General features: G+C 70.4%; 55 protein-coding genes and 1 tRNA gene (2 of these 56 cut by a window edge). 36 read left to right on the top strand and 20 right to left on the bottom strand.

Annotation, left to right across the window (positions count from 1 at the left end; genetic code table 11):
- On the bottom strand, nt 1–845 hold the 5' portion of the coding sequence (locus tag DEI89_RS09495; RefSeq protein WP_258368834.1) for a glycoside hydrolase family 32 protein. 706 nt of this gene lie to the left of the window's left edge; only the first 845 of its 1,551 coding nucleotides appear in the window; it begins with the start codon at nt 843–845; the stop codon falls past the left edge of the window.
- Between DEI89_RS09495 and DEI89_RS09490 the strand changes: the two genes are divergently transcribed.
- From DEI89_RS09490 to DEI89_RS09470, 5 genes are all read left to right on the top strand, one after another.
- Entirely contained in the window at nt 816–1,976 is a 1,161-nt protein-coding gene (locus tag DEI89_RS09490) for a sugar ABC transporter substrate-binding protein (protein WP_258368833.1), read from the top strand. The two genes, DEI89_RS09495 and DEI89_RS09490, sit on opposite strands and share 30 nt — an antisense overlap.
- 50 nt (nt 1,977–2,026) lie before the next feature.
- Nucleotides 2,027–2,911 (top strand): carbohydrate ABC transporter permease, encoded by an 885-nt coding sequence (locus DEI89_RS09485; protein WP_110903798.1) that lies wholly within the window; start codon nt 2,027–2,029, stop codon nt 2,909–2,911.
- Nucleotides 2,908–3,747, top strand: a complete 840-nt coding sequence (locus tag DEI89_RS09480; RefSeq protein WP_110903797.1) for a carbohydrate ABC transporter permease — start codon at nt 2,908–2,910, stop codon at nt 3,745–3,747. The genes DEI89_RS09485 and DEI89_RS09480 overlap by 4 nt, the downstream gene beginning before the upstream one ends.
- 139 nt (nt 3,748–3,886) lie before the next feature.
- A complete protein-coding gene (locus DEI89_RS09475) occupies nt 3,887–4,924 on the top strand; it encodes a LacI family DNA-binding transcriptional regulator (RefSeq protein ID WP_110903796.1) in 1,038 nt (345 codons plus the stop codon).
- A gap of 38 nt (nt 4,925–4,962) precedes the next feature.
- Nucleotides 4,963–5,889 (top strand): PfkB family carbohydrate kinase, encoded by a 927-nt coding sequence (locus tag DEI89_RS09470; protein WP_110903795.1) that lies wholly within the window; start codon nt 4,963–4,965, stop codon nt 5,887–5,889.
- Between the two features lie 67 nt (nt 5,890–5,956).
- On the opposite strand, the gene DEI89_RS09465 is transcribed toward DEI89_RS09470, so the two are convergent.
- The gene (locus DEI89_RS09465) at nt 5,957–7,195 is read right to left on the bottom strand and encodes a NosD domain-containing protein (RefSeq protein ID WP_110903794.1); all 1,239 of its coding nucleotides are present in this window, start codon (nt 7,193–7,195) and stop codon (nt 5,957–5,959) included.
- Between the two features lie 291 nt (nt 7,196–7,486).
- On the opposite strand from DEI89_RS09465, the gene DEI89_RS17660 reads away from it, so the two are divergent.
- Together DEI89_RS17660 and DEI89_RS18310 are read left to right on the top strand one after the other, a co-directional pair.
- The gene (locus tag DEI89_RS17660) at nt 7,487–7,723 is read left to right on the top strand and encodes a hypothetical protein (RefSeq protein ID WP_181421570.1); all 237 of its coding nucleotides are present in this window, start codon (nt 7,487–7,489) and stop codon (nt 7,721–7,723) included.
- Nucleotides 7,724–8,205: 482 nt separating this feature from the next.
- Complete coding sequence (locus DEI89_RS18310) at nt 8,206–8,514, top strand: VOC family protein (RefSeq protein ID WP_375537771.1); 309 nt, start codon at nt 8,206–8,208, stop codon at nt 8,512–8,514.
- A 127-nt stretch (nt 8,515–8,641) separates the two neighbouring features.
- Here DEI89_RS18310 and DEI89_RS09450 read toward each other — a convergent pair.
- Nucleotides 8,642–8,712 (bottom strand) — tRNA-Gly (locus DEI89_RS09450).
- A 206-nt stretch (nt 8,713–8,918) separates the two neighbouring features.
- On the opposite strand from DEI89_RS09450, the gene DEI89_RS09445 reads away from it, so the two are divergent.
- Together DEI89_RS09445 and DEI89_RS09440 are read left to right on the top strand one after the other, a co-directional pair.
- Nucleotides 8,919–9,992 carry a DUF6177 family protein gene (locus tag DEI89_RS09445; protein WP_110903793.1) on the top strand — a complete coding sequence of 358 codons (1,074 nt, stop codon included), beginning with the start codon at nt 8,919–8,921 and terminating at the stop codon, nt 9,990–9,992.
- 1 nt (nt 9,993) lies between these two features.
- On the top strand, nt 9,994–10,329 hold the full coding sequence (locus DEI89_RS09440) for a hypothetical protein (RefSeq protein ID WP_146236729.1): 336 nt from the start codon (nt 9,994–9,996) through the stop codon (nt 10,327–10,329).
- A gap of 41 nt (nt 10,330–10,370) precedes the next feature.
- Here DEI89_RS09440 and DEI89_RS09435 read toward each other — a convergent pair whose 3' ends face one another.
- The 4 genes from DEI89_RS09435 to DEI89_RS17340 form a co-directional block, all read right to left on the bottom strand.
- Nucleotides 10,371–10,700 carry a hypothetical protein gene (locus tag DEI89_RS09435; protein ID WP_110903791.1) on the bottom strand — a complete coding sequence of 110 codons (330 nt, stop codon included), beginning with the start codon at nt 10,698–10,700 and terminating at the stop codon, nt 10,371–10,373.
- Nucleotides 10,697–11,221: a helix-turn-helix transcriptional regulator gene (locus DEI89_RS09430; RefSeq protein ID WP_110903790.1), complete on the bottom strand. Its 525-nt coding sequence runs from the start codon at nt 11,219–11,221 to the stop codon at nt 10,697–10,699. Before DEI89_RS09430 ends, DEI89_RS09435 begins: the two co-directional genes overlap by 4 nt.
- A 78-nt stretch (nt 11,222–11,299) precedes the next feature.
- Nucleotides 11,300–11,887, bottom strand: a complete 588-nt coding sequence (gene dcd, locus DEI89_RS09425; protein WP_110903789.1) for a dCTP deaminase — start codon at nt 11,885–11,887, stop codon at nt 11,300–11,302.
- A gap of 31 nt (nt 11,888–11,918) precedes the next feature.
- Nucleotides 11,919–12,221 carry a hypothetical protein gene (locus DEI89_RS17340; protein WP_146236728.1) on the bottom strand — a complete coding sequence of 101 codons (303 nt, stop codon included), beginning with the start codon at nt 12,219–12,221 and terminating at the stop codon, nt 11,919–11,921.
- 219 nt (nt 12,222–12,440) lie between these two features.
- Here DEI89_RS17340 and DEI89_RS09420 point away from each other — a divergent pair, with 219 nt between their 5' ends.
- Nucleotides 12,441–13,181: a GAF and ANTAR domain-containing protein gene (locus DEI89_RS09420; RefSeq protein WP_181421569.1), complete on the top strand. Its 741-nt coding sequence runs from the start codon at nt 12,441–12,443 to the stop codon at nt 13,179–13,181.
- Nucleotides 13,181–13,891, top strand: a complete 711-nt coding sequence (locus DEI89_RS09415) for a GAF and ANTAR domain-containing protein (protein ID WP_110903787.1) — start codon at nt 13,181–13,183, stop codon at nt 13,889–13,891. The genes DEI89_RS09420 and DEI89_RS09415 overlap by 1 nt, the downstream gene beginning before the upstream one ends.
- A 19-nt stretch (nt 13,892–13,910) precedes the next feature.
- On the opposite strand, the gene DEI89_RS09410 is transcribed toward DEI89_RS09415, so the two are convergent.
- On the bottom strand, nt 13,911–14,645 hold the full coding sequence (locus DEI89_RS09410; protein ID WP_146236726.1) for an ANTAR domain-containing protein: 735 nt from the start codon (nt 14,643–14,645) through the stop codon (nt 13,911–13,913).
- Nucleotides 14,646–14,841: 196 nt separating this feature from the next.
- Between DEI89_RS09410 and DEI89_RS09405 the strand changes: the two genes are divergently transcribed.
- The 4 genes from DEI89_RS09405 (at nt 14,842) to DEI89_RS09390 (ending at nt 19,630) form a co-directional block, all read left to right on the top strand.
- Nucleotides 14,842–16,923, top strand: coding sequence for a cytochrome c oxidase assembly protein (locus DEI89_RS09405; protein ID WP_110903785.1), 2,082 nt, complete (start codon nt 14,842–14,844; stop codon nt 16,921–16,923).
- Between the two features lie 32 nt (nt 16,924–16,955).
- Nucleotides 16,956–18,116, top strand: a complete 1,161-nt coding sequence (locus DEI89_RS09400; RefSeq protein WP_110903784.1) for an alpha-hydroxy-acid oxidizing protein — start codon at nt 16,956–16,958, stop codon at nt 18,114–18,116.
- Nucleotides 18,117–18,194: 78 nt separating this feature from the next.
- Nucleotides 18,195–18,797, top strand: a complete 603-nt coding sequence (locus DEI89_RS09395) for an RNA polymerase sigma factor (RefSeq protein WP_110903783.1) — start codon at nt 18,195–18,197, stop codon at nt 18,795–18,797.
- Nucleotides 18,794–19,630 (top strand): hypothetical protein, encoded by an 837-nt coding sequence (locus DEI89_RS09390; RefSeq protein ID WP_110903782.1) that lies wholly within the window; start codon nt 18,794–18,796, stop codon nt 19,628–19,630. The genes DEI89_RS09395 and DEI89_RS09390 overlap by 4 nt, the downstream gene beginning before the upstream one ends.
- A 145-nt stretch (nt 19,631–19,775) precedes the next feature.
- On the opposite strand, the gene DEI89_RS09385 is transcribed toward DEI89_RS09390, so the two are convergent.
- From DEI89_RS09385 to idi, 5 genes are all read right to left on the bottom strand, one after another.
- Nucleotides 19,776–20,894 (bottom strand): sugar-binding protein, encoded by a 1,119-nt coding sequence (locus DEI89_RS09385; protein ID WP_110903781.1) that lies wholly within the window; start codon nt 20,892–20,894, stop codon nt 19,776–19,778.
- Nucleotides 20,895–20,998: 104 nt separating this feature from the next.
- Nucleotides 20,999–22,291: a multiple monosaccharide ABC transporter permease gene (mmsB, locus tag DEI89_RS09380; RefSeq protein ID WP_110903780.1), complete on the bottom strand. Its 1,293-nt coding sequence runs from the start codon at nt 22,289–22,291 to the stop codon at nt 20,999–21,001.
- The gene (mmsA, locus tag DEI89_RS09375) at nt 22,288–23,811 is read right to left on the bottom strand and encodes a multiple monosaccharide ABC transporter ATP-binding protein (protein ID WP_181421573.1); all 1,524 of its coding nucleotides are present in this window, start codon (nt 23,809–23,811) and stop codon (nt 22,288–22,290) included. Before mmsA ends, mmsB begins: the two co-directional genes overlap by 4 nt.
- A gap of 359 nt (nt 23,812–24,170) precedes the next feature.
- Nucleotides 24,171–25,190 carry a LacI family DNA-binding transcriptional regulator gene (locus tag DEI89_RS09370; RefSeq protein ID WP_110903779.1) on the bottom strand — a complete coding sequence of 340 codons (1,020 nt, stop codon included), beginning with the start codon at nt 25,188–25,190 and terminating at the stop codon, nt 24,171–24,173.
- 208 nt (nt 25,191–25,398) lie between these two features.
- Nucleotides 25,399–25,941, bottom strand: a complete 543-nt coding sequence (idi, locus tag DEI89_RS09365) for an isopentenyl-diphosphate Delta-isomerase (protein WP_110903778.1) — start codon at nt 25,939–25,941, stop codon at nt 25,399–25,401.
- Nucleotides 25,942–25,962: 21 nt separating this feature from the next.
- Here idi and DEI89_RS09360 point away from each other — a divergent pair, with 21 nt between their 5' ends.
- The 6 genes from DEI89_RS09360 to DEI89_RS09335 are packed head-to-tail and all read left to right on the top strand — an operon-like array spanning nt 25,963 to nt 31,306.
- Nucleotides 25,963–27,021 carry a polyprenyl synthetase family protein gene (locus DEI89_RS09360; protein ID WP_181421568.1) on the top strand — a complete coding sequence of 353 codons (1,059 nt, stop codon included), beginning with the start codon at nt 25,963–25,965 and terminating at the stop codon, nt 27,019–27,021.
- Entirely contained in the window at nt 27,018–27,941 is a 924-nt protein-coding gene (locus DEI89_RS09355; protein WP_110903777.1) for a phytoene/squalene synthase family protein, read from the top strand. The genes DEI89_RS09360 and DEI89_RS09355 overlap by 4 nt, the downstream gene beginning before the upstream one ends.
- On the top strand, nt 27,938–29,599 hold the full coding sequence (gene crtI, locus DEI89_RS09350) for a phytoene desaturase family protein (protein WP_110903776.1): 1,662 nt from the start codon (nt 27,938–27,940) through the stop codon (nt 29,597–29,599). Before DEI89_RS09355 ends, crtI begins: the two co-directional genes overlap by 4 nt.
- A complete protein-coding gene (locus tag DEI89_RS09345) occupies nt 29,599–29,958 on the top strand; it encodes a lycopene cyclase domain-containing protein (RefSeq protein ID WP_110903775.1) in 360 nt (119 codons plus the stop codon). The genes crtI and DEI89_RS09345 overlap by 1 nt, the downstream gene beginning before the upstream one ends.
- Nucleotides 29,955–30,398, top strand: a complete 444-nt coding sequence (locus DEI89_RS09340; protein ID WP_110903774.1) for a lycopene cyclase domain-containing protein — start codon at nt 29,955–29,957, stop codon at nt 30,396–30,398. Before DEI89_RS09345 ends, DEI89_RS09340 begins: the two co-directional genes overlap by 4 nt.
- On the top strand, nt 30,395–31,306 hold the full coding sequence (locus tag DEI89_RS09335) for a prenyltransferase (protein WP_110903773.1): 912 nt from the start codon (nt 30,395–30,397) through the stop codon (nt 31,304–31,306). Before DEI89_RS09340 ends, DEI89_RS09335 begins: the two co-directional genes overlap by 4 nt.
- A gap of 281 nt (nt 31,307–31,587) precedes the next feature.
- Here DEI89_RS09335 and DEI89_RS09330 read toward each other — a convergent pair whose 3' ends face one another.
- A complete protein-coding gene (locus tag DEI89_RS09330) occupies nt 31,588–32,328 on the bottom strand; it encodes an MBL fold metallo-hydrolase (RefSeq protein ID WP_110903772.1) in 741 nt (246 codons plus the stop codon).
- A gap of 116 nt (nt 32,329–32,444) precedes the next feature.
- Here DEI89_RS09330 and DEI89_RS09325 point away from each other — a divergent pair, with 116 nt between their 5' ends.
- The 3 genes from DEI89_RS09325 to DEI89_RS09315 all read left to right on the top strand — a co-directional run bounded on the left by DEI89_RS09325 (nt 32,445) and on the right by DEI89_RS09315 (nt 34,733).
- On the top strand, nt 32,445–32,906 hold the full coding sequence (locus tag DEI89_RS09325; RefSeq protein WP_146236725.1) for a hypothetical protein: 462 nt from the start codon (nt 32,445–32,447) through the stop codon (nt 32,904–32,906).
- 2 nt (nt 32,907–32,908) lie between these two features.
- On the top strand, nt 32,909–33,952 hold the full coding sequence (locus DEI89_RS09320) for a YihY/virulence factor BrkB family protein (RefSeq protein ID WP_110903770.1): 1,044 nt from the start codon (nt 32,909–32,911) through the stop codon (nt 33,950–33,952).
- Nucleotides 33,953–34,013: 61 nt separating this feature from the next.
- Nucleotides 34,014–34,733 carry an SDR family oxidoreductase gene (locus DEI89_RS09315; protein WP_110903769.1) on the top strand — a complete coding sequence of 240 codons (720 nt, stop codon included), beginning with the start codon at nt 34,014–34,016 and terminating at the stop codon, nt 34,731–34,733.
- 68 nt (nt 34,734–34,801) lie between these two features.
- Here the strand turns inward: DEI89_RS09315 and DEI89_RS09310 are convergent, their stop codons facing one another.
- Complete coding sequence (locus tag DEI89_RS09310; protein ID WP_110903768.1) at nt 34,802–36,415, bottom strand: ABC-F family ATP-binding cassette domain-containing protein; 1,614 nt, start codon at nt 36,413–36,415, stop codon at nt 34,802–34,804.
- A gap of 276 nt (nt 36,416–36,691) precedes the next feature.
- On the opposite strand from DEI89_RS09310, the gene DEI89_RS09305 reads away from it, so the two are divergent.
- Nucleotides 36,692–37,024: a DUF3140 domain-containing protein gene (locus DEI89_RS09305; protein ID WP_110903826.1), complete on the top strand. Its 333-nt coding sequence runs from the start codon at nt 36,692–36,694 to the stop codon at nt 37,022–37,024.
- 27 nt (nt 37,025–37,051) lie between these two features.
- Nucleotides 37,052–37,474 carry a DUF3151 domain-containing protein gene (locus DEI89_RS09300; RefSeq protein ID WP_110903825.1) on the top strand — a complete coding sequence of 141 codons (423 nt, stop codon included), beginning with the start codon at nt 37,052–37,054 and terminating at the stop codon, nt 37,472–37,474.
- Between the two features lie 145 nt (nt 37,475–37,619).
- Here DEI89_RS09300 and DEI89_RS09295 read toward each other — a convergent pair whose 3' ends face one another.
- The gene (locus DEI89_RS09295; RefSeq protein ID WP_110903767.1) at nt 37,620–40,670 is read right to left on the bottom strand and encodes a glycoside hydrolase family 2 TIM barrel-domain containing protein; all 3,051 of its coding nucleotides are present in this window, start codon (nt 40,668–40,670) and stop codon (nt 37,620–37,622) included.
- 225 nt (nt 40,671–40,895) lie between these two features.
- Here DEI89_RS09295 and DEI89_RS09290 point away from each other — a divergent pair, with 225 nt between their 5' ends.
- Both DEI89_RS09290 and DEI89_RS09285 read left to right on the top strand, forming a co-directional pair.
- Nucleotides 40,896–41,330, top strand: coding sequence for a hypothetical protein (locus DEI89_RS09290; RefSeq protein ID WP_110903766.1), 435 nt, complete (start codon nt 40,896–40,898; stop codon nt 41,328–41,330).
- Entirely contained in the window at nt 41,311–42,483 is a 1,173-nt protein-coding gene (locus DEI89_RS09285; protein ID WP_110903765.1) for a Vms1/Ankzf1 family peptidyl-tRNA hydrolase, read from the top strand. The genes DEI89_RS09290 and DEI89_RS09285 overlap by 20 nt, the downstream gene beginning before the upstream one ends.
- A 147-nt stretch (nt 42,484–42,630) precedes the next feature.
- On the opposite strand, the gene DEI89_RS09280 is transcribed toward DEI89_RS09285, so the two are convergent.
- On the bottom strand, nt 42,631–43,800 hold the full coding sequence (locus DEI89_RS09280) for an MFS transporter (RefSeq protein WP_110903764.1): 1,170 nt from the start codon (nt 43,798–43,800) through the stop codon (nt 42,631–42,633).
- 107 nt (nt 43,801–43,907) lie between these two features.
- On the opposite strand from DEI89_RS09280, the gene DEI89_RS09275 reads away from it, so the two are divergent.
- Nucleotides 43,908–44,624: a GntR family transcriptional regulator gene (locus DEI89_RS09275; RefSeq protein ID WP_258368832.1), complete on the top strand. Its 717-nt coding sequence runs from the start codon at nt 43,908–43,910 to the stop codon at nt 44,622–44,624.
- Nucleotides 44,625–44,720: 96 nt separating this feature from the next.
- Here DEI89_RS09275 and DEI89_RS17655 read toward each other — a convergent pair whose 3' ends face one another.
- The gene (locus DEI89_RS17655; protein ID WP_181421567.1) at nt 44,721–44,879 is read right to left on the bottom strand and encodes a hypothetical protein; all 159 of its coding nucleotides are present in this window, start codon (nt 44,877–44,879) and stop codon (nt 44,721–44,723) included.
- 99 nt (nt 44,880–44,978) lie between these two features.
- Between DEI89_RS17655 and DEI89_RS09270 the strand changes: the two genes are divergently transcribed.
- From DEI89_RS09270 to DEI89_RS09240, 7 genes are all read left to right on the top strand, one after another.
- Complete coding sequence (locus DEI89_RS09270) at nt 44,979–46,136, top strand: LacI family DNA-binding transcriptional regulator (protein ID WP_110903762.1); 1,158 nt, start codon at nt 44,979–44,981, stop codon at nt 46,134–46,136.
- Between the two features lie 94 nt (nt 46,137–46,230).
- A complete protein-coding gene (locus DEI89_RS09265; RefSeq protein ID WP_258368831.1) occupies nt 46,231–47,925 on the top strand; it encodes an ABC transporter substrate-binding protein in 1,695 nt (564 codons plus the stop codon).
- Complete coding sequence (locus tag DEI89_RS09260) at nt 47,922–48,902, top strand: ABC transporter permease (protein ID WP_110903761.1); 981 nt, start codon at nt 47,922–47,924, stop codon at nt 48,900–48,902. The genes DEI89_RS09265 and DEI89_RS09260 overlap by 4 nt, the downstream gene beginning before the upstream one ends.
- On the top strand, nt 48,899–49,828 hold the full coding sequence (locus DEI89_RS09255; RefSeq protein WP_110903760.1) for an ABC transporter permease: 930 nt from the start codon (nt 48,899–48,901) through the stop codon (nt 49,826–49,828). Before DEI89_RS09260 ends, DEI89_RS09255 begins: the two co-directional genes overlap by 4 nt.
- Nucleotides 49,825–51,627, top strand: coding sequence for an ABC transporter ATP-binding protein (locus DEI89_RS09250; protein WP_258368830.1), 1,803 nt, complete (start codon nt 49,825–49,827; stop codon nt 51,625–51,627). Before DEI89_RS09255 ends, DEI89_RS09250 begins: the two co-directional genes overlap by 4 nt.
- Entirely contained in the window at nt 51,624–52,493 is an 870-nt protein-coding gene (locus DEI89_RS09245; protein WP_110903759.1) for an alpha/beta fold hydrolase, read from the top strand. The genes DEI89_RS09250 and DEI89_RS09245 overlap by 4 nt, the downstream gene beginning before the upstream one ends.
- Before the next feature lie 8 nt (nt 52,494–52,501).
- A complete protein-coding gene (locus DEI89_RS09240; RefSeq protein ID WP_375537772.1) occupies nt 52,502–53,683 on the top strand; it encodes a glycoside hydrolase family 1 protein in 1,182 nt (393 codons plus the stop codon).
- Between the two features lie 194 nt (nt 53,684–53,877).
- Here the strand turns inward: DEI89_RS09240 and DEI89_RS09235 are convergent, their stop codons facing one another.
- Nucleotides 53,878–55,002 (bottom strand): acyltransferase, encoded by a 1,125-nt coding sequence (locus DEI89_RS09235; protein ID WP_110903758.1) that lies wholly within the window; start codon nt 55,000–55,002, stop codon nt 53,878–53,880.
- Nucleotides 54,999–56,196, bottom strand: partial view of a hypothetical protein gene (locus DEI89_RS09230; RefSeq protein WP_110903757.1) — the 3' portion only. 167 nt of this gene lie beyond the right edge of the window; only the last 1,198 of its 1,365 coding nucleotides appear in the window; the start codon falls outside the window, past its right edge — the gene reads right to left on this strand; the stop codon is at nt 54,999–55,001. Before DEI89_RS09230 ends, DEI89_RS09235 begins: the two co-directional genes overlap by 4 nt.

Here is a 56,196-nt window from a genome sequence, read left to right as displayed (position 1 = left end):
CAACTCTGGAGATCCGGCGACGAATACGACAGCGCGGCCGCGGTGGTGCCGTCGATGTTCGCTCCGACGAGCATCCGCCATCGGTCACGATCACGAAAGACGAACGGGTCGCGGTAGACCTGCACATCGATGTCCTCGGGGGGAACGGCGACGACGTCCCCCTTGGTCCACGTGGTCCAGTCCGAAGCGGTGGACGTTGCGGTACGGATCCGACCGATGCTGAAGTCCGGGGTTTCAATCGACGTGTAGAAGATCGTGGTCCGGTCGCCGTCGATCGCGAGGGAGCCCGACCAGATTCCATCATCGCCCTCGCCGGGCGCCAACGCCACCGGCTGCTCCGTCCACGTGCGCAGGTCGGTGGACGTCGCGTGTCCCCAGTGGCAGGACGGCGCCCAGCTGGTCTGTTCCGGCACGTACTGAAAGAAGACGTGGTACTTGCCGTCGTGCCAGGTCAACGACAGGGGGTCGTTGATCCAGCCGGATCGGGCGGTCAGGTGGATGCTGGGGCGATCGTCGTCGATCATGCGCAAGGGGTCCCCTCGGAGCGATGGGCCGTCCGCTTGACGGCCTCTGCGTAGATGTATATCTTGGGCCAAGTCGTTTTGGCAAAACGCTTTGTCATCGACACCGTACCCGATCGCAGCGCTGCTGCTGCAGACGAAGGAGACGAAGTAATGATGCTTCGTAGGAAGTCCGGCACGCGTGCCGGCAACAAAGGCCGCATCCTCGCCGGTGCTGCCGTTGCGGTGGCATCGGCGCTGGTCCTCAGCGCGTGCGGTGCTGGTGGCGGCGACGGTGGCGGGTCTGCGAAGAGCTTGACCGTCCTCGTCGAGGCTGGCGGCCACGGCGAGCTCCAGCCGATCGCCGATCTCTACAAGAAAGAGACCGGGACGAAGGTCCAGTTCGTCGAGCTGCCCTACGACGGCCTCTACAACCGCGTCAACAGCGAGCTCAATTCCGGGTCGGTGTCCTTCGACGTCGCCGCGCTCGATGCGATCTGGCTGCCCACCTTCAAGGAAGGGCTGACGCCGCTGAACTCGCTCTTCACCGAGGACGTGGAGAAGGATCTCTTCCCGGCTGAGCTGCAGGAGGGCAAAATCGGCGGCGACTACGTCGGTATGCCTGCGTGGACCAACACGGAGATCCTCTACTACCGCAAGGACCTCCTCGACGACCCGGCAAACAAGACGGCGTTCAAGGAGAAATACGGCTACGACCTGGTGCCTCCGACGACGTGGGAGCAGTACCAGGACGAGGCCGAGTTCTTCACGAAGGACGGCATGTACGGTACCGCGACGAAGGGCGCCGTCGAGACCGAGTTCCTCGCCGCGCTGTCGCAAGCCGGCGAGAAGAACATGGTCGTCGACGACAAGGGCAACGTCACCCTCGGTGACGCTGCAAGCCTGAAGGCGCTGGACTTCTACACCAGCATGCTCGACTCGTCAGCACCCGGGGCGGCGCAGACCGACTGGGCGGCAGCGCAGAACCTCTTCTACCAGGGCAAGACTGCGCTCATGCTGTTCTGGGGCCACGCCTACCGGCAAATCCCCGAGGACTCGAAGGTCTACGGCAAGGTCGGCGTCGCCCCGATGATCGCTGGCCCCGCCGGTGTTGCCGCCGTCCCCGGCCCGTACTACCTCAGCGTCCCGAAGGCATCGCCGAACCAGGACGCAGCCGAGGAGTTCATCAAGTTCGCGTACAAGCACAACGACCTCAGCGCGACCACGGACCTCGGGCTGGCGGCGCGGGTGTCCGCCTTCGAGAAGTACCAGGACAAGCCCGGCTACGAAGCGTTCAAGCCGATGGTCGCGACCCTGCAGGCGAAGGGCACCATCCCGCGTCCGTCGAACCCCAAGTGGCAGCAGATCGTCGACAACGCCCTCGTCCCGATGCTGCAGCAGGCCGTCCGACCGGGTGCGGACAACCAGCAGCTCCTCGACCAGGCCAAGACCAAGGTCGAAGACATCCTCAAGTAGAGCGTGGTGGCCCTGCGGGGCCACCACCTCACCCGAACCGAAAGTGGCTCGTGCGTATAACCGACCGACGCTTCGCCGTGCTGATGATCCTGCCGGCGGCGCTGTTCCTGCTCATCTTCATCGGCTGGCCACTGATCCAGTTTGTGACCAACAGCTTCTTCGACATCAACCAGCTCGCGGGCACACGAAAGTTCGTCGGGTTCGGCAACTACATCACCGCGTTCACCGACCCCGAGTTCGGTAACTCTGCCTGGCGGACCGCGGTGTACACGGCGATCGTCGTGTTCTTCGAGTTCGCCATCGGCCTGCTCGTCGCGCTGCTCTTCGCCACCATCGGTGACCGTTCCCGCGTGTTCCGCACGATCTTCCTCTACCCGCTGATGATCGCCCCGATCGTCGCCGGCCTGCTCTGGAAGTTCCTCCTCAGCGACAACTTCGGCATCGTCGGGCAGCTGCTCTACAGCGCACATCTGCTGCCCTCTCCCAACGCGATCCAGTGGCTGAGCGATCCGAAGATCGCCCTGGTGTCGGTCTCCATCCCGGACGTGTGGCTGACGACGTCGTTCATAACGCTCGTGCTGTTCGCCGGCCTGCAGAACATCCCCGGCGACGTCCTCGAGGCGGCCCGCCTGGACGGCGCCCGCTACCCCACACTGCTGTTCCGCATCGTGATCCCGCTGCTGCGTCCCGTGATCGCCGTCGCGCTCATCGTCCGTGGCGTGGATGCCGCTCGCGCATTTGACGTGATCGTGCTGCAGACCAACGGCGGCCCCCAGAATGCCACCGAGACGATGTCACTGCTGGTGTACCAAACACAGATCCGGTACGGGGATCCAGGTCTGGCAAGCGCAATGGGGACCATTTACCTCATCGCGATGCTGGCCGTGGCCATCTTCGCAATCTTCAAGATCTGGCGACCAGGGAGTGACCAGTGAACGGCCTCGAAACACAGCGCATCGGTACGAAGACGATCCTCTGGATCGCCCTGATCCTCCTCGTCGTCCTCTACGCCTTCCCCTTCCTCTACATGGTGCTCACCTCGTTGAAGGTGCCGGTGGAAACCATCGCGGTTCCCCCGACGATCTGGCCGCGGAACTGGACGCTGGAGAACTACACCTCCGCGCTCGGCACCAGCGGCGTGCCGGCATCGTTCATCAACAGCATCGTCACTGCGGCGATCAGCACCGTCATGTCGCTCGTGCTAGCCGTGCCAGCCGCGTACGCAGTCACCCGTTACCGGACCCGCTTTGGGCAGGTGTTCATCCTCGTCGCCCTCGTGACCCGCATGGTCCCGGCGATCGTCGTCGGCGCACCGCTGATAACGATGTTCCGCAGTGTCGGCATCCAGGACACGTCGTTCGCCCTCGCGATCGCGCACACCACGATCTCGCTGCCGCTGTCGATCTGGCTGCTGTCGAGCTTCTTCCAGGCCGTCCCGGAAGAACTCGAGGAAGCTGCCCGCGTGGACGGCGCATCTCGGATCGGTGCGCTTGTCCGCGTGATCCTGCCGGTCACCGCTGGTGGGCTCGCGGTCACCGCAATCTTCGCGTTCCTCGCGTCCTGGAATGACTACATCTTCGCGCTGCTGCTCACGTCCGTCCGCGCACAGACGACGCCACTGATGATCGCCGACTTCCAGACACAGTTCGGTCTTGACTGGGGAACCATGACCGCCCTCGGGATCGTGTACTCCCTGCCTGTCATCCTGCTGACGTTCGTCTTGCAGCGGCACATCGTCGCCGGTCTCACCCTCGGCGCAGTCAAGGGGTGAACGTGGCCCGCTCGGAGATCACGCTTACGGTGGACTTAGGGTGAGGATGCTCGCGCATCACACCGGGAGCGGGATCTTCCACGGCCACGAGCACCGGTGATGGCGTGCTCGACCAACCTCAGCCTGAACGAAAGGATCGATGGTGGCTCCGAGACGCGTCGGCATCAAGGACGTCGCAGCCGAGGCCGGGGTGTCGGTCACCACCGTCTCCCACATCCTCAACGACGTCGACTTCCTCCGCGCCAGCGATGAGACCCGCGAACGGGTCAAGGACGCCGCGCGGCGCCTCGGTTACGGCCCGAACCGGATGGCTCGAGGCCTGCGGATGCAGCGCTCCGAGATGATCGGCCTGCTCAGCGAGGAGATCGCCACGACCCCGCACGCTGGTCGGATCATCCTCGGCGCGCAGAACGCAGCCCGCCGCCACGGGCTGACGCTGGTCATCATCAACACCGACCGCGACGACGTCGCCGCGAACGCCACCGCCCTGATCCGGCAACAGGTCGATGGTGTCCTCTACGCCACGATGTACCACCGTGACATCACTCCGCCGTCCGAGTTCGAGGCCATCCCGACCGTCGTCATCGACGCCACCGACAGCACCAGGAAGCATCCCGCGGTCGCTCCGGACGAGCGTGGTGGTGCCCGCGCCGCGATGGCGGAACTCCTCGCTGCCGGGCACCGACGCATCGGCTTCATCAACAACGTGGACGACGTCCCCGCCACCCACGAACGCTTGGCGGGGTATACGGAAAGCCTGCTGGAAGCCGGCGTTGCCCCCGACGAGTCGCTCGTCCGCGCCGCACCGTCCGAAACCCCGGGCGGCTACGACGCTGCTCGCGCGCTGCTGCAGCGGACCGACAGGCCAACCGCCCTCTTCTGCTACAACGACCGCATGGCGATGGGCGCCTACCGCGCCGCGGCAGAGCTCGGCCTCCGCATCCCCGCCGACCTCTCAGTGGTGGGCTTCGACAACCAGGAGCTCATCGCCGAGGGCCTTTTCCCCGCGTTGACCACGGTGGCGCTGCCGCATTACGAGATGGGCGAGTGGGCCCTGGAACGTCTCGTCGAGCTGCAGAACGATGTCCCACCGGACGAGCAGGAGCGCGCCGTCGGACCGGTGTTCCTGACCTGCCCGCTCGTACGCCGCGAGTCCGTCGCCGCACCGTCTCATTGACGACCGACGGTGGCATCACCGTCCGCTGAAGGATTGCCATGACCCCCTCCTACCGCCCTGTGATCGTTCTCGGCGAAGCGCTTATCGATGCCGTCGTTGACGGATCGGACACCCGCCTCACGCCAGGCGGGAGTCCCATGAACGTCGCAGTGGGGCTTGCTCGTCTCGGCGTGCCCGTGACCCTCGCCACGCAGTTCGGTGACGATGAACTCGGGCGTCTGATTGCCGAGCACCTCGCTCGCGACCGTGTGACGGTCGACCGTGCTGAAGGGCGGACCTCGGTCGCGCGTGCGGAACTCGAGGCGGATGGGTCCGCTCGGTACGACTTCGACATCGTCTGGAACCGGGAAGCGCCCGTGCTCCCTGCCGTGGATGCGCCAGCTGTTGCACACACCGGCTCGTTGGGGGCCTTCTTGCAACCCGGCGGCCACGCCGCAGTGCAGCTGTTCCGTCAGCTTCCGGCGGCGACAGTGCGCAGCTTCGATCCGAACATCCGGCCGGCGCTCCTCGAGCAGGCCGATGCGCTGCAGCAGTTCGACCGCATCGTCGAGCGGACGCATGTGGTCAAGCTCAGCGACGAGGACGCCGACTGGCTCTACCCGAACGTGGACCTCGACGGCGTCCTCGACCGTCTCCTCGACGGTGGGGTGCGCCTCGCCGCCATTACCCGTGGTGCAGCCGGATCAATCGTCGCCGGCCGGGACACTCGCGTGCAGGTCATGGCGCCCACGGTAACGGTTGCCGACACGATCGGAGCAGGAGACGCCTACATGTCCGGGCTGCTCTTCGCGTTGCTGCAGGGCAGCGGACTCCAGCGGATACAGCAGTCCGCTGTCGACACGACGCTGCTGACGCGCGTCGGGGGCGTGGCGGCAGCATCGGCGGCGGTCGCGGTGAGCCGTGCTGGCGCGAACCCTCCATCACCGGCGGAGCTCTTCGCAGCGACGACCGGCGACTCTGACTGATCACGTCCGCATGGAGAGACAGCGGGCCCGTCACGATGCGTGACGGACCCGCTGTCGGCGAACGGTCCTACGGCGTCGGTCGGAACCCGTAGCTCGTGGAGGCGGCGGCGAACTGCGCCTCCGTTCCGCTGTCGAAGACGTGCGAGTTGGTCGTGCCCGCGTCGAGGACCACAGTGTGCAGCGTCAGGTTACTGATCACGTGATTGGCGCCGATGAGGTTCTGATCGCCGCTCGCGACGCGGAACACCGCTGCGGTCGCGCCGGCGGGCGTGACCTGCTCTGGCGGGATGATCACGGTCACGTGGTTGCCGGTGATGGTATTGCCGTCACCGTTCACCTGCACGACACCGTAGTCATCCGGCCGGCCGTTGCCGAATCCGATGAAGGGCCCGTACGTTTCCACCTGCCGCTCGAACATGTTTGAGCCGATCAGGTTCTCCTTGCAGTTCCCCTCGAGCGTGATCATGCCCGGGTAGAACGAGTGCAGCCGGTTCGCGGAGATGTTGCACCTCGTCGAGTTCTTGAGGTGCACCGAGTCGATCCCGCGAGGGAAAACGTTGTTGCCGGTGACGAGGAGACCGTTGTGCTGCTCGGCGAACAGCGAGAACCCGATGGGTCCCGCGCCGAGGTGATTGTCGGTGACCTTTGAAGCCTGGCCGGACCCGGTGAGCTCGATGCAGTTGCCGCACTCAGCGATGAAGTTCCCGGAGACGTCGAGCGCGTCCGCGTCCTGCACGATCAGGCCGTGCTCGAGGTACACCATCCCCATCCCGCGAACTCGGGTTGCATCGGTCGCGGACGCGAACCGGATCCCGACCTTCCCGTTGCGGTACGAGTTCTGGTTGCCGGTGAACGACACCCCGTCGAGGCAGAAGTTCTCGAACTCGATCGAGCTCAACCGCGGGTCTCCCGATCGTTGCACGAGGAAAGCCTCGGACTTGCCGTCTGTGTTCTCGACCTTGATGTGGCTGCCCCCCGGGTTGAGCTCGTGCCACGTGGACGTGTCGCCGGAGTTGTAGCGGATGCTCAAAGACGTGAAGCCGTGTCCGGAACCGCGGATGCAGAGGTAGCTGGTGTCGACGACTACCCGCGTCTTCAACGAGTAGGTTCCCGGCGGGATGTAGATCACGGCGCCGGGCTTGTCCGCCTGGCTGGTCTGGCGGCGCTTGATGTCCCCGATGATGCTGTTGATGACCGCGCCGATGTCCCACACCGGATCAAGAGCGCCGGTCGGGTTCCAGTCGGTGACGTCGTAGACGTTCGGCTCCGTCGGGATGGCCACTGGCTTCTTCTTGTCGGCGGGCATCAGAGCAGCCCCACCGGGATGCGACGACGCCGAGCCTGGAGCTTCCCGCGGTGCCCGGCAGATGCACTTTGGCTTACTGTCGCCTGCAGAGCGGGCACGTTGTGCGCGGCCACGGCGAGAACTGCCATCCCCGTCAGCACCGTGCGCCGAGACATCACGAGATGTTTCGTCATTGCTGCTACCCCTTCGTAGACTGCCAAACCGTTTTGGCATGGCCTGCACTGATGCTAATGCAATAGCCCACACGAGAGGAAGAGCGGACTCCAACTCGCCCGCTGGCGGATGCATCAGATGGAGGCTTTGCCTCGCCCGCTGGCGGATGCATCAGATGGAGGCTTTGCCTCGCCCGCCCGGGACTGGCTCACTTCCTCGTCGGAGCGCTCGGTACACGGTCGTGCGACTGACTCCGAGGACGTCACCGATCACATGGTGGGTGCGCTCGTGATCTCGCGTGCCGTGGCCGAGGCGGACACGTCGTTATCCGACGAAATCCTGACCGCGAACGCCGAACAACTCCATCGGCTGTGACGTCAGTCGAAGACCCTCGACTATCGGGCGCACTGCCTCGAGCCCGGCGCTCGGGGATCAGATTGCAGCAGCGTCCGATAGCCGGTCGGCCACCGGGACACGGCTGGCGGTGACAACCGCGACACTTTGCCCGTGTGCTGCCTGACCTGGGTGTTCCCGTATACCTGTCCCGCAAAAATGCCCGGTGAAGGTGCCTCAAGTGCTATAGGTCGAAGTCGCCTCTCGTGGTCCCGCGGGTCGATGGCGGATTGATCGCGGGCGACGGAAGCCAACCAGTCGTGCTGCCCGGGACACTCGGCACGGCCTCCGAGTGCGACTGAGCCCGTCGTCGCTGCCAAACAGCCTGTCCATCTCGGTATTTCGAACACGTTGTGTGGCAGTCGGACAAGTTAGCTGGCGGACGACAACAACGGCGGCCCCAGGGAGCCCCGCGAACCGCGAGAACATCCCGTGGAACGCCACCGTGATGGTGTCCGACCTCGTTGACGCGCACGCAGCCTCGCCAGCGCCAACGCTTCCGTCGGTTGCGCTCCCTCGGTGTCGACGACCTTCGAGAACGACCTGAGCGTGCTGGTCGAAGCGCGCTCGGGCTGTCGCCGCAGTACCTCGTCGTGCCCGTACCTGAGCCGAAGACCGTCAAGAACCAGGTGCACCTCGACCTGTGCGGCGAGGACGCCGCCGCCGAGGTTCGCTCATCACGCTCGGTGCTCTCCGAGTCCCCGGGATGGACGACGATGGCGGATTCAGATCGGAACGAGCTCTGCGCTCCTCGAGGCCGTGCCAGGGGATGAGCGGGGCCGTCCTACTCAGCGTCGGCAAGCTCGACCTGTTACGCGTTTCCAGGGCTGGAGTCTCAACTACTTCGAGAGAAGTCTCACCTGTGTTGAGAAACGACAACAGCAGTGGGGGACCGGAGAGAGCGAGTGACGGGAATCGAACCCGCGCTACCAGCTTGGGAAGCTGGAGTTCTACCATTGAACTACACTCGCGCATCCCGTCGAAACGGGACCGCACCAGCCTAGCGGAACTTCCGCCGGGTGCCAGCCGCACCTCCGTGGCGGACACACGCCGGGCCTCCCGTCCGCCCCTGTCTCTCCGCTGTGAGCCGCGCTCTCCGACGGACACCGCCAGGAGCCCGTGTGTACCGTCCGAGGAGATCACCGAGCTCGTACGACCGACCCGAGGAGGAACCGGAATGGTCCGACATCCCCTCATCGACGACGTGGTCGGCCCGGCCATCGTGGTGGACTCCAGTGCCCCCGTGGTGTGGCTCACCGACTCCCTCGACTCCCTGCTGCGCCGCGCCGAGGTGGCCGGGCGCACGGTCGTCCTGCGGACCGGGCCGGAGGCTGCGCTCACCCCCGCACTGCGGCACGCGCTGGGTGCGCACGGCGCCGCATGGGCGGTCCGCGGACCCGACGGCGCCCTGCGAGACGGGCGCACCGGTGTGCCGGCGGCCGGCGTGGAGGACTTCGTCACGCGCGGCTCGGAGCTCCTCGGTGAGCCCTCGCCGGAGCACCGTGACGCCGTCGGCTCGGTCCGGCAGATCAGCATCGACCTGACCCTGCGGCACCACGACGAGCGGACCGTCGACATTGGCTCCGCGATCGAGGCGCTGTGCGCGACGGTCGGCACGTGCCCGACACGGTGGGGCACGTCCGAACCGCTCACCTCGGCGTGGGACCGCTGGGTCGTGACGCAGTACGCGATGCACGAGTCGCCGGGCATCAGCACCTCGTACGCGATCGGCGACGGCTTCGCTGCGACGATGACCGCGCACCTGACCGACGGGGTCGTCGTCGAGACGATGTCCGCGGTCCTCACGGTGCCCGAGAGCGGCGCGGACCCGCAGCTCGCGTCGCGCCTGCTCGATGCCGTGCACCGCGTCGCCGGTGACGTGGAGCCCGTGTTCGGTGTCGTCATGCAGCGCCGTGGGGACGCGGACCACCTGGTGCGCGCGGTCGCCTACGGCGAGCCCGAACCGCTCGCGGTCATCGTCGGACCCGAGGCCACACGCTTCCTGGACCGCCGCGGCGAGTGGCCGCCGGTCCGCACCACCACCGACACGTTCGCGGGCGAGGTCGGCGAGGGCCTGGTCGTCCGGTTCGAGGACGGCTGGACCGCGCTCGAGTCGTTCCTCGACCGCATCGACGAGGACCGGTTCCTGCAGCTCGTCGGGGGTGGGCCGCTCGACCCGGCCTCCGACGACGGCGCACTCGGGCCGCACGCCATGCACCACGGTGGGCAGGGGTCCCAGGGTGCCGCGTGACGTGACCCTCCTCTGTCGCGGTGAGGTGCAGGTCCGCGACGTCGCCGAGGCGCTGCTGCTCCACGACGACGCGTGGGGTGTCCGGGCGCTCGACGACGGACCGATGATGCAGGTCTGCCGTGACGCCACGCACCCGGTCATCACGGTGCTCGGAGTGCGTCGGGTCGACGAACTCGGCGAGGTCACGCGGCTCCTGCCCGACGCCCCGGCGCTCTCGGTGCCGCTGTGGTGGGTCGACACGGTGACGCCCTTCGACGCGGACGGCGAGCGCGGGGTGACGGCGGCGCTGGAGGCGTCGCTCGACCTGGACGCCGTGTGCATCGTGCACGGGGACTGACGCCGGGTCGTCGCAGCGTCCGTTGACCGCTCCGGCCGGATTCAGACGCAGCGGGCGCGCATCCGCCGTGCCGCCGCGCAGAGGACCGGGACGTCGGTCCGAGCCGTGCCGAGCAGCACCGACGCGGGTGTCCCGGCGGGTCGGCGGGTCAGTCGTCCGGCGAGCGCCGACACGTGCGCCCACGGCACGGCGGGTTCGTGCGCGGTCATCATCGGCGGGAGCTGCTGGACCGCCGAGGCGATGTCGACCAGGCACATCCGGACGGCGTCGTGCACGAGCGCCTCGGGCAGGGCCGGGTCGGCGACGTAGGTGCGGATCCGGTCACAGGACGCGATGACGTCGTCCAGGGACTGCGCGACGGGCGTCGTCACAGCGGGACCGTCCGGTCGAGCAGCTCGTCCGACAGGGCATCGGCGGCCAAGACCTCGACGCGCACGCCGAGCAGCTCCTCCGCGTCGTCCTGCATGCGCATCAGCGAGAACATGCCGGTGGGCGGTGCCAGGTCCACGACGAGTTCGACGTCCGCGGGCCAGTCGTCCGCGCCCTGCGCTCCCGAGGTGCCGACGAGCTGCCGGACGGCGACTGCGCCGTGCCGTTCGAGGATCGAGCGGAGTTCGTCACGGTGCCGGGCGACGAGTTCGCGCAGGGGGAGTGGCTCGGCGACGGGTTGCAGGTCGATGGCGGTGCGGAACCCCGCGGCGAGCAGGAGCCGCTGGAGCGCCGCGAGCGAGGGTTCGCGTCGGCCGTTCTCGTAGGTGCTGATCACGCTCTGGGTGACGCCGGCCCGTCGGGCGAGTTGCACCTGCGTCAGGTCGGCCCGGAGCCGGGCCTCGCGGATGATCGCTGCGGCGGAGAGCGTCGTCGTCGACGCGCGAGCGTGTCCTGGCGGCATGTGCGCAACGATACACAGGATTCCGTATTCCGGTTCTGCGGTGGGGATCGATGGTCCGCCGCCCCGACGGAGGCTCGTTCAGCGCGGCTGGGACACGTCCGCTCGGTGGAAGTTCAGTGCCGACCGCGACGCCGTCGGTCCGCGCTGCCCCTGGTAGCGCGACTGGTAGTCGGCGGACCCGTAGGGTTTCTCGGCCGGGCTCGACAGCTGGAAGAAGCAGAGTTGGCCGATCTTCATCCCCGGCCAGAGCTTGATCGGCAGGGTCGCGACGTTCGACAGCTCGAGGGTCACGTGTCCGGAGAAGCCCGGGTCGATGAACCCGGCGGTGGAGTGGGTGAGCAGCCCGAGACGGCCGAGCGAGCTCTTGCCCTCGAGCCGTGCCGCGATGTCGTCCGGTAGCGTGACGACCTCGAACGTCGACCCGAGCACGAACTCGCCCGGGTGCAGCACGAACGCCTCGTCCGGGTCGGTCTCGACCAGACGGGTCAGGTCGGGCTGGTCCACCGCGGGGTCGATGTGCGGGTACTTGTGGTTGTCGAACAGCCGGAAGTACTTGTCCAGCCGGACGTCGATGCTCGACGGCTGCACGAGTGCGGGGTCGTACGGGTCGAGGCCGATCCGGCCCTGGTCGAGCTGGGCGGTGATGTCGCGGTCGGAGAGCAGCACGCTGGAAGCCTAGTCGCCGGCCCGCGCACCGTCAGGAGTCGAACCCGTCCAGGACCCAGTCGTCGGTCGGCAGGGTGCGGTCCTGCCAGCGCATCCGGACCGCGCCGTCGTCGACCAGGTGGGAGTCGGGGTGGCCGGTCCGGAGCTGACAGCGGTGCCCGTGCAACACCCGCGGGCAGCGGTCCTGGTCCGGACCGGCGGAACCACGGCGGCCGACGACGGATCCGGCCAGGCGGGCGGCGACGCGGCGCAGACGAGCTCGGCTGGTACGCCGCAGGCTGACGCGGCGGGCGACGGGCCGGGCGGCGGGCGAGAGGGGAAGTGGTGTGCGCACGGGAGACTCCAGCTGTTCGCAGTGATGCGAATGAACGAGCGGCCGGGGTCTGGGGCTACCGAGATGAACGCTAGTCGAGCCCACCTCGGAGTGGGTGGAGTCCGCGCGACTAGGCTGAAGTCGTCGGCTTCAGCACCCAGCCCCCGCGCTGCAGCCACCCCCAGCAGGAGCGAAGATGACCACGACGACGACCTCCACCTCGACCACCACGCGCGGCACGTGCTGCCCGACGCGGTGTCGGCGATGATCTCCTTCGCCGACGCTGCCCGTCGCCTCCAGCACGGTGAGGACGGAGCGATCGCCAGCACGTTCGTCGACGTGCTGCCGATCGAGGCTGCAGCGCTGTCGACGCTCGGACCGCCGTTCGGCAGCGCGGTCTTCTCCGCTTCGGATCGACGTGCCGCAGAGTCGGACGAGCAGCAGGTGCTCCTCGGTGAAGGCCCTGGGTGGTCCGCGCTGCGGTACCGGGAGCCTGTCCTCGCGTACGACCTCAGCGGACCTACCGGGGACGACTGGCCGTCGACCCGAGCTGCACTCCGGCAGACCGGCTGGGCGGGACTGCTGTCGTTCCCCCTGTCCGTCGGGACGTTCGACCTCGGGGCCGTGACGCTCTACCGCGCGGACACCGGCCCGCTGGCACCGGCCGAACTCTACGAGGCGAAGCTCCTCGCCCACCTGGCCGCGCTGCGGATGCTGTCCTCGGCCGTCCGTGACGTCGAAGCCGGACGGACCCCGACGTCCGTCTCGGTGGCGCAGCCCTCCGGCCGCCACGTGCACCAGGCGACGGGGATGGTGGTGGCCCAGCTGGACCTGACCGCCGAGGACGCGCTCCTGGTCCTCCGCGCCCGGGCGTTCGCCGACGGGCTGCCGCTCCACGCCGTCGCCGAAGCCGTCATCGAGCGGCGCATCGACTTCCGAGACCCACGCACAACCGATCCCGTACGGAAAGAAGACCGCTGATGACGCAGAGCAGAGAGCAACGCCTCGTCGACACGTTCGTCACGCTCGCCGACACCCTCGTCGACGACTACGACGTCATCGAGCTGCTCCAGCTGCTCGTGGGGAAGGCAGCTGACCTCTTCGACGTCAGCGCTGCAGGGATCATGCTCGCGACCCGGATGGACGAACTCGAGTTGGTCGCCTCCACCAGCGAGCGGAGCAACCTCGTCGGCATCATGCAGCTCGACGCCGGCGAAGGCCCCTGCATCGAGGCCTACCGCACCGGCAAGGTCGTCACCGTGGGCAGCCCCGCCGAGTTGGCCGAGCGGTGGCCGGCCTTCGCGGCGGCGTCGAAGCTGTTCGGCTACGCGTCGGTGCACGCCATCCCGCTCCGTCTGCGGAACGAGACGCTCGGTTCGATGAACCTCTACCGCGAGCAGCCTGGTGCACTGGGCGAGGACGACATCGTCGCCGCCCAGGCGCTCACCGACGTGGCGACCATCAGCATCCTGCAGCAGCGTGGCCTCGAGCAGGCCACGATCGCGCGCACGCAGCTCCAGCGGGCGCTCGACAGCCGGGTGGTCATCGAGCAGGCCAAGGGGTTCCTCGCGCAGACGCACGAGGTCGACATGGACGAGGCGTTCGCCCTGCTCCGGTCCTACGCGCGGTCCCACCAGACGCCACTCGCCGACACCGCACGGCAGGTCGTCGAGCGGACCCTCTCGATCTGAGGGGCAGCGGGGCCGACCGTCAGGCGAACTCGCGCAGGTCGGCCCCGCGCTGGACGACGTCCTCGGCGACGTCGCGCAAGCCGCGACCGGTCCGCCCCGCACCGTCCCGGAGGACGCGGAAGGCCTCGTCGATCTGCACGTCGCGCCGGTAGGCCAGCGCGCCCTTGGCCTGCTCGAGCAGCACCCGAGCTTCGAGGGCGTCGGCGATCTGCGCATCGAGGGAGCGCTGCATCCCCTCAGCGCGGTGTCGGACCAGGGCAGCGGACGCCGCGTCGGCGAGCAGCTGGATCACCACGACGTCACCGTCGTCGTGTCCCCGGTCGTGGTCGGCGAAGACGCACAGCGAACCGATGGTCGCGGTCCGCAGCCGCACCGGTTCGGCGAACGTGCCGACCAGCCCGCGCTCGCGCATGACCTGCGTGAACGTCGGCCACTCGGCTGCCTTCGCGGTGACGTCCGGCACGTCGACCGTCGCGCCGGTCCGGAAGCAGTCCAGGCAGGAGCCCTCGTTCGTACCGAGCTGGGCCTCCTCGGCCTCGATGCTGCGCTCGCTCGTGGAGGCGATGACGTGCAGTGCACCGGACTGGTCGGCGAGGACGATGCCGGCTTCGGTGGCGGCGGTCCAGTGGACACAGGCGTCCACGACGCGGGTCATCGCGTCGAGGACGTCGAGGGCAGGGTCGAGAACGGATCCCACCACTTCGAGCAGGTGGTCGAACCGGTCCTGGTCATCGCGCTGCGCCGTCGTCGTCACGCCGCCCAGGCTACGGCGACGGACCAGGGACGTCGCCCAGCATCCGACGGCACCGGTCGGCACCGACCATCCCGCTGGTCACCGGAGGTGCTGGATCCGTCGGCCGCCGGGCGACCGCATCCACATGGTGGGTCCAGAGGGGCGCGCCTACGATGGAGGGTCCGCGGACCGCGGACGGAACCGACCCGAGACAGGTATGGCCGTCACGTCACCCCAGCCCCACCCGGACGCCGCCGATCGCCCGGACGCCGTCACCCGCCCTGGAGGCCCGGCACCGGACCACGCGCCCGTCACCACGCGCACGTCCACCGTCGCGACCGTCCTCGCCATCGCCCTGCCCCTCGCGGTGGCCTGTGCGGTCCTCGGGATGACGATCACGGGCGCGTTCACCGCCGACCAGCAGCTGGAGTCCGCCGGCGACCTGGTGCAGTTCGGCCTGGTCGCCGCCCGCGGCGTGCACGACGGCGTCGCCGCGCTGACGGTCGGTCTGCTCATCGTGGCCGCGTTCGCCCTGCCGGCGCAGAAAGCGGACCACGGGGCGATGTCCTCGGTGCAACACCGGGCAGCGCGCTGGGCCGCGATCGCCGGGTCGGTGTGGTTCCTGGCCGCCGTCGCCGGCATCGTGCTCACCGGCGCGAACACCCTCGGTGTCCCGCTGACGAGCCCGGTCTTCGCCCGCAACTTCCTGCTCTTCGCGTTCCAGGTCGAGATCGGCCAGTCGCTCGTCGTCTCCGCCGCCGCGATCCTCGTGACGACGGTGCTCGCCGCGCTCGCCACCCGGGCGACGACCCTGGCGTTCGCCACCGTCGCCGCGCTCTTCGCCCTGCTGCCCCTCGCCCTGTCCGGGCACGCGGCCGGGTCGCTCGAGCACGCCAACGCGGTGAACTCGCTCGCGGTGCACCTGGTCGGGGTGTGCGTCTGGGCCGGTGGCCTCGTCGCCGTCGTGCTGCTCCGCACCCGCATGAAGGGCGCCACGGGGCGAGTCGTCGCCCGCTACTCGACGCTCGCGGGGTGGGCGTTCGGCGCGGTGGCGTTCTCCGGCATCGTGAACGCGCAACTCCGCCTCACCGGGCCGCTCGACCTGGTCACGACGCCGTACGGGTGGCTCATCACGACCAAGGCCACGATCCTGGTCCTGCTCGGCGTCGCTGGCGTCGTGCAGCGCCGGAAGCTCGTGCCGGGCCTGCTCCGGGCACCCACCGACCGACGCCTGTTCGTCCGGTTCGCGCTCGCCGAGATCGTCTTCATGGCCGTCGCGATCGGCGTCTCGGTCGCGGTGTCCCGCAGTCAGCCGCCGATCCCGCAGACGCCGGAGACCGGGGCGGACACCCGCTCGGGCCTCATCGGCTACCCGTACCCGCCGGCCCAGACCATGCAGACCTACCTGTCGCACTGGCACATCGACTGGATGTGGCTCGCGCTCGCCCTCGTCGGTGCCGCCTGGTACCTGTGGAGCGTCCGGAAGCTCCGGCAGCGCGGTGACTCGTGGCCGGTCGGTCGGACCATCGCCTGGCTCATCGGCTGCGCGGTCTTCATCTGGACGACCTCCGGCGGCCCGGCCGTCTACGGCATGATCCACTTCTCGTCGCACATGGTCCAGCACATGCTGCTCATGATGTTCGTGCCGCTGCCGCTGGTCCTCGGCGGTCCGGTGCTGTTGGCGCTCCGCACCCTGCCCGTCCGGAACGACGGTTCCCGAGGTGCCCGCGAGTGGCTGATGCTGTTCGTGCACTCGCGCTGGATGCAGTTCCTCGGCAAGCCCGCCGTCGCCGGCGTCATCTTCGCCGGGTCGCTCGTGGTGTTCTACTTCACACCGGCGTTCGAGTACTCGATGCAGTCCCACGAGTGGCACGTCGTGATGATCGTGCACTTCGTGTTCAGCGGGTACCTGTTCTTCTGGGTGTTCGTGGGCATCGACCCGGGACCGCAGCGCCCCCAGTACCCGATCCTCATCATCGCGCTGCTCGCGACGCTGGCGTTCCACGCGTTCTTCGGTGTGGCCGTGATGACCTCGCAGTCGGTGTACGCGATCGACTGGTTCCACGCGCTCGGGCAGACGAACGACCGCGCGCTGCTCGACGACCAGCACGTCGGCGGTGGCATCGCCTGGGGCGCGTCCGAGCTGCCGATGGTCTTCGTGGCGCTGCTCGTCGTGCGGAACTGGGTGCGCTCCGACGAGCGCATCGCCAAGCGCAAGGACCGACAGGCCGAGCGCGACGGGGACGCCGAGCTCAAGGCGTACAACGAGCGTCTGTCCGCCATGCAGCGCCGGGACTGAGGCGAGGTTCCCGAGCGGAGCATGATGGTCGCGTGACCTTCGGCGACTACCAGAACCAGATCCACCTCCGCGGCCTGCAGGGCGTCGTGTCCCGGTTCCCGGTCGCGGCCGCGGACCTCGAGGCCGCCGCGGCGGCAGCGATGGCACCTTCGGTGTGGACCTACGTCGCCAGCGGCGCGGGCGACGAACGCACACAGCGTGCCAACGTCGCCGCGTTCGAGCGCCGCGGCATCGTGCCGCGCATGCTCGTGGGTGCGTCCGACCGGGACCTCTCGGTCGACCTGTTCGGGATGCACCTGCCCTCGCCGCTCTTCCTCGCTCCCGTGGGCGTGCTGGGGGTCGCGGCGCAGGACGGCCACGGCGACCTCGCGACGGCCCGCGCCTCCGCCCGCACCGGCGTGCCGATGGTCGCGTCGACCCTGTCGGAGGACCCGCTCGAAGCCGTCCGGGAGGCTCAGGGCGACACCCCGGGCATGTTCCAGCTCTACACACCCACTGACCGCGACCTCGCGGCGAACCTGGTGCGGCGGGCCGAGGACGCGGGCTACGCCGCCGTCGTGGTGACGCTCGACACCTGGGTCACGGGCTGGCGCCCCCGCGACCTGCAGACCGCGAACTTCCCGCAGCTGCGGGGTGCCGCGCTCGCCAACTACCTCAGCGACCCGGCCTTCCTCGCCGGCGTCCCCGTCCCCACGGACCCGCGGTCGGTCATCGAGCACTGGACCCGGGTCTTCGGCAACCCGCTGCGGTGGGAGGACCTCGCCTGGCTGCGCGGGCTCACCGACCTGCCCCTCGTCCTCAAGGGCATCTGCGCCGCCGACGACGCGCGGCGGGCGGTCGACGCCGGGGTCGACGGCGTGTACGTGTCGAACCACGGCGGACGTCAGGCGAACGGGGTGCCGGCGATCGACCTCCTGCCCGAGGTGGTCGCCGCCGTCGGTGACGATGCTCCGGTGTTGTTCGACTCGGGCGTCCGGTCCGGTACCGACGTGGTGACGGCACTCGCCCTGGGAGCGACGGCCGTCGGGCTCGGGCGTCCGTACGTGCACGGGCTCGCCCTCGGCGGGACCGACGGCGTCGAGCACGTCGTGCGCTCGGTCCTGGCCGAGGCGGACCTGCTCATGGCGGTCAACGGGTTCTCGGACCTCGCCGCCCTGCGGACGGCCGACGTCCGGAGCATCCCGGCCTGGTGACGGTCGGCGAGCGACGGTCGGCGGTGAGGATCGGGTGGTCGGGTGGAACCATCCGGGTGCTGCCGGACACTCCAGGACATGAGAACCGGAAGCGGCGACGACGCCGAGGACTGGGCGGCAGCGGGCCGCGGTGACGGCGAGGCCTACGGCCGCGTCTTCGACCGCCACCGTGACCGCGTGCACCGGCACGCCCTCCGGCTGGTGCCGCCCGAGGTGGACGTCGACGACGTCGTCGCGGTCGTGTTCCTCGAGGCGTGGCGTCGTCGGCGGAGCGCACGGCTCGTCGACGGCGACCTGCTGCCGTGGCTGCTCGTCACCGCGACGAACGTCGCGCGCAACGCCACCCGCGCGACGATGCGGTACCGGCGACTGCTCGCGACGCTGCCACCCGCCGATCACGCTCCCGACCCCGCCGACCGGCACGACGACGGTGCCGCGGTCGCCGCGTTCCGGACGCTCTCGGCGGCCGATCAGCAGGTCCTCGCGCTCTGTGTCATCGCCGGGCACCGTGAGGCCGAGGCGGCCGAGGTGCTCGGCGTGCCGATCGGGACCGTGAAGTCCCGTCTCTCCCGAGCCCGGAAGCGCCTCGGTGCGCAGTTCGCCGAGCAGACAGCAGTGCCGGCCGCTCCGCCGACCGCACCCACCACGACCGCACCGTCCACCACCGGAGGAGCACGATGACCGAGACGACCCGAGACCGCGCCCTCCGTGCCCTGCTCGTCGACCGCGTGGACCGGTCCGTGCGACGACGACGCTGGCTCGTCCCCACGATCGGCATCGGTGCGTTCGTCGTCGCCGGGTCGCTCACCGCCGGTGCCCTCGTCAGCACCGGGCTGCTGCAGCAGTCGCTCACCACGGAGGACGCGTCCGCCCTCGTCGCCACCGGGGCCGCCGGGGACGTGATGCTGCTGGGGTCGCCTGTGGTCCGTGTCGCCGACGGCCCGACGACACTGACGTTGCCCGGGCGGCCCTCCGGAGCGCGTGCCGTCGCCATCGGCCTGCAGTGCGCGCCGGACGGCACCGCCGCCGTCACCGTCGGGACGAGCAGCGACGACCGCGGTGACCCGGCCACGGCGGACTGCGGGACCTCGGTCACCGTGCCCGTCCGATCGGCAGCGGGGGACCGGCCGACCGTCCGGGTCGACCACGACGGCGGACCGATGACCGTCTGGGCTGCGTGGGCCCGTCCCGATCCGGTCCCTGGGCCGTCGCCCGAACAGCGGGACGCGCTCGAGGACGGCGTCGTCACCCGCTCGGAGTACGTCGCGGCGGTCGACCGGTACGTCGGCTGCATGCGTGCGTCCGGGCATCCGGTGAGCCTCGGTACCGCGCAGCCCGTGCTCTTCTCGCTCGCGATCACGTCCGACGCCGAGCACGCCGACGCCCGCTGCGCTGCGGCCGAGCTCACCGAGGTGGACTCGACGTGGCAGGCCGAGCACCTGCAGGCGGTGTCCGACGACACGGTCGGGGCGGCGACCTACGACCCGGCCGCCGATCCCCGCTACGCCGTGTAGGCGGGGGCACGCGCGCGGTGGACGGCACCGGCCTGGAGGCGCGGGGCGGGCCTCCAGGCCGGGTCACCACAGGGGAGCTCGCCGGGGACGACGGAAGGGCCCCGCCGCTGACGCGACGGGGCCCTTCCTGCTGTGCCGGGGAGACTCAGCCCTTCTTGGCGAGTGCCTCGAGCGTGTCGTCGTTGGCGTACGCCTCGACCGCGTTGTCCTTGGTGACGAGGACCGGGGTCAGCTCGACGGTCGGGACGATCTTCTTGCCGTTGTCGTTGTTCTTGTCCTTCACGGTCTCCGGCTTCTTGCCGGCGGCCAGGTCGGACACCAGGTCGATCGCGGCCTGGGCCTCGTCGGTGGTGTTCTTGTAGATGGTCGAGTACTGCGTGCCCTGCATGATGAGCGGGATCGACGCGGTCTCGGAGTCCTGACCGGTGACGACGGGGTTCTCCTTGCCGGCGGCCTTGGTCGCGGTGAGGATCGCACGGGCGAGCGTGTCGTTCGGCGAGAGGACGCCGTCGAGCTCGGTGTCACCCGTGTAGTACTGCGCCAGGAGGTCCGTCATGCGCGACTGGGCCTTCTGCGCGAGCCAGCCCTGCGTGTTCACCTTGGCGAACGTGGTCTGACCCGAGGTGACCTTCAGCGTGCCGTCGTCGATCTTCGGCTGGAGGACGTCCATGGCACCGTTGAAGAACACGGTGGCGTTGGCGTCGTCAGCGGAACCGGCGAAGAGCTCGACGTTGTAGGGCTTGTCGCCCTTCTTCTCCTCGAGACCCTTCAGGAGCGCCTGTGCCTGGAGCTGGCCGACCTTGAAGTTGTTGAACGCGACGTAGTAGTCGACGTTCTCGGTGTTCAGGATGTTGCGGTCCCAGGCGATGACGGTCGCACCAGCGGCCTTGGCGGCCTTCACCTGCGAGCCGAGCTGCGAACCGTCGGCCGCACCGATGATGACGGCCTTGGCACCCTTGGTGACCATGCCCGAGATCTGCGACTGCTGGTCCGGCACGGGGCTGCCGGCGTTCGCGTACTGGATGTCGGCCTTGAATCCGGCCTTCTCGATCGACTTCTTGAACGCGGCGCCCGCGAGGACCCAGTTCTGCGAGGTCTTGGCGGGGAGGGCGACACCGATGAGGTCGCCCTTCTTGATGGTCGAGCTGGAGCCGGAGCCCGAACCCGAGCCGGAGCCGTCCGTGTTGCCACGGGCCGAGCAGCCGCTGAGGGCGAGGCCCGCGATGAGCGCCAGGCTGACGCCGGCGACGATCTTCTTGCGCATGTGATTGCTTTCTCTTCGTTGAGGAGTTGGGGCCGGAGCCCCGCTGTGGTGGATGGGTCGTACCGGGTCCCGGCGGTCGGTCGCCCGACCGCCGGGGTCCCGAGCTAGGGGAGGTTGACCTTGTCTGGCTGGTCCGCGATCGATCGCGGCTGCTCCGCGGCGATCGTGTTGGCTTCGGTGTCCTTCCGCTGGAACTGTCGCATCATGCCGCCGATCAGGGACGGACGGCCCTGCGACTTCGAGTAGACGTCGAAGGCGACGGCGACGAGCAGGACCAGACCGCGGATGATCTGCACCTTGTTCGACTCGAGGCCCATGAGCTGCAGGCCGTTGGACAGCAGCGCCATCACGAGACCACCGATGATCGAGCCGGAGATCGTGCCGACACCACCGGCGACGGCGGCGCCACCGACGAACACCGCGGCGATCGCGTCGAGCTCCCAGCCGGTGCCGTCCGCGGGGCCCGAGGCGCCCGAGTAGCCGACGAACACCATGCCGGCGATCGCGGCGAGGACCGACATGTTCATCATGACGAAGAAGTTGACCTTCCTCGCAGAGACACCGGACAGGACCGCGGCGTTGGCGTTGCCACCGACGGCGTAGACCTGGCGACCGAAGATGGTGTTCTTCGTGACGAAGCCGTAGATGATCGTCAGCACGCCGAGGATGATCGCGACGACCGGGACCGAGGTACCGACCGGACCGGCGGCGAACAGGTAGGTGGCGAAGACGGTGACGGCGACCAGGACGCCGGTGCGGACGATCGAGACCCACAGCGGCGGGACCTCGGCCTGCATCTTCTTGCGGCGGGCACGGCCGCGGGCCTCGATGATGATCAGGGCGACGATGGTCGCGAGCCCGATGAGCAGGGTGCCGTTGCTGAACCCGAAGTCCGGACCGAAGTCACCGAGGAACCCGGCGCCGATCGGCGTGTAGGCGTCCGGGACGGGGACCGAGGTGGACGAACCGATGATCTGGTTCGCGCCGCGGAAGATGAGCTGGCCGGCGAGCGTCACGATGAAGGCCGGGACCTTCACGAACGCGACCCAGAAGCCCTGCCAGGCACCGATGAGCGCACCGACGGCGAGGCCGAGGATGATCGCGGCCCAGACCGGGAAGTGCCAGACCGACATGGACTGCGCCACGACGATGCCGACGACCGCCGCGACCGAACCGACCGACAGGTCGATGTGGCCGGCGATGATCACCATGACCATCCCCAGCGCCAGGATCAGGATGTAGGAGTACTGCAGGAACAGGTTGATCACGTTCGTGGGCTCGAGGATGAGCCCGTTCGTCGTGATCGAGAAGAAGATCAGGATCGCGATGAGCGCGATGATCATGCCGTACTGGCCGATGGAGTTGCCCTTGCCGAAGAGCAGCTTCAGGTTGTTCATGAGACGGTGGCGCCCTTCCGCGCGGACGTCATGCTGCGCATGAGCGTTTCTGGATCGGCCTGGTCGGCCGGGAGGTCAGCAGTGATCTGCCCCTCGAAGATGGTGTAGATGCGGTCGGAGAGACCGAGGAGCTCCGGGAGCTCGGACGAGATGAGGATGATGCCCTTCCCCTCGGCCGCGAGCTGCTGGATGATCCCGTAGATCTCGAACTTCGCGCCGACGTCGATGCCGCGGGTGGGCTCGTCGAGGATCAGCAGGTCGGGGTCGGTGAACATCCACTTCGACAGGACGACCTTCTGCTGGTTCCCACCGGAGAGCTTGCCGACGTTGTCCTCGACGCTCGGCACCTTGGTGCGGAGGAGCTTCCGGTACTTCTCGGCGACCGAGTACTCCTCGAGGGAGTCGACGACGCCGCCCTTGGCGATCTTCTTGAGGTCCGCCGCGACCGTCGAGCGCTTCACGGTGTCGAGCAGGTTCAGCCCGAGGGCCTTGCGGTCCTCCGACACGTAGCCGAGGCCGTTGTTGATCGCCTGCTGGACGTTGGTGACCTTGATCTCCTGGCCGTCCTTGATGATCTGCCCGTCGAGCCAGGTGCCGTAGGAGCGACCGAACAGGCTCATCGCCAACTCGGTGCGCCCGGCACCCATCAAGCCGGCGAAGCCGACGATCTCACCCCGGCGGACGTGGAAGTTCGATCCCTTGCAGACCAGGCGCGACGAGTCGATCGGGTGCTGCACGGTCCAGTTGCGGACCTCGAAGAAGGTCTCGCCGATCTTCGGGGTGCGGTCCGGGAAGCGGGACTCGAGCGAGCGGCCGACCATGCCGCGGATGATGCGGTCCTCGTTGACGCCGTCCGCCTTGACGTTGAGCGTCTCGATGGTCTTGCCGTCGCGGATGATCGTGATCTCGTCGGCGATCTGCTCGATCTCGTTGAGCTTGTGGCTGATGATGATGCTCGAGATGCCCTTGGCCTTCAACCCGACGATGAGGTCGAGGAGGTGCTGGGAGTCGTTCTCGTTCAGCGCGGCGGTCGGCTCGTCGAGGATGAGGAGCTTGACGTCCTTGTGGAGGGCCTTGGCGATCTCGACCAGCTGCTGCTTGCCGACGCCGATGTTCTTGATCTGCGTGTCCGGGTCGTCGGACAGGCCGACGCGGGCGAGCAGGTCCTGCGCGCGGAGCTGCGCGGCGGTCCAGTCGATGCGACCGAAGCGGCCCGGCTCGTTGCCGAGGAACAGGTTCTCCGTGATGGAGAGCTCCGGGATCAGCGCCAGCTCCTGGTGGATGATGACGATGCCGGCCTGCTCGGACTGCTTGATGTTCGAGAAGCGGACTTCCTCGCCCTCGTAGACGATCTCGCCCTCGTACGTGCCGTACGGGTACACGCCCGACAGCACCTTCATCAGCGTGGACTTGCCAGCGCCGTTCTCGCCGCAGATCGCGTGGATCTCGCCGGCTCGGACGCTCAGCGAGACGTCGGAGAGCGCCTTCACACCAGGGAACTCCTTGGTGATGGAACGCATCTCGAGGATCGTCTCGGGAGCGGTGATCGAACGGGTCTCGAGCCCGCTCTCGATCGGGTCGTGACCCTGTGGGGTTGACGCCACGGTGCATCTCCTTCTGCCGCTGCGATGCGGCAGTCCTTCGGTGGAACAGCTGCGGCATCCGAAGGGCACGAGGGTGCGTGCGGACTTCGTTGTCGCGTCCGGGTGATCCTCGTGTGACAGCCGATGTGAACGGTCACATCGAGGAACGGAGGCAATGTTACGCACACGCCCGGCCTGGGTGTCAATTCGGATTGGTCGCGTTTCGGTAACGCCACGCCTGACGTCCGCGCAGGACGGACCGTCTGCCCCTCGGGCTGGGGACAACCGACAGTCGATCAGCGACGGCGGGGGGCCGACGTCGACCCGCGGACCACGAGCTGCGGCACGATGTCGATCGGTCGCAGCTGCTCGTCGCCGCTCGGCAGCAGGATGTCCACGCTCCGCCGTCCGAGTTCCTCGAAGTCCACCTGCACGGTCGTCAAGGGCGGCCAGAAGTGCTTCGCTTCCGGGATGTCGTCGTAGCCGACGACCGACAGGTCACCGGGGACGTCGAGCCCGTACGAGCGCGCGGCGTGCATGACGCCCAGTGCCATCGCGTCGTTCGAGCAAAACACTGCCGTGCAGTCCCGCCACCGCAGCAGCTCCCGCCCGGCCTGGTAGCCGAAGTCCACCGTCCAGTCCCCGAGGATCGGTGGCTGCACCGGCATGTCCCGGTCCGACATCTCGCGGAGGAAGCCCTGCATCCGGGCGTCTGCCTCGATCCAGTCCTGGGGCCCCGCGATGTGCCGGACGTACTCGTGGCCCAGGTCGAGCAGGTGGGCCGTCGCCAGGCGTGCGCCCTCCATCTGGTCGACCCAGAGCGCCGTCGGGTCCTCACCGACGCTCGAGCGCATCGTCACGTACGGGGTACGGACGCCGAGCTCCTCGATGAGGTCGAACACCCGCTGCTGGGGGGCGATGACGACGATCCCCTCGACGTCCTGGTCGAGCAGGTGTCCGAGTCCGTCGCGGACCGCCTCGTCGGTCGGCACCGCGATGTTCGCCGTCGTCACCGAGTACCCGCGGAGGACCGCGGCGTCCTCGATCGCCTGCAGGGTGATGGTCGGCCCGTAGTGCGACCGTTGCGCCGTCAGGACGCCGATGGTCCTGGTCTTGCTCGTCACCAGTGCGCGCGCGGCCCGGTTCGGCCGGTACTGCAGTTCCTCCATCGCCGCGAGCACCCGGTCACGGGTCTCGGCCCGGATCGCGTCCGAGTTGTTGAGGACCCGGGAGACGGTCTGGTGCGAGACGCCCGCGACCCGCGCGACGTCACGGATGCTGGGGGACCGCGGCTGCTGTGCCCGCGTGGTCGCCATTGCTGCTCTCTCCCGCCCGGGGCCGCGGCACGCCCATGTGCACGTTCACATCCCGAGCCAGATCATTATGCACGGCTCCCGGGTCCGCGCCACCCGAGCGGGCGACGAGGGTGGACGCGACGGGAGCCCCGAGGCGGCATCGCCGTGGACGTCACCTTGCGTCGTCCGGGCGCGTCGGGTCGCAGACGACCCGTCGGTCAGCGGTGTTTCAGCGCTGCGCGCCGAGGGCGTCGAGCGGGAGCTCCGCCAGCTGCCACCCGAGCCACGGGCTGAAGGCGAAGGGCGCGGCGGTCACGGCCTGGCGGAGGTCCTGCTCCGACAGCCACACCCACTCGGCGACCTCGTCGTCAGCGGGCTGCGGGTCGCCGTCGGCCACGGCGCGGAACACCGGGCAGACCTCGTTCTCCACGATCCCGGACGCGTCCACCGCGCGGTAGCGGAAGTCCGGCAGCACCAGGTCGACACTGTGCAGCGTCATGCCGAGTTCGCGTTCGGCGCGACGGGCGATCGCGTCCTCGAAGGACTCGTCCGGGCCGGGGTGCCCGCAGAACGAGTTCGTCCACACGCCGGGCCACGTCTTCTTCACGAGGGCGCGACGGGTCACGAGGAGGTCGCCGGCGGCGTTCTGCACGTGGCAGCTGAAGGCGAGGTGGAGGGGCGTCTGGTCTGTGTGCACCGTGAACTTGTCCGCCGTGCCGATCGGGGTACGGTCATCGGCCAGCAGGACAACGGTTTCCGGGAAAAGGCTCATCTGCCTCGATAGATTAGGCCAATGACCGAGGAAGCGGCCACCGTGGCGCACATCGACCTCGCGCTGGTGGATGAGTGCCTGGAGCGCTTCTTCACGGTGTCGAGCGCCCGGGCCCAGGTTTTCGGCCGACCGTCCGAAGAACTCTGGCGCGTCCTGCGCAGGGCGAGCATGGGCGGCAAACGGTTCCGGCCACGCATGGTCCTGACCTCGTACACGGCGCTCGGCGGGCAGGACGTGCACGCCGCGTCGCAGGTCGCTGCGGCGTACGAACTGCTGCACACCGCCCTCGTCGTCCACGACGACGTCATCGACCGGGACTGGTCCCGCCGTGGGCGTCCGAACGTCGCCGGGTCCTTCCGCGACGACGCGACGACCGGGGGGCTGCCGCTGCCGACGGCCGAACACCGGGGGACGAGCGCCGCCGTGATCGCCGGGGACCTGGCGCTCGCCGCCGCCCCCCGCTTCATCGAGGCCAGCGGGGTCACCGGCGACCGTCGTTCGCGCCTGCTCGACCTGTTCGACGACGCCGTGTTCGCCAGCGCCGCCGGCGAGATGGCGGACGTGGACCTCGCGCTCGGCGTGATGCCCACCGTGGAAGAGGTCCTGCAGATGGAGCGCGCGAAGACGAGTGTCTACAGCTTCGAGGCACCGCTGCAGTCCGGTGCGGTCCTGGCCGGTGCGCCGGAGCCCGTCGTCGCCTCGCTCGGCGCCTTCGGCCGGGAGATCGGCATCGCCTACCAGATCGTCGACGACCTGCTCGGGGTCTTCGGCAACGAGGGATCGACGGGGAAGACCGCCATCGGGGACCTCCGCGAGGGCAAGCGCACGATGCTCATCGCGTACGCCGCGACCACCGAGTGCTGGCCCGACCTGGCGCCGTACCTCGGCGACCCGGACCTGACCGAGGAACGTGCTGCGGGCCTCCGGGGCCTGCTCGTCGAGTGCGGTGCACGTGACGCGGCCCTCGACCGCATCCGTGACCACACCGCGCTGGCACGTGCGGAGCTCGCCGGCCTGCCCTGCGAGCTCGGCGCCGGACTCGAGGGGCTCGTCACCGAACTCGTGGAGCGCGTCCGGTGAGCTCGAGCACCACCGGTCACCGCCTCCCGCTCTACGACGCCACCGCCGAGGCCGCCTCGAGCGTCGTCATCAGCCGGTACTCCACGTCGTTCGGGCTCGCCAGCCGCCTGCTCACGAAGGACACCCGCGAGCACATCCGCAACGTCTACGCCCTGGTCCGGGTCGCGGACGAGGTCGTCGACGGCCCCGCGACCGAGGCCGGCCTGGACCCCGCGCTCGCCCGGATCGTGCTCGACGAGCTCGAGCAGGACACCGACCGCGCCATGGCGTTCGGCTTCTCGGTGAACCCCGTCGTGCACGCCTTCGCCCGGACCGCCCGCACCGTCGGGTTCGGCAGCGAACTGACGGCGCCGTTCTTCGCGTCGATGCGGATGGACCTCGAGCAGACCGAGCACGACCAGGCCTCCTTCGACGCCTACGTGTACGGCTCCGCCGAGGTCGTCGGCCTGATGTGCCTCCGCGCCTTCGTGTACCGCGCCGGGCGCCCGATCTTCGACGACGCCGTCCTCGTCGACGGCGCGCGTGCCCTCGGTGCCGCCTTCCAGAAGGTGAACTTCCTCCGCGACCTGCACGCCGACTTCGAGGTCCTCGGCCGCTCGTACTTCCCGGGCGTCGACGTGCGCACCTTCGACGAGGCGACGAAGGGCCGGCTCGTCGCCGACGTCCAGTCGGACCTCGACCGGGCCGCCGTCACCGTCCCGCTGCTGCCGCGGGACGCTCGCCCCGCGGTCGCCCTCGCACACGCACTGTTCCAGGAGCTCAACGACCGGATCGCCGCCACCCCGGCGGACCGGCTCGTCACCTCCCGGGTCCGGGTCCCGAACCCCGTGAAGGCACGGCTCGTCGCGCGTGTCCTCAGCCGACGCGGCGCACTGCCCGCGCGCACCGTCACCACCCCACAGACTGGAGGCTCGTCGTGAGCCCGACCCGTGCCTCCCGTCCGACCGGCGCCCCGACCACTGCCGCACCGTCCGCCACCCGCACCGTCCCGGTCCGCCGTGCCGTCCTGATCGGTGGCGGCATCAGCGGTCTGGCGGCCGCCGCCCTGCTCGCCCGGGACGGCTTCGCCGTCACCGTCCTCGAGCAGCGCACCCAGCTCGGTGGTCGTGCCGGCACGTGGGAGCAGGACGGCTTCCGGTTCGACACCGGACCCAGCTGGTACCTCATGCCCGAGGTGTTCGACCACTTCTTCCGGCTGCTCGGAACCAGCGCCGACGAGCAGCTGGACCTCGACGTCCTCGACCCCGGTTACCGGGTGTACACCGAGGGCCGCGACGAGCCGATCGACCTGCGGTCCTCGCGCGAGGCCAACATCGCCCTGTTCGAGTCCATCGAGCCCGGTGCTGGCGCGAAGATGGCGAAGTACCTCGACTCCGCCGCCGACACGTACGACATGGCGGTCCGTCGGTTCCTGTACGGCACCTTCCAGGACCTCACGAAGCTCGCCGCCCCCGACGTCCTCAAGCGGATGGGCAAGCTCGCGCGACTGCTGCTCCAGCCGCTGTCGTCGTTCGCGTCGACCGCGGTCGAGGACCACCGCCTGTGGCAGGTCCTCGGCTACCCGGCGGTCTTCCTCGGCACCAGCCCGTACCAGGCGCCGAGCATGTACCACCTGATGAGCCACCTGGACCTGGCCGACGGGGTGCTCTACCCGAAGGGCGGCATCACGCAGGTCATCGCCGCCGTCGAGCGGGTCGCGCTCGCCGAGGGGGCGACGATCACGACCGGTGCGACCGTGACCCGGATCGTCGTCGAGGGCGGGCACGCCACCGGTGTCGCCTGGCGTGACCAGGACGGCACGGAGCACGTCGAGCACGCCGACCTGGTCGTGAGCGCCGCGGACCTCCGGCACACGGAGATGGAACTCCTCGAGCAGGAACACCGCACGCACGACGCCGCGCACTGGGCGAAGCGCGACCCCGGCCCCTCCGCGGTGCTCGTGTACCTCGGCATCGACGGCCCGGTCCCCGGACTGCTGCACCACACGCTGGTGTTCACCGAGGACTGGAAGGAGAACTTCGGCGCCATCTTCGGCAAGGACCGGCACGTGCCGGACCCCGCGTCGATCTACGTCTGCGCGCCGTCGCTCACCGACGACTCGGTCGCACCGGAGGGGCAGAGCAACCTGTTCGTCCTCGTCCCGCTGCCGGCCGACGTCTCGATCGGCAAGGGCGGCCTCGACGGAGCGGGAGACGCCCAGGTCGAGGCGATCGCGGACCGCGCCATCGACGTCATCGCCGAGCGGTCCGGTGTTCCGGACCTGAGTGACCGGATCCGCGTCCGCCGGACCATCGGCCCGCAGGACTTCGCCGACGACCTCAACGCCTGGAACGGGTCGATGCTCGGCCCGGCGCACACCCTGACGCAGAGCGCCTTCTTCCGCGAGAAGAACGCCTCCACGAAGGTCGACGGGCTCTACTACGTCGGCGCCTCGACGATCCCGGGCATCGGACTGCCGATGTGCCTGATCAGTGCCGAGGTCCTGCTCAAGCGGATCCACGGCGACACCTCGACCGAGCCGCTGCCGACCCCGCTGCCGCGGTCCGTCGACGCGCCGCCGGTACGGACGACGGACTGATGCCCGGGCTGTACCTCGCCGGACTGCTGATCTCGATCGCCGGCATCGCGGTGCTCGACGCCCGGTACCGGCTGTTCTTCTGGCGTGCCCCGGTGCGCGCCGCCGCCGTGATGCTCATCGGGCTGGTGTTCTTCATGGTCTGGGACGTCGTGGGCGTGCACCTCGGCATCTTCTTCATCGGCACGAACGGGCTGCTCACCGGGGTGCTCCTGGCGCCGGACGTGCCGCTCGAGGAGCTGTTCTTCCTGGTGCTGCTCTGCTGGACGACGATGGACCTGTTCGGTGCCCTCCGCCCGGTGTTCGCGCGGCTCAGCGCTCGGCGCTCCACGGACGCGGGCCACGACGGGGGCCGGGCATGACCGGGTCCGGCACGTACGCGCTGCTCGCGGTGCCGTTCCTCGGCGTCGCCGTGCTGGTCGCGGTCCTCGCCGGCATCGTGTCGGCACGTCGCCGACGAGCGGCACGTCCGGAGGCTGCCGCCCGTGGCCGTCGCACCACCGTGCTCACCGGGGTCGTCGCCGGCGTCGCGCTGCTCGTGATGACGTGCGTGTTCAACAACGTGATCGTCGGGCTCGGCATCGTCGCCTACGACCCGGCGCTCGTCCTCGGGGCGCGCATCGGCCTGTTCCCCGTCGAGGACCTGGCGTACTCGATCGGCGCGGTCCTGCTGCTGCCGAGCTCCTGGGTGCTGCTCGACGGGCTGGGAACCGACCGGAGCCGGCGACCGGACGCGGTCTCCGGACCGGTACGGTCAGAGCGCCCGACCCAGCCGTCCCGCGCAGCGGAGGAGACCCCATGACCGTGAGCCGAGCCTCCAGGCCGTCGACGCTCCGTGCCCTGTTCGTGTCCTCGCGACCGATCAGCTGGGTGAACACCGCCTACCCGTTCGCCGCCGCCCACCTGCTCGGCAGCGGGGTCGGCGTCGAGGGGGGTGGCGGGTTCTCGCTGCTGGCGTTCCTCGTCGGCGTCGTGTACTTCCTCGTGCCCTACAACCTGGCGATGTACGGCATCAACGACGTCTTCGACTACGAGTCCGACCTGCGCAACCCGCGCAAGGGCGGCGTCGAGGGGGCGCTGCTCGACCGGAGCGTGCACCGGGCCACGCTCTGGGCCGTGGTCGTCACGAACGTGCCCTTCCTGCTCGTCCTCGTGCTGCTCGGCGGGCCGTGGTCGTGGCTCGTCCTCGCGATCAGCGTCTTCGCGGTCATCGCCTACTCGGCACCGGGGCTGCGCTTCAAGGAGAAGCCGTTCCTGGACTCCCTGACCTCGTCGACGCACTTCGTGTCCCCGGCCGTCTACGGGCTCGCGCTCGCCGGCGGCCAGTGGACCGGGCAGCTCGTCGCCGTGTGCGTGGCGTTCTTCCTGTGGGGCATCGCCTCGCACGCGTTCGGCGCCGTGCAGGACGTGCTCGCCGACCGGGCCGGCGGGATCGGGTCCGTGGCGACCGTGATCGGTGCCCGGGCGACGGTCCGTCTGGCGTTCGTGGCGTACCTCGTCGCGGGTGTGGCGCTGCTGTTCTCGGCGTTCCCGGGGCCGATCGCCGCGGTCGTCGTCGTGCCGTACGCGCTCAACGTGCTGCCGTGGTGGAACGTCACGGACGCCGGGGCCGAGGCGGCGAACGCGGGCTGGAAGCGCTTCCTCTGGATCAACTACCTGGCGGGCTTCATCGTGACGATGGCCCTGATCGGCTTCGCCTTCACGCACTGAGCGGGGCGGGGTGGGCCGGGGCGGCCGCCCTGCCGGTGCGGTCCCGCGGGGCCGGCCCCGCGCCTCCCGGTCCCGCGCTCCCGCGTGCCGTCGGCGTGCGCGTCCGAGATGTCGCAACTCGCCGCGCGTACTCCCCCGAGGTGCCGGGATCGCGGCACCTCGGGCGTCGAGATGCCGCGATTTCGGAACCTCGGCGACGGACCGGGCGCCCGACCGAGCGCCCGACCGGGGGACCTCGGGCGCCGGACCTGGGCGACCGACCGGGCGACGGACCGGGCGCGTCAGGCCGCGCCGGCCGCCCGCCGCGCCTGGGCGACCGCGGCTCGCACCCCCCGCGACCACGACGGGCCGTGCCCGGGCAGGACGTGCTGCGCCTCGGTGTCGACGAGCAGGTCGAGGGACGCCACAGCGGTCGCCATGTCCGCCGTCGCCGCGGGCGCCACGACCCGCGGGCCGATCCCGCCGGTGTACGGGTCGAAGGTGACCAGCGCGTCGCCGGCGATCACCGCGTCCCGGTCCGCGAAGTGCAGCGCCACGTGCCCGTCGGTGTGGCCGGGCGTCTCGATGATCCACGGGTTCCCGGGGACGTCCGCACGGGACTCCAGGGTCTCGACCTCGTCGATGCCGTCGACGGTCGCGGCGCCGGCCAGCAGCATCCGGCTGAGCGGTCGGAGGCCGCCGGGGTGCGCGACGACGAACCCGAACCGGTTCTGCTGCGGCCGGTACGAGTACGGGTGCGCTGCGAGGTCACGGTCGCCCGGGTGCACGTACACGGGGGTGCCCCACTCGCGGTGCATCCTCGCCGCCGTCCCGACGTGGTCGAAGTGCCCGTGCGTGAGCAGCAGCGCCTCGACCCGGTCGGGGGAGTAGCCGAGGTCGTGGACGGCGAGCAGCAGGTGCGGCCAGACGGCGGGCAGCCCGGCGTCGACGACGAGCAGTCGGTCCCCGGTCTCGACCAGGTAGGTGTTGGTGTGTGCGAGCTCGAGGCGGTGGATGCCCTCGGCGACGTCCCGGAACAGCATGCGGCGGACGCTAGGCCGACACCCCTGGGTGTGCGTCCGGCTCCGGATCGCCCACTGCACGTCCGCGGACCGCACGCCAGCGCGTGCACTCACCGCGGAGCGTGTACTCAGGGAATATGCCCAACGACTCCATGCCCGAGCTCGAGCTCCGGAACGTACGGACCCGGGAGCGCATCGTCGACACGGTGACGCGGATCCGGCAGAAGTCCGACGTCCCCGCGCGCACCCGCCTCGCCCTCGCGAAGACCCGGCAGCGCTGGCACCGTGACCCGACGCCGCTCGTCGCCGTCGCCCTGACCGCCGCAGCCGGTGTCGCCACGATCATCGTCGGTGCCCGCATCCGGAACGAGCCCGCCGGGCGGCTCTCCGCTCTCCGGGAGCCCGCCCCCGTCCCGGTGTTCAAGCCGGTCAAGGTCCGCAAGGACGGACAGTCGAAGGGCGTCCCGGTGTTCACGCGGAAGGACCCGACGGGCAACCCCGTGTACCAGGAACGCCAGGCCGCCGAGAAGCGTCGGAAGAAGGACGCCAAGCGGAACAAGAAGGTCCTCAAGCGGATCACGAAGGCAGCGAAGGGCTGATCATGGCGAAGGAAGCACAGAAGCCGGCGGCGGACGACCCCCGGAAGCCGGACTCCCCGACCGACCTGAAGAAGCCCACGGTCGTCTACACACTGAAGAAGACCCTGCGGGAGTTCACCAGCGACCAGTGCACCGACCTGGCCGCGAGCCTGACGTACTACTCCGTGCTGGCGCTCTTCCCCGGGCTGTTGGCGGTCGTGTCGATCCTCGGCCTCATCGGTCAGGCCGACACCACGATCAAGACGCTGCTCGACATCATCGGCAACATCGGGTCGCAGGACGTCGTGAAGCTGATCAGGGGACCGGTCGAGAACCTGGTCCGTTCGCCCGCAGCGCCGGTGACGTTCATCGTCGGTATCCTCGGTGCGCTCTGGTCGGCCTCCGGCTACGTCGGCGCGTTCGGCCGCGCGATGAACCGCATCTACAACGTCCGCGAGGGACGTCCGATCTGGAAGCTCCGCCCGACGATGCTCGGCGTCACGGTGACGACGGTCGTCCTCCTCGTGATCGGCCTCCTCGCCCTCGTGTCCGGGCCGCTCGCCCGCAGCTTCGGCGACGTCATCGGCCTCGGCGACGCTGCCGCCCTGGTGTTGTCGATCGTGCAGTGGCCGATCCTGCTCGTCATCGCGGTCGTCATCATCGCGGTGCTCTACTACTGGTCGCCGAACGTCAAGCAGCCGAAGTTCACCTGGGTCAGCGGGGGGTCGATCATCGCGCTGCTCATCTGGATCATCGCGAGCGTCGGGTTCGGCTTCTACGTCGGGAACTTCTCGAACTACAACGCCACGTACGGCTCACTGGGTGGAGTCATCGTCTTCCTGCTCTGGATCTGGATCACGAACAACGCGCTGCTCTTCGGCGCCGAGTTCGACGCCGAGATCGAGCGCGGCCGCGAGCTCCAGGCGGGCATCAAGGCGGAGGAGGACATCCAGCTCCCCGAGCGCGACACCCGCCAGACCGAGAAGCAGGACGAGAAGCGCGCCGAGGACGTCCTGCAGGGCATCCGCATCCGGCAGAGCGCCGGCGAGACCAAGGACGACGACTGAGCAGTCTCCGGACACGCCACCCGGACGGGAGGCCCGGTACCGGTTCCGTAGGCTGGCCTGCGTGACCGACACCGAGCCTCCCGTCCCCGTCTCCAGCCCCGCCAACGACCGTCCGGTCGCTCTCGTCACCGGAGCGACCCGCGGCATCGGCCGCGCGGTCGCGGCCGACCTGGGCCGGACGCACCACGTGCTCGTCGGCGGACGCGACGCCGACGCAGTCGCCGCCGTCGTCGCGGAGCTGCCGAGTGCGGAGCCCTTCGTCGGTGACCTGGGCGCCGGGGACCTGCCGGCCGTGCCGAGCTGGATCGACGTCCTCGTGCACTCGGCCGGCGTCGAACAGGGCACCCGCATCGCGGACACCCCGCGGGACACGTGGGAGGCCGTCTTCGCCACCAACGTCTTCGCGGTCGCCGAGCTCACCCGGGTGGCGCTGCCGGGCCTCCGGGCGGCGCGGGGCATCGTCGTGTCGATCAACAGCGGCTCCGGGTTCACCGCCGGTGCCGGGGGCGGCGTGTACGCGGCCTCGAAGTTCGCGCTCCGGGCCTTCACCGACGCGCTGCGTGAAGAGGAGCGGGCGAACGGCGTGCGGGTGTCGAGCGTGCACCCGGGCCGTACCGACTCGGACATGCAGCGAGCCCTCACCGAGAAGCTCGGCGAGGACTACGACACCGACTACTACCTCGCGCCGTCCGACGTCGCGGACGCGGTCCGCACCGTCGTCGACCTGCCGGAGCGCGGCACGGTCGAGGTGCTCTCGATCCGGCCGTCCCGGCGGCGCTGACGGCGGACCGGTCCCGACGCCCGAGCCCGACGCCGTACGCCGACGCCCGGCGCTGGCCGCCGGTGTCGTCAGCGCAGGTGCACCCGTCCGTCCAGGTCCAGCCGGTCGAGGAACGTGTCGTCGTGGCTCACGACCACCAGCGCACCCCGGTACGCCCGGAGGGCCGTCACCAGCTGGTCGACGCTCGCCATGTCGAGGTCGTTCGTCGGCTCGTCGAGCACCAGCAGCTGCGGCGGCGGGTCGGCGAGCACGAGGCCGGCCAGCGCCACCCGGAACCGCTCCCCGCCGGACAGCGTTCCGGCGGGCCGGTCGACCGTGTCGCCCCGGACGAGCAGCCGCGCGAGCCGGTTCCGCAGTTCGGCTGGTGCGATGTCCGGGGCGACCCGACGGACGTTCTCGAGGACGGTCGCATCGTCGTCGAGGCTGTCCTTCCGCTGCGGCAGGTAGCCGATCCGGTCGGTGTGCGGCACGGCCGTCGTCTCCGGCAGAAGGTGCCGCCGCGCTCCGGGCAGTCCGACGAGGTGTTCGAGCAGGGTCGTCTTGCCCACGCCGTTGTCGCCGACGACGGCGATGCGCTCCGGCCCCTGCACGACGATCGTCCGGCCGCGCACCGTGACGGTCGCGATCCGGCGGGACGCGGCCACCCCGGGGTCGGGCAGCTCGACGTGCAGGTGCTCGTCGTCACGGACCCGCCGGCCGGCCTCCCGCACGATCGCCAGCGCTGCCGCTTCGGCCGACGTGTGCCCGGAGCGCAGCCGACCTGCCGTCGCCTCGGCGCGCTTCCGCCGCTCGTTCGCCACGATCTTCGGCATCGACGACGCCGAGGCCGCGCCTGCCTTCGCCCGTCGCGCGATCGTCGTCTCGGCCTCGATGCGCTGACGCTTCTCGGCACGGTGCCGCTGTTCGGCGACCCGGACCTCGCGCTCGACCGCGGCCTGCTGCACGGCGAGGTGCTCCTCGAACGCCGAGTACGTCCCGCCGAACACGGTCAGCACACCGTCGCGGAGCTCGACGACCTCGTCGACGTGCTCGAGCAGTTCCCGGTCGTGGCTCACCACGACGAGGGTCCCGCGCCACCGGTCCACCATGTCGAGGAGCGTGGCACGTGCTCGGCGGTCGAGGTTGTTCGTCGGCTCGTCGAGGAACGCGATCGGCCGACCGCGGAGCCGGATGCCCGCCACCGCCACGAGCACGGCCTGGCCGCCGGACAGTGTGCCGACTGGCCGGTCCAGGTCCGCCGGGCCGAGGTCGAGTGCGGCGAGGGCGACCCCGGCGCGCTCCTCGACGTCCCAGGCGTCACCGACCACGTCGAAGAGCTCCGGGGTGGCGTCCCCGGCGAGGACGGCCCGGAGCGCCCTGACCTGCGGGCCGACCCCGAGCACGTCGGCGACCGTGCGCGGGGAGGCGGGACGGGCCTCCAGGCCTCCATCAGCAGTGCGCGACCCGATGTCAGCGAGTCGTTGCGGCAGGTGGTCCACCGGGCCGGTCGTCGTGACGGTGCCCGACGTGGGGGCGAGCTGACCCGTGACCAGCCGGACGAGGGTCGACTTGCCGGCACCGTTCCTCCCGACCAGGGCGGTGCGACCGCGGCCGAAGGCGGCGGTGAGGTGGTCGAGCGCGACGGAGCCGTCGGGCCAGGTGAACGAGACGTCGTGCAGGACGACGGACGGGCTGATGGGCATGGCGATGCCTCCGGTGGTCGTGCGGGCGCACGACACCGTCAGCCGCGGAGGCGGCAGACCCGCGGAGAGGCGAGCGAGGTCACGGTGTCAGCGCAGGGACAGCGGCTGCTGCGGCGCAGTGCCGGTGGTCTCGCGCAATGCCGGATCCGTTCCCGTCGGGAGGCCCCGTGGCCGCCACCCGTGCCGTCGGTCGGTCGTCCCGCACCGGGGCCCCGCGTGACGACGGGGTACGACTCACCGTACGACCGCGCAGTCGCGCCGCGCAAGATGTCCGACATGGCTGACGACGAGAAGCAGACCCGGGACGACTTCGCCGACGCGGTGAACATGACCGCCTCGCAGCTGCAGGACTGGCTGGACTCCGACGAGTCGAAGGAGGTCGGCCAGAAGAAGGACGGTGCCTCCGAGTCGACCGGGCACGAGTCCGGGCGGCACATCGTGCGGATCCTCCGCAAGAAGCAGGGCGAGTACACCGACGACGACTACGCGCACATGCGGAAGGTCGTCGGGTACGTGGCGCGGCACATGGAGCAGCGGCCCTCCGGCGACGTCGAGGACACCCGGTGGCGGTACTCGCTCATGAACTGGGGACACGACCCGCTGAAGTGACCGGGCGGCTCAAGTAGCGTGGCGGGCATGCCGGACAACCTGCTCCCGAACCCCTCGACCAACCCCGAGACGCTGCTGGCCGCCGAGCCCGAGGTGGACGCGGCCCTGGCGGCGGGCGCTCCCGTCGCCTCGGTGGTGGTGTCCTCCCCGGCGTCGAGCCTGGCGTGGGCGATGCTCGCCGACGAGGCATGGGCACGCGGCGCGACCGTCGAGTCCTACGCGTACGCCCGGGTCGGGTACCACCGCGGCCTCGACGCCCTGCGGAAGGCCGGGTGGCGGGGAGCCGGGCCGGTGCCGTGGTCGCACGAGCCGAACCGTGGCGTGCTCCGGAGCCTGTTCGCGCTGCGCCGAGCGGCCGAGGCGATCGAAGAGCCGGGCGAGGCTGAGCGGCTGACGCAGTTCCTCGACGGCGCCGACCCGACGGCCGCCGGGGCGATCGCGCGCGGCTGACGCCGCACCGCGCCGCGCTGGCGCTGCGGCTGGGCGCAACAGGAACCCGTCCGAACCGGGGGATCCCCTGGTTCGGACGGGTTCCTGTTGTGCGGCGCCAGCCGGCACCGGGTGCCGTTGGCGCCAACGGCCCCGGCGCCCCCCGCTACGCCAGCAGGACGCTCCAGCTTCGCGCGCTCGGCCAGAGCTGGTGCTCCGGCAGCACGTCCAGCCCGCACGCCCGACTCCCCAGCCCGTGCTGCGCGTCGTCGAGGTACAGGTACAGCGCGTCCGGCACCGGCAACTCGTGCGGGTGCCCGGCACGCCCGACCTGCTGCGCGGTCCACGGCGTCAGGGTGAACCCGGCGCGGTGCCCCGATGCGGGATCCGGCAGGGTCGTCACGGTGATCGGCCCCACGCTCAGCGTCCGGAGTTCCGGCCGGTGCCCGCTCTCCTGCGGCATCGAGTAGCGCGTGGTCATCGCCGACACCGGGGCCTGGAACCGCCCGACCCGTGCCGCGTGCGAGGAGTCCGCGTACGACTCGTCCGGCCCGGTCCCGAACCACGAGGCCGTCTCGGACAGCAGCGCGGCGGGCAGGTCGATGCGCACGCCGATCCGCGGCCAGGTGACGTCCCAGCCGCCGAACGGCACGGCGTCCGTCCGGAGCAGCAGTCCGGCGTCGGTCAGGGTCCACCGGTGCGTGACCTCGACGCCGGCCCCGCTGTTCGCGGCCGCGACCCGGACCCGCTGCACCAGGCCGTCGTCGGTCCGCGTCACGGACACCAGCCGGTGGGTCAGACGGTCGAGACCTCGGGCCTCCCACCGAGACGCCGACGAGGGTGCCGTCGGGTCACCGACGCCGAGGGTCAGCACCGGATCCGCAGTCTCGTACCCGCCCTGGGAGGCACCACGGTCGTTGTCCGTCGGCGCGCGCCACAGCTCGAGCCGCGGGCCGGACACGTCATGGCCCCTGAACGTCGCGAGGTCACCGCGTGCCGTGAAGGTCGCCTCCCCGAGACGGTCGCCGTCCCAACCTGGACTGGAGGCCCGTGGCACCGCCGCCGGTCGGCTCGCCACGAGCGTCTGGGTGCGTGCCACCACGTGCCCGGTGTCCGCCCAGGCGGTCGGACCGGCGAGCTCCGCGACGACGTCGAGCCACAGCTCGTCGCCCGGCGCGAGGGAGTCCGCATCGGCCCGGGCTGCCGCCAGCACCTCGTCGGGTACCGGCACCGTGGCGGACTGCCGCACCGCGACGATCCCGGGGGCGAGCCGCCCGGACGCCTCGACGACGCCGTTCCGCGAGAGGGTCCAGCAGAACCGCAGCCCCGCGGTGGAGGCCGAGTGGTACCGGTTCTCGACCAGCACCGTGGTGTCCGAGACGGACAGGCGGACCGGCGCGACGACCGCCGCGAACTCGGCCAGCCCCGGGGTGGGGGTGTCGTCCGGCAGCACCAGGCCGTCCATCACGAAGTTCCCGTCGTGGACGACCTCGTGGAAGTCGCCTCCGTAGGCGTGGTAGGGCGTGCCGTCGTCCGTGTGCGCCAGCAGTCCGTGGTCCCGCCACTCCCACACGAAGCCGCCGTGCAGGCGTGGGTAGCGGTCGACCAGGGCCTCGTACTCGGCTATCTGCCCGGGGCCGTTGCCCATCGCGTGCACGTACTCGCAGTGGATGAACGGCTTCGACCGCTGTCGTGCGGCCTCGGCGGGACCGCACCCGAGCAGGGGGGTGGCCGGACCGCCGCCGATCGACTCGGTCTCCTGCAGCGTCGGGTACATCCGGGAGTAGACGTCGGTGTACTCGCCCGAGTAGTCGCCCTCGTAGTGGACCGGACGCTCGGGGTCGCGGGAGTGCACCCACTGCGCCATCGCGGCGAGGTTCCGTCCGGTGCCGGACTCGTTGCCGAGCGACCACATCACGATCGACGGATGGTTCTTGTCGCGCTCGACGGTGCGGGCGATGCGGTCGAGGTAGGCGTCCTCCCACGCCGGGTCGTCGGACGGGTTGCCGAGCCACCCCTGGAACTCGAAGCCGTGCGTCTCGAGGTCGCACTCCAGGACCACCCAGAAGCCGAGCTCGTCGGCCAGGTCGAGCACCCGCGGGTGCGGCGGGTAGTGCGAGGTGCGGATCGCGTTGACGTTGCTCCGCTTCATGAGCGCCATGTCGGCGCGGGCGTGGGTCTCGTCGAACACCCGGCCGCGGACGGGGTGCGTCTCGTGACGGTTCACGCCGTGGAACACGACGCGCTCGCCGTTGACCAGGAAACGGTCGCCCACGATCTGCACGCTCCGGAAGCCCAGGCGCAGCGACACGGTCTCCCCATCGAGGGAGTCGCCGACAGCGCCGCCGCCCCCCGACGTCAGCGTCGCGTCGTACAGCCGCGGGAGTTCGGCGCTCCACGGTTCGACGCCTTCGACGGTGATCGGGGCGACGTCGTCGGCGCTGGCCCAGGTCACGTCCACGCCGAGTTCGGCTACGGCGAAGCGCACCGGGAACACGGCGTCGATCGTCGGCACCGAGATCGTGCCCGTCCCGGTCGACGGCCGACCGGACGCAGCCGTCCCGGCGGACACCACGTCCCCGGGTGCCGCGGTCCAGCCGGCGCGCACGAACACGTCGTCGATCGGGGCGGTGGGTCGTGCCAGCAGGGTGACGTCGCGGAAGATGCCGGGCAGCCACCACTGGTCCTGGTCCTCCAGGTACGAGGCCGCCGACCACTGGTGCACCCGGACCCGGATCTCGTTCGACCCCGGGCGGAGCAGCGACGTCACGTCGAACTCGGTGGCGAGCCGGGACCCGGTCGACCACCCGACGACGGTGCCGTTCAACCACACCCGGTAGTGCGACTCCACCCCGTCGAAGCGGAGCAGCACGCGCGCTGCCCCGTCGAAGGAGTCCGGCAGGGTGAACGTCCGGCGGTGGTCACCGGTCGGGTTCTCGTCCGGCGGGTGCGGCGGGTCGACCGGGAACGGGTACTGCACGTTCGTGTAGCTCGGCGCACCGTGACCGTGCAGCACCCAGTGCGACGGCACCGGGAGCGACCCCCACCCGTCGGGGTCCTCGAACCCCGGGGCGTCGGCCACCGGTGACCACCGGAAGTCCCAGTCGCCGTTCAACGACAGGGACGGCGCGTCGGTGTGCAACGAGGCACGCGGTGCCCGTCGCGACGTCGAGCCGGGGGTGGTCGAGTGCAGGTCGTCGAGTGCGGCAGAGGTCAACCTCGACCAGTCCTTCCGTGAGGCCCCGCACCGGTGCACGGGGGGTGGCGCGGCCGGGCCTGCGGGGGCACGCCGTCGTGCAGTCCAGTGTGGTCGGTTCCTGCTCCGCTGCTGTCAGCATCGTCCGCCGCGGCGCGGATCGGTCGCCCGTCCACCAGGGCGCGGCACCTGCGAACGGGGTCAGGGAAGCTCGCGGACCGTGGGATGCCCACGAGAGGAGCAACGATGATCGAACGCGGGAACACCACCCACAACCCGGAGCTCGACGACCAGCTCGCGCACGAGGCGCAGAGCATCGTCCAGGGGCACGGCAGCAACGCCCACGTCGAGGAGTTCCGGCAGTCCGAACCGATGCCCGACGACACCGACGACGCCGAGACCCTGCGGGCGTCCGGCTACGACGGCGACCTCGAGGGCACCCTCGTCGACGACACCACCGATGTCGATGCCCCCGATGACCCGGCCGGCGTCGCCGCCGAGGAACCGGACGGCAGCGGGGACGGCGCCGACGCGACGGTCTACTCGACCTCGACGGCCGGTGCCGATGACGACGCGGCGGACGTCACCGCCACGAACGCGGCCATGCCCGACGCGACCCCGACCACCCCCGACCTGAGCACCGCGACGACTGGAGGCGACGATGCCGATCACGCAGAATGAGACCACCGAGGACGGTCGGGCACTCGGCTCCCGCCTGGCTGGCGGCGGGACGTGGACCTGGGCCTACGTGGACGCCTCCGGGGACCGCGAGGACCCGCAACACCTCGCCGCCCTGCAGCGCCGGAAGGCCGAGGACGCGCTCCGGGCCGCCGGAGCCGACGCCGCCGTCATCGACACCGTGATGGCGGAACTCGAGGAGACGCCGGGCGTCCCCGCACCCGTGAACCGGTACGTGCTCGTCCACGACGGCGAGCTCGTGCTCAGCGAGGTGCTCCCCGGGCACATGCACGGACCGGAGTCGGTCGGGCACGGAACTGTCCCCGACCTCGTGCCGCTCTTGGCGCACCGGCCGCTCGACGTCCCGTTCCTGGTCGTCGAGGTCGGACGCGGTGGCGGCGGGTACCGGGCGTACCGTCTCGGTCACGCCGATCACCCGGACCAGCGCGACGAGCAGGAGGTGCAGGGTCGGACCGACACGCTCCACAAGTTCCAGGGCGGTGGCTGGGCGCACCTGCGCTGGCAGCACCACACCGAGGAGCTGTGGCGGCAGAACGAGTCCGAGGTCGCCGCCGCCGTGCAGGACGCCGTCGACCGGCTGTCGCCCCGGCTCGTGATCGTCGCCGGGGACATCCGTGCCCGCCAGCTGCTCATCACCGAACTGTCGAAGACGAAGGCCACCGCGCCGCTCCTGTCCGAGGTGCCGATCGACCCCCGCGCCTCTGACGCGTCGGAGGACGGCGTCCGCGAGCACGTCGACATCGCCCTCGCCCGGGTCGTCGCCCAGCGCCGACACGACGTCGAGGACCTGCTCCGCACCCACGACGGTCGCGGGGACGGCGAGGTCGCGGCCGGACTCGGCCCGGTGGTCGAGGCCCTGCAGCAGGCGCAGCCCTCGATCGTGGTCCTCGACCCCGCGGGCTTCGAGGACCGCACCGTCCTGGCCCTCGACGCAGCGCCGTGGATCGCGACCGCGCCGGAGCAGGCACTCGGCGCGACCGTGCTCGGGCCCGTCCCGGCACCCGTCGGGATCGTCCGCGCGGCGCTCCTGACCGACGCCGAGGTCGTGTACGCCAACACCGCGGCACTGCCGGGTGGTGCACCGGCCGCCGCACTGCTCCGCTGGCGGACCGGGCCGGCCATCCCGGGGGCTTGACCCCCACCCGGCGCGGCAGAGGGTGAGCCGATGACGGACGGGAGGCTCGTGGCGGCGCCGCCACGGGCCTCCCGTCCGTCGCCCCTCCCGTCCGTCGCCCCTCCCGTCCGTCGCCCCGGAGCGACGCGGGTCAGTCGGTGTCGCGGGTCAGTCGTGCGACCGGTCCGCCCGCGGCACGAGCGGCAGCGCCAGTACCGGCAGCGCCGCCACCAGCAGGAACGACCCGGCGAAGCCGACCAGCCCGACCAGTGCGCCGATGCCCGGGCCGACGGCGCTCGCCGCGATGAACTGCCCGGTGTTCTGTGCGCCCAACGCCCGACCGGACCACGAGGGGCCGGCGGCTTCGGCGACCGACGTGTAGGCCAGCCCGTTGTCGGCGACCGTGACGCTCGTCGCCACGACCAGCACCACGGCGGCCGCGGGCAGGTGCGCGACGTCGACCAGGGCCAGGACCGCCATCACCGCGGCGGCCGACACGGCGACCACCCGCAGCGGCCCGACCCGGGAGCCGACCCGGTCACTCCAGAACCCGACCAGGATCCGGCCGATCGCGCCGACGAACTGCGCCGCCCCGACCAGCAGTCCGGCGGTGGCGGTCGACCAGCCGAGGGTGACGAGCCAGACCAACCCGTAGGTCGACAGGGTGAACTGGGGGACCACGAGCAGGATCGAGACCGCGTGGATCCGCCAGAGGAAGCCGGTGGCGCGGTAGGGGTTCGCGGTGCTGGCGGCCGCACCGGCATCGCCAGCCGCCGTCGTCGTCGCCGGACGGGACGGGCGCGGCGGGTCCACGATCCCGACCGCGCAGACCACCGCGAGCACCGCGCACAGGACGACCGGCAGGACCAGCGCGCTGCGGATGCCCGACGCCTCGGCGAGCCGGGGCACCGTCACGGCCGCCAGGGTCACCCCCAGCGGCTGCGACATCTGCCGGATCCCCATCGCGAGGCCCCGCCGCTCCTTCGGGAACCAGCCGACGACGACCCGGCCGCTCGCCGCGTTCGTCGAGGCGCTCGTCATCCCGGCTGCCAGGAACGCGACCCCGAGCAACACCGTGTCGTCATCCGCCAGCCACGCTCCGGCGACCGCGAGCGTGGTGAGCACCAGACCGCCCGCGATCACGATCCGCTCACCGATCCGGTCGGTCACCGCGCCCCAGGCGATGAGCGTCAGCACCATCCCCGCCGTCGGGGCCGCCGCGAGCAGACCAGCCTGTGCGAGTGGCATGCCCTGCGCGTGGAGGTGCGGGATGAGCAGTGCTGGTGCGGTGACGACGAGCGTCCCGGCGGCCTGCGCGGCGACCCCGAGCGCGAGCATCGTCCACGCTCGGGCAGGTGTCCGGACCACGCGCTCCCCGTCTCGACTCGGCTGGTGTACCGGAACGGTATACCAACGGTGGTCCGACGGCACTACGCTGGATGCCCGTGACCGAACCGACCGACGCAGCACCCGTGTCGCAGACGGCCCAGCTCTACGACAACCTCCGTGCCGCGATCCTGACGCTCGACATCGCGCCGGGGGAACGCATCTCGGAGCGCGGGCTCGAAGCGCGCTTCCACGCCTCGCGCACCCCCGTCCGTGCCGCGCTGTCCCGCCTCGAACGCGAGGGGCTCATCCTGCACGAGGGGCGTTCGTGGACGGTCACCCCGATCGACCTCGACGAGATCGCCTCGCTCGCCGAACTCCGCGGTGTCCTCGAGCCCGCCGCAGCCCGGCTGGCCGTCGCCCGCGCGCAGCCCGAGGCGCTCGCCGAGGTCCGCGCGCACCTCGACGCCCTCCGACCGACCCCGGACCAGCAGGCCGGCATCACGATGGGCTCGACGTTCCACCTGGACCTGGCCGCGCTCGGCGGGAACCGCTTCGTCACCGACGCCGTGGCCGACGCACTGACCCGGCTCGAGCGCACCCGGTGGATCGAGGTCCGCACGCCCGAGGCCCGCGACGCCGCGTGGCAGGAACACAGCGACATCCTCGACGCCGTCCAGCAGGGCGACGCCGACCGCGCTGCGGAACTGGTCGCCGCCCACGTCGCGGGGACCAACGACCGGCTGCTGGGCTTCATCGCCCAGGAGCGGCGTCGGCTCCGCGGTGCGGGCATGGCGATCGTCGGGGCACCGGAGCGGCTGGCGGCCGGGGCCTGACCGATGCGGCCCGGACTCCGGTCGCTCCTCGACCGGTGGACGTGGCCGCTCCTCGACCAGTGGACGTGGCCGCTCCTCGACCAGTGGACGTGGCCGCTACTCGACCAGCGGACGTTCCTCCGTCCCGTCGAGCTGGGCGGTCACCCACGACAGGTGCGGGTCGGCGTCGTGGTCGAGGAGGGCCTCCCGCACCTCGGCCTCGTCGGTGGAGAGCCGGTACGCATCCCTGCGCCCGGACGGAGTCGACTGTGACATCTGATCGTCCTTTCCCCTGTTGGTCGGGCCAGTGTCGTCCTGCGCGCTGTCGTCCGCAAGGCCCCGGGCTGGACCTGTGGAGAACCGACGCTGCCTAGGATGGTCGGCGTCGCCGGGCGGGCTGCCCGCGGCTCCGACCGCGACGGGAGGCACGGCGTGACCACGCAGGGCACCGCACCTCCCACGGTGTACGACGTCGCCTCGGCCGCGGGCGTCTCGATCGCGACGGTCTCCCGCGTCCTCCGCACGCCCGACGCCGTCCGCGAGGGCACCCGGGACCGTGTCCAGGCGGCGATCCGCTCCCTCGGCTACGTCCCCTCGGGGAACGCCCGCGCGCTGGCCGGACGCCGGACCGGCGTGGTGGGTCTGCTGCTGCCGGGGTTCGACGTCGTGCCGGACGAACGGCCGGACGTCGTCACCGACGGCGGTGTGCGCATCGTCGACGACCGCCGGCACGTCACCCAGCCGACGTCCTCGAACCTGTACTTCGACGAGGTGCTGCGCGGCGCCGAGACCGAGGCGTGGCAGCGTGGGCTGGCGCTGATGGTGGCGGCCGGCCGTGGTCCGTCGCGGGACGTCATCGTGAACGACGTCGCCGGCCGGGTCGACGGGCTGGCGGTCCTGGCGCAGACCGTGCCGGACGAGCTCCTCGAACACGTCGCCCGCCGGATCCCGGTGGTGGTGCTCGCCGACGACCGGCGCTCGCGCGGCTTCGACTCGATCAGCGTCGACAACGCCGCGGGTATGCGGACCCTCGCCGCCCACGTCATCGGTCGGCTCGGCATCCGGTCGATCGCCTACGTGGCGGGACCGGTGGACTCCCCGGACGACCAGGAGCGCACCGCCGGGTTCAGGCGAGCGCTCGAGGACCACGGGCTCGCGCCGACGGCGGTCCGGACCGTGCACGGCGACTTCGGTCGGGTCCGGGCCCGTGAGCTGGCCCGGACGCTGCTGGACGAGCGGGTGCCGCGGGCGATCGTCTGCTCGAACGACCAGTCGGCGCTCGGGGTGCTCGACGCCGTCCTGGCGCGCGGGCTGCGGGTGCCGGACGACGTCGTGGTGACGGGCTTCGACGGCATCGACGCGGGGCGGTACTCGACCCCGCGCCTGACCACCGTGCACCAGCCGATGGGGGACCTGGGGCGTGCGGCGGTCCGGGCGATCGTCGACCGACTGGACCGCCGTGAGGGACCACCGCGTGCCGTCCGGCTGCCCGTCGAGGTGCTGCTCCGCGAGAGTTGCCCCCCGGAGCTCTAGCGTGCTGCGCGACGTGCGGACTGCGACTTGCGCACCGCGATGTAAGCGCATACATTGACCCTCGTACCCACTCGACACGGAGGTCGACCGAGCAATGACGCTTCCCCCACAGCGCACCCGCCGTGCTCGCTTCGCCGCTGCCCTCGCCGGCATCGCGGTCGTGGCCATCACGGCGACCGGCTGCAGCATCCAGGTCCGGTCGGAGCCGGACCCGAGCATCGGCAAGGACACGATGCTCATCAACGCCGACCACGGCAACCCGCTGTTCGACCGCAACTTCAACCCGTACATCACGAACGCCCGGACGGCGTCGAAGTGGATGTACGAGCCCCTCATCGAGGTGAACCCCCTCGACGGCAAGCGGAACCCGTGGCTCGCCAGCTCGTGGGAACAGCCGGACGCGAAGACGATCGACATGACGATCCGCCGGGGTGTCGAGTGGTCGAACGGTGACGCGTTCACCGCGAAGGACGTCGTCTTCACGTTCGACCTGCTGAAGAAGTTCCCCGCGATGGACGTCAAGGGTGCCTGGCAGCACATCGACACCATCGAGCAGCAGGGGGACCACGTCGTCTTCCACCTGGAGTCCGAGGACGTCCCGAGCCTGACGATCATCGGCCAGACGTACATCCTCGGCGAGCGGCACTGGGGGAAGGTGGAGGACCCGACGACGTGGCGGGACCCGAACCCCATCGGCACCGGCCCGTTCGTCCTCGGCAACTACACCGACCAGCAGTACTCGATGGACAAGAACCGTCGGTACTGGCAGGCCGACGAGATCGCGATCAAGCACCTCATCCTGCCGGCGACCAACACGCAGCTCGACACCGTGACCCGCGGCTACGACTGGTCGTACTCGTTCATCTCCGACGTCGAGGGCACATGGGGCGCCGCGTCCCGCACCAACACCTGGTGGTTCCCGCCGGGGGGCGTGATCGGGCTGATCCCCAACCTGACGAAGGCGCCGTACGACGACGTGAACGTCCGCCGGGGCATCTCGCTCGCCCTCGACCGCGACGACATCGCCGAGACCGCGACCGAGGGCAACCTCACCGCCGCGGCCCAGACCGGCCTGATCCTGCCGAACCAGGAGCGGTACGCGAACCCCGACATCCCCGACAAGGGCATGGTGACGCAGGACGTCGCCGCCGCGAAGGCCGCGTTCGCGAAGTCCGGCTGGGTGGAGCAGGGCGGCAAGATCGTCAAGGACGGCAAGCAGCTCGCGATCACGATCACCACGGCGAACGGCTACGCGGACTGGCTCCGTGCCGCGCAGGAGGTCCGCCGCGACCTCACCGCCATCGGCGTCGCGGTGACCATCAAGGCCCCGCAGCCCGCCGGCTACCAGCAGGCGATCAACAACGGTGACTTCGACATGGCGATGGGCGGCATGGGCAACGGCGACGTCTACCAGGCGTTCAACTCGCTGATGTCGACCGAGTTCTACCAGCCCGTCGGCAAGCCCACCGTCAACAACTACGAGCGGTACCGGGACCCGGCGACGCAGCGCCTGCTCGACGAGTACAAGGCGACGACCGACACGGCCCGGCAGCAGCAGATCCTCGACCAGTTGCAGACGATCGTGTACGACCAGCTGCCCGTGATCGGTATGTACCACGGCGGTCTCTGGGGCCTGTTCAACACCGGCAAGTTCGTCGGCTGGCCGAGTGCGGAGGACCCCTACATGGCCCCGCAGAACTACGACTCGGCACCGCTGCTCATCTTCACCAAGCTCCGGCTGCGGGACAGCGCCGCAGGGCGCGCGATCGTCCAGGAGCAGGGCAAGTGAAGTACATCGTCCAGAAACTCGTCCTCTTCGTCCTGACCCTCTGGGCCGCGGTCACGCTGAACTTCGTGCTGCCGCGCCTCATGCCGGGCAGTCCGAGCGATGCGGCCCTCGCGAAGCTCAGCCAGAACGGGCCGGTCACCGACGCCACCCGCAAGGCCATCGAGGCGCAGCTCGGCGTCCCGACCGGCAACCTCTGGGACCAGTACGTCAGCTACCTGCACCAGGTCGTCACCCTCGACTTCGGGACGAGCTACACGTTCTACCCGCAGCCGGTCGGCGACCTGGTCGGGAAGGCCCTGCCGTACACGCTGATCCTGGTGGGGGTCGTGACGATCCTGGCGTTCGTCCTCGGCACCCTGATCGGTGTCGGGGCCGCCTGGAAGCGCGGCACCTGGCTCGACTCGCTGCCCACCCTGTCCGGGTCGTTCATGTCCACGTTCCCGTACTTCTGGACGGCGTTGCTCCTGCTGTTCTTCCTCGGCTACGTCCTGCACTGGTTCCCGACCACCGGCGCGTACTCGGCGACGACCACGCCGGGCCTCTCCGGAGCGTTCGTGGGTGATGCCCTGCAGCACGCGGTCCTGCCGGCGGTGACGATCCTGGTGACGAGCCTGGGCGGCTGGATCATCGGCATGCGCAACGCGATGATCAACACGCTCGGTGACGACTACGTGACCTTCGCCGAGGCGAACGGCCTGCGCGGCCGGACCGTCGCGATCCGCTACGCCGCGCGCAACGCGATCCTGCCGAACCTCACCGGGTTCGGGCTCGCACTCGGCGGGGTGGTCGGCGGCTCGGTGCTCGTCGAGCAGGTGTTCGGCTACCCGGGCATCGGCTACCTGCTGTTCAACGCCGTCATCGGCCAGGACTACCCGCTGATGCAGGCCCTCTTCCTGATGATCACCGTGTCGGTGCTCATCGCCAACTTCATCGTGGACGTGCTGTACGGCGTCCTGGACCCGAGGACGCGCCGATGACCACCGTCGCAGTACGCACGCAAGACGAAGCCCAAGCCCCCAGCAAGCTCAGGTCAGCCGCTCGCCAGTTCGGCGTCGTCTGGTCGAACACGAAGGCCCGGATCGGCATCATCATCCTGGCCGTGTTCGTCCTCGTGGCGATCCTGGCGCCCCTCCTCGCCCCGTACGGCGCCAGCCAGAACGGCTTCGCACGGTCCGCCGACGCGACGCCCGACCACTGGATGGGCACCACCGCCGCCGGCGAGGACGTCCTCTCCCAGCTGATCTACGGTGCCCGCATCTCGGTCATGGTCGGCGCCGTCGCGGGCATCCTGTCCACGCTCGTCGCCGTCGCGATCGGCCTCAGCTGGGGCTACGTCCGCGGCTGGATCGCCGAGGTCATCGGGTTCGTCGTGAACCTGTTCCTGGTGATCCCGGGCCTGCCGCTCATGATCGTCATCGCGGCGTACCTGCAGAACGGCGGCATCGCGGTCATCATCGCGGTCATCGTCGTCACCGGCTGGGCATGGGGAGCGCGTGTGCTCCGCTCCCAGACGCAGTCCCTGCGCGGCCGCGACTTCGTGACGGCCGCGCAGTTCTCCGGCGAGGGGGCGACCCGCATCGTCTTCCGCGAGATCCTGCCGAACATGACGTCCCTGATCGTCGGCAGCTTCTTCGGGGCGGCGACCAGCGCGATCCTGGCGGAGGCGGGCCTGGAGTTCCTCGGCCTCGGGGACTCCTCGATCGTCAGCTGGGGCACGATCCTCTACTGGGCGCAGAACTCGAACGCGCTGCTCACCGGCCAGTGGATCCTGCTGTTCGCCCCGGGGCTCTGCATCGCCCTCCTCGCGATGAGCCTCACCCTGATCAACTTCGGCGTCGACGCCGTGTCCAATCCGCGGCTGCGCGAAGGCGCGCGCCCGAAGCGCAAGGAGGCGACCGCATGAGCGGCGCACGTCCCGTCCCCACCACCGGACTGGAGGCACGCACCGGCGCCGCCACGGGCCTCCCGTCCGACACGTCCGACGGAACCACCGGCTCCGCAGGATCCGACGTCCTGCTCGACGTCCGCGACCTGTCGGTCGTCTACGAGTCGTCGGGGCAGACCGCCGTCCAGGCGGTCGACCACGTGTCGTTCTCGCTCCGGAAGGGCGAGTTCGTCGGGCTGGTCGGCGAGTCCGGCTCCGGCAAGTCGACGCTCGGCTACGCGCTCACCCGACTGCAGAAGCCCCCGGCGCGGACGAACGGCGGCAGCATCGTGTTCGCGGGGAAGGACATCCGCGACCTCGGCGACGAGGAGCTCCGGCAGCAGCGCCAGGGCGGATTCGCGATGGTGCTGCAGTCCGGCATGAACGCGCTCAACCCGGTGCGGACGATCCGGAACCACTTCATCGACGTCTTCACGGCCCACGGCCACGTCCCACGCGAGCGGTGGGACAGCCGGATGCGGGAGCTCGTCGGCAAGGTGAAGCTCCCCGACTCGATGCTCGCGCGGTTCCCCGGGGAGCTGTCCGGCGGCATGCGCCAGCGCGTGTCGATCGCCCTCGCGCTGTCCCTCGAGCCGCAGCTCATGGTGTTCGACGAGCCGACCACGGCGCTCGACGTCCTCGTGCAGCACGCGGTGATGGACACGATCATCGAGCTGCAGCGGGCCGAGGGCTTCACGGCGGTGCTCATCAGCCACGACCTCGGCATCGTGCTCGAGGCCACCGAGCGCGTCCTCGTCATGCACAAGGGCCGGATCGTCGAGGACGGCGGGTCGCGCGAGGTGCTCCGTGCCCCGCAGGACCCGTACACGCAGATGCTGCTCTCGCACTACGCGGACCCGCGCGCATCGGTCGTGAGCCTGCCCGGCTTCCCGGACCGCTCGCTCCGTGCCGCGTCGGGTGAGAAGCGCCAGCAGGCGACCTCGTCGTTCAGCACGGTCGGCTCGCGGGAGCGCAGCGCGGCGCGGAACCCGATCGTCGTCGACCACCTCGTGAAGACGTACCCGGCGCCCCGTCGTGGTGAGGACCCGGTCCGCGCCGTCCGCGACGTGTCGTTCACACTCGAGCCGGGGCAGTCCCTCGCGCTCGTCGGCCAGTCGGGCTCCGGCAAGTCGACCATCGCGAAGCTGCTCACCGGCGTCGAGAAGCCGACGACCGGCACGGTCCGCTTCGGGGACCTCGACGTCGCGAAGCTCGGACGCCGGGGGATGCGGGATCTGCGCTCCGAGGTGCAGATGGTGTTCCAGGACCCGTACTCGGCGCTCAACCCGCTGCACACGGTCGAGTACACGCTCACCCGTCCGGTCGTGAACTACACCGGGCTCCGCGGGCGCGATGCCCGACGCCGCGTGCTCGAGCTCCTGGAGACCGTGGGCCTGACGCCCGTGGAGCAGTTCGCACAGAAGCTCCCGCACCAGCTCTCCGGCGGGCAGCGGCAGCGCGTGGTCATCGCACGGGCGCTCGCCAGCGACCCGCAGGTGATCATCGCCGACGAGCCGGTCTCGATGCTCGACGTGACGCTCCGCGCCGGGGTGCTCGCGCTCCTCGAGGACCTGCGGGAGCAGTGGGGCGTCTCGCTCCTCTACATCACGCACGACCTGTTGAGTGCCCGGCTCATCACCGACGACATCATGGTGCTCCACGACGGCGCCGTGGTCGAGCGGGGGCGGACCGCCGACGTGCTGCAGCACCCGCAGGACGACTACACGGTCGCCCTGCTGGACGCCGTGCCGAATCCGCGCAAGAGACTGGCGCCATGAACCTGCATGCGTTCCCCACGGTCCCGCCGTTCGGCCACCTGCCCACCCCCGAGGGCGTCGACGTCGTGGGCATCGACCTGCCCGTCGGCCGGCTCACCGCCTACCGCGTCGTCCCGTCGGGTCCGTCGAAGGGCGTCGTGCTCGTCGTCCCCGGGTACACCGGCTCGAAGGAGGACTGGTGCACGTTCATGCCCCTCCTCCGTGACGCCGGCTGGACGGCGGTCGCGATCAGTCGCCGCGGGCAGGCCGACTCGGCAGCGCCGGGCTCGCCCCAGAGCTACACGCTCGACGAGGAAGCCGCCGACGTGGTCCGCGTCGCACGCCTGCTCGACGACGGCGCTCCCGTGCACCTGATCGGGCACTCGCTCGGCGGCGTGATCATCCGCGCCGCCGCGATCGCGTCGCCTCGCTCGTTCCGGTCCGTCGTGCAGTTCTGCTCCGGACCGTACGGCTGGCCCTACCGCAAGGTCACCGAGCTGACGATCATGCACGACACCGGTGGGAACAACCGCACCCTGTTCGACGCCACCAACCCGCTGTGGGCGTACCGCCCCGACGAGGAACTCCCCGACGACGTCCGCATGGTCCGTGAACGCTTCGACGCCACGAGCCCCCTGAGCATCGTCGCCGGCGGGCACATCCTCGAGGACCACACCGACAGCTCCGCCGAACTCCGCGCCACCGGGCTGCCCGTCCTCGTCACGCACGGCGAGTGGGACGGTGCCTGGCCGATCCCGTGGCAGCGCGCCATGGCGACCGACACCGGCGCCGAGTACGAGGTCATCCCGGCGAGCTACCACGGACCGCAGATCGAGAACCCGCAGGGAACCGTCGAGGTCTTCGACCGGTTCTTGTCCGCCCACTGAAAGGCACCATCATCACCACGCTGCACTTCCCCGACGGCTTCCTCTGGGGTGCCGCCACCGCCGCCCACCAGATCGAGGGCAACAACGTCAACAGCAACTGGTGGGTGCACGAGCACGAGCCGGACACCACGATCGTCGAGCCCTCCGGCGACGCGGCGGACAGCTACCACCGCTACCGCGAGGACATCCGGATCGCCGCCGACCTCGGCCTGAACTCCTACCGGTTCAGCATCGAGTGGTCCCGCATCGAGCCCGAGCGCGGGTTCGTCAGCCGCGCCGAGGTCGACCACTACCGCCGCATGGTCGAGGCCTGCCACGAGTTCGGCATCGAGCCGATCGTCACCCTCATGCACTTCACCGTGCCGCGCTGGTTCGAGCGGGACGGCTTCTGGCGCGCCCCCGACGCCGCCGACCTGTTCGCCCGGTACACCGAGGCCGCGCTCCCCGTCGTCCAGGACGGCGTCCGCTACGTGTGCACGATCAACGAGCCGAACATCGCGGCGATGCTCGCCGGCGGCGAGGACGCCCGGAACCTCGTCGCCTACGGGCTGCCGAACCCGGACCTCGGCGTCGCCGACGCGCTGCTGGCCAGCCACCGGCGGTCGCGCGATGTCCTGGGACAGGTGTCGGGCCTCCAGTCCGGGTGGACCATCGCGACCCAGGCGTTCAAGCCCTCCGGCGAGCCCGGGTCCGAGGAGATGCTCCGCGAGTACGGGTACCCGCGCGACGACTGGTACCTCGAAGCGGCTGCCGGCGACGACTTCGTCGGCGTGCAGGCGTACACGCGCACGTTCGTCGGACCCTCCGGCCCGATGCCGGTCGAGGACGATGTCGAGACGACGCTGACCGGGTGGGAGTTCTACCCGGAGGCCGCCGCTGACGGCATCCGCAGCGCGTGGGAGCTGTCCGGCCACGTGCCCGTCATGGTCACCGAGAACGGCATCGCGACCGCGGACGACACCCGCCGGATCGCCTACACACAGGGTGCACTCGAGGGCCTCCACCGCTGCATCGAGGACGGCATCGAGGTCCTCGGGTACCAGCACTGGTCGCTGCTCGACAACTACGAGTGGGCCTCCGGGTTCCGGCCCACCTTCGGGCTCGTCGCCTGGGACCGGGAGACGTTCGAACGGACGCCGAAGCCGAGCGCGCACTGGTACGGCGGCGTCGCGAAGGCCAACGCGATCTGACGCGTCGCGGCGGACGCCTCCCGGCCCGTCCTGGAGGCCCGTCCTGCTCCCGACGCCTCGGTCACGTCGCCGACGTGGTCCTGCGGGCGTCGCGCCAGGTCTCGGCGGCCCGCGACGTCCGCGGCGTGCGGCGTCCACGAGGAAGAGCCGCCTCACCCGGACGGACAACGTGATTCCCACCGCCCGGTGCGGTGTCACCCGGTCCGATCCCGGTGGGCGCCGTCGAGGATCCCGCCGCCGCCGGTAGCGGTGACTTCCGGTTCCCGTCGCTGCGTGAGGCGCTGCGACAGGCGCAGCAACGGGCGGTCGACCCACTTCCAGACGGCCACCGACGCCAAGACGGACCCGCACGCGGCGAGCAGCCCGACGACTGGCCAGCGTGCGGGGTCTGCGAGCATCGGTAGGCGTGTCAACGCGGCGATCAAGACCGGTACGACGACCGGGTGTGTCAGGTAGAGCGCGTACGACGCGTCTCCGAGGAGCAGCAACCGCCGACCCACCAGACGCCGCCACCAGGTCTCCGCGACCACGGCCGCGAGGATCGCAGTGGTCGCGACCGGCAGGAGCAGCGCGTGAGCGACGGGCGCGCCGCTGATGCCCTCGACGACGACCCAGCACATCAGCGCGCCGAGCAGCCGGACGACGAGCGGACCACGGCGACGGTCGCAGGTCCACTGTCCGACGGCCATCCCTGCGACGAAGCACAGGACGATCGGGTCCGCGTGGAACTGCCACGCTGGCCACGGGTCCGGACGTGCGACGGAGAGCAGTGCGAGCACGGCCAGGACCACTGGCACGAGGGTCGCGGGTCTGGTCCGCAGGGCCAGTGCGCCGGCGACGACGACGTAGAAGAGCAACTCGTGCGAGAGCGTCCACTGCACGGTGTACAGCGGTTGCACCAGGCCGTCGGCGCCTCGTGCAGGGAGGAAGAGGTAGCTCGCCACGATGTACCACGGGTCGACGGCAGCGCGCACGAGCGACGAGGGGTCGATCACGACGAGGAGCAGCTTGATCGTGGTCATCGCCCAGGCGAGCGGCACGATGCGGGCTGCGCGCCGGAGGAGGAACCTGCCCGGACGGACGTCGTCACGGGACGTCACGATGACCGCGACGAAGCCGCTGATGGCGAAGAAGACGGCGACACCCGCGACGCCCACGGGGAATCGGGGGACGTCCTCGTGGAGGCGCTCCTGGACGTAGATCGGGACGTGTGACACCACGACGAGCATCGCGGCGAGGAACCGCAGCGCCTGGACGCCGGTGAACCGCACGGTGGTCGCGGGATCGATCGGTGCCGCCTTGTCGATGGGTCGGTTCATGTCGGACTTCCTTGCTGGGCGGAACGGTGGAACGGTGGGACGTCGTCGCGGAGGGGCGGTGACGGGTGTGCGGACGCTGCCGATCCGTCGCCGCTCGTTCTCCTGTTCTTGCTGGCACCCGCGCTCAGGCTGGCACAGAGGAGGATCCAGAGGAGCGGGGTGCCCAGGTCAGGGATGGCCACGGTCTTCGCCACCAGGAGTGCCAGGAGGCCGACGGCGGCCGGTACGGTCACGCGCGACCGCAGGCCGGTGCGGACGGTGCGGAAGACGGCGAACGAGAAGAGCGCGGTTCCCACGACGCCCACGGTCGAGAGCAGGGTGACCACGAACGAGGACGCGCGGTTCCCGCCGAGACCCGCCCCGAGGCCGCCGGTGTCCCAGAAGACCTCGAGGCCGACCCCGTCCGCACCGCTCCGTGCCAGCTGGGACTGGCTCCCGAGCTTGCCGGTGGCCAACTCCACGGCCGGCTCGATCAGGTCTGTGCCCATCGTCATCGCGGTGATGAGGACAGCCAGCAGCCCGAGGACGACCCACGGCGCACCGCGGCCGCCGTTCGCGGCGAAACGCGCGACGAGCACGATCAGTGCAGTCCCCGCGACGATGCCCGTCGTGACGAGGGCTGTGCCCGAGGCCGAACCCAGGAGCAGCGTCCCGGCACCGACGGCGAGTGCTGAGCAGGCGACCCTCGTCGCGGAACGGTCCGCGAGGAGCGCTCGTGCGGTGGCGTACGCCGCGACCCCGGTCGCGAAGGCCGCGAGCTCGCTCGGCTCGTTGAAGACGCCACGCCACCTGCTGTCGGTGTCGGCGTAGTAGGTCTGCAACGTGTCGAGGAAGGGTGCCAGGACGTCGAGCCCCGCCTGCCGCAGGGCGCTCCGCACGAGGCTGCCGCCCACGCCGACCCACGTGGTGACGGTCAGTGCGAGCGGAGCGGTCCGGGAGCGGATGAGGAAGGCTGCTGCGCCCAGTGCACTGGCGAGGATCAGCGACTGCGCGAAGTTGGTCGTCGTGTAGCCGAGTGGTGTGAGCGCCGAGAGCTGGCGCTCGACACCGCCCCGGGGCGTGAGCACCGGGACGCCCGCGAACACCCAGGGCGCCATGACGGTCCACGTGAGCGACCACACCGCGAATCCGACCAGCACGGTGAGGACGGGCGTCGGGCCCGCCCGACGTGGTTCCACGAGGAAGGCGACGCCG

The sequence above is a fragment of the Curtobacterium sp. MCBD17_030 genome (genome assembly GCF_003224255.1).
Lineage (GTDB): Bacteria > Actinomycetota > Actinomycetes > Actinomycetales > Microbacteriaceae > Curtobacterium.
The sequence above is the reverse complement of the archived record's forward strand: the minus strand, read 5'-3'. Positions and strand labels throughout refer to the sequence as shown.

What these genes read in the sequence shown, in the direction of transcription:
- DEI89_RS09405 (WP_110903785.1), top strand. Translation starts at nt 14,842, where the DNA reads ATGGCCGTCACGTCACCCCAGCCCCACCCGGACGCCGCCGATCGCCCG.
- mmsA (WP_181421573.1), bottom strand. Translation starts at nt 23,811, where the DNA reads ATGCGTTCCATCACCAAGGAGTTCCCTGGTGTGAAGGCGCTCTCCGAC.
- DEI89_RS09370 (WP_110903779.1), bottom strand. Translation starts at nt 25,190, where the DNA reads ATGGCGACCACGCGGGCACAGCAGCCGCGGTCCCCCAGCATCCGTGAC.
- DEI89_RS09255 (WP_110903760.1), top strand. Translation starts at nt 48,899, where the DNA reads ATGACCACCGTCGCAGTACGCACGCAAGACGAAGCCCAAGCCCCCAGC.
- DEI89_RS17660 (WP_181421570.1), top strand. Translation starts at nt 7,487, where the DNA reads ATGGAGGCTTTGCCTCGCCCGCTGGCGGATGCATCAGATGGAGGCTTT.
- DEI89_RS09335 (WP_110903773.1), top strand. Translation starts at nt 30,395, where the DNA reads ATGACCGTGAGCCGAGCCTCCAGGCCGTCGACGCTCCGTGCCCTGTTC.
- DEI89_RS09245 (WP_110903759.1), top strand. Translation starts at nt 51,624, where the DNA reads ATGAACCTGCATGCGTTCCCCACGGTCCCGCCGTTCGGCCACCTGCCC.
- DEI89_RS09305 (WP_110903826.1), top strand. Translation starts at nt 36,692, where the DNA reads ATGGCTGACGACGAGAAGCAGACCCGGGACGACTTCGCCGACGCGGTG.
- DEI89_RS09345 (WP_110903775.1), top strand. Translation starts at nt 29,599, where the DNA reads ATGCCCGGGCTGTACCTCGCCGGACTGCTGATCTCGATCGCCGGCATC.
- idi (WP_110903778.1), bottom strand. Translation starts at nt 25,941, where the DNA reads ATGAGCCTTTTCCCGGAAACCGTTGTCCTGCTGGCCGATGACCGTACC.
- DEI89_RS09265 (WP_258368831.1), top strand. Translation starts at nt 46,231, where the DNA reads ATGACGCTTCCCCCACAGCGCACCCGCCGTGCTCGCTTCGCCGCTGCC.
- DEI89_RS09310 (WP_110903768.1), bottom strand. Translation starts at nt 36,415, where the DNA reads ATGCCCATCAGCCCGTCCGTCGTCCTGCACGACGTCTCGTTCACCTGG.
- DEI89_RS09445 (WP_110903793.1), top strand. Translation starts at nt 8,919, where the DNA reads ATGGTCCGACATCCCCTCATCGACGACGTGGTCGGCCCGGCCATCGTG.
- DEI89_RS17655 (WP_181421567.1), bottom strand. Translation starts at nt 44,879, where the DNA reads ATGTCACAGTCGACTCCGTCCGGGCGCAGGGATGCGTACCGGCTCTCC.
- DEI89_RS09430 (WP_110903790.1), bottom strand. Translation starts at nt 11,221, where the DNA reads ATGCCGCCAGGACACGCTCGCGCGTCGACGACGACGCTCTCCGCCGCA.
- DEI89_RS09475 (WP_110903796.1), top strand. Translation starts at nt 3,887, where the DNA reads ATGGTGGCTCCGAGACGCGTCGGCATCAAGGACGTCGCAGCCGAGGCC.
- DEI89_RS09390 (WP_110903782.1), top strand. Translation starts at nt 18,794, where the DNA reads ATGACCGAGACGACCCGAGACCGCGCCCTCCGTGCCCTGCTCGTCGAC.
- DEI89_RS09250 (WP_258368830.1), top strand. Translation starts at nt 49,825, where the DNA reads ATGAGCGGCGCACGTCCCGTCCCCACCACCGGACTGGAGGCACGCACC.
- DEI89_RS09395 (WP_110903783.1), top strand. Translation starts at nt 18,195, where the DNA reads ATGAGAACCGGAAGCGGCGACGACGCCGAGGACTGGGCGGCAGCGGGC.
- DEI89_RS09325 (WP_146236725.1), top strand. Translation starts at nt 32,445, where the DNA reads ATGCCCAACGACTCCATGCCCGAGCTCGAGCTCCGGAACGTACGGACC.
- DEI89_RS09280 (WP_110903764.1), bottom strand. Translation starts at nt 43,800, where the DNA reads ATGCTCGCGCTCGGGGTCGCCGCGCAGGCCGCCGGGACGCTCGTCGTC.
- DEI89_RS09285 (WP_110903765.1), top strand. Translation starts at nt 41,311, where the DNA reads ATGCCGATCACGCAGAATGAGACCACCGAGGACGGTCGGGCACTCGGC.
- DEI89_RS09270 (WP_110903762.1), top strand. Translation starts at nt 44,979, where the DNA reads ATGGTCGGCGTCGCCGGGCGGGCTGCCCGCGGCTCCGACCGCGACGGG.
- DEI89_RS09470 (WP_110903795.1), top strand. Translation starts at nt 4,963, where the DNA reads ATGACCCCCTCCTACCGCCCTGTGATCGTTCTCGGCGAAGCGCTTATC.
- DEI89_RS09320 (WP_110903770.1), top strand. Translation starts at nt 32,909, where the DNA reads ATGGCGAAGGAAGCACAGAAGCCGGCGGCGGACGACCCCCGGAAGCCG.
- mmsB (WP_110903780.1), bottom strand. Translation starts at nt 22,291, where the DNA reads ATGAACAACCTGAAGCTGCTCTTCGGCAAGGGCAACTCCATCGGCCAG.
- DEI89_RS09235 (WP_110903758.1), bottom strand. Translation starts at nt 55,002, where the DNA reads ATGAACCGACCCATCGACAAGGCGGCACCGATCGATCCCGCGACCACC.
- DEI89_RS09465 (WP_110903794.1), bottom strand. Translation starts at nt 7,195, where the DNA reads ATGCCCGCCGACAAGAAGAAGCCAGTGGCCATCCCGACGGAGCCGAAC.
- DEI89_RS09360 (WP_181421568.1), top strand. Translation starts at nt 25,963, where the DNA reads ATGACCGAGGAAGCGGCCACCGTGGCGCACATCGACCTCGCGCTGGTG.
- DEI89_RS09300 (WP_110903825.1), top strand. Translation starts at nt 37,052, where the DNA reads ATGCCGGACAACCTGCTCCCGAACCCCTCGACCAACCCCGAGACGCTG.
- DEI89_RS09330 (WP_110903772.1), bottom strand. Translation starts at nt 32,328, where the DNA reads ATGCTGTTCCGGGACGTCGCCGAGGGCATCCACCGCCTCGAGCTCGCA.
- DEI89_RS09290 (WP_110903766.1), top strand. Translation starts at nt 40,896, where the DNA reads ATGATCGAACGCGGGAACACCACCCACAACCCGGAGCTCGACGACCAG.
- DEI89_RS09340 (WP_110903774.1), top strand. Translation starts at nt 29,955, where the DNA reads ATGACCGGGTCCGGCACGTACGCGCTGCTCGCGGTGCCGTTCCTCGGC.
- DEI89_RS09415 (WP_110903787.1), top strand. Translation starts at nt 13,181, where the DNA reads ATGACGCAGAGCAGAGAGCAACGCCTCGTCGACACGTTCGTCACGCTC.
- DEI89_RS09385 (WP_110903781.1), bottom strand. Translation starts at nt 20,894, where the DNA reads ATGCGCAAGAAGATCGTCGCCGGCGTCAGCCTGGCGCTCATCGCGGGC.